The 57,671-nt window shown below is 61.8% G+C and carries 52 protein-coding genes, 1 pseudogene and 2 riboswitches (2 of these 55 cut by a window edge); of the genes and pseudogenes, 14 read left to right on the forward strand and 39 right to left on the reverse strand.

The features are described from left to right. The 12 genes from HGA39_02460 to HGA39_02515 form a co-directional block, all read right to left on the reverse strand. Positions 1–17: the beginning of a DUF2149 domain-containing protein gene (locus HGA39_02460; protein NTW28212.1), read on the reverse strand. Its footprint begins 376 nt before the window's first position; 17 of the gene's 393 nt are visible here — the first part of the coding sequence; it begins with the start codon at positions 15–17; its stop codon lies beyond the left edge, outside the window. Positions 18–19: 2 nt separating this feature from the next. Continuing rightward, a complete protein-coding gene (locus HGA39_02465) occupies positions 20–685 on the reverse strand; it encodes a transporter (protein NTW28213.1) in 666 nt (221 codons plus the stop codon). Positions 686–687: 2 nt separating this feature from the next. Then, on the reverse strand, positions 688–2,457 hold the full coding sequence (locus tag HGA39_02470; protein ID NTW28214.1) for a hypothetical protein: 1,770 nt from the start codon (positions 2,455–2,457) through the stop codon (positions 688–690). 104 nt (positions 2,458–2,561) lie between these two features. Beyond that, positions 2,562–3,707 carry an ABC transporter substrate-binding protein gene (locus tag HGA39_02475; GenBank protein NTW28215.1) on the reverse strand — a complete coding sequence of 382 codons (1,146 nt, stop codon included), beginning with the start codon at positions 3,705–3,707 and terminating at the stop codon, positions 2,562–2,564. 5 nt (positions 3,708–3,712) lie between these two features. Further along, complete coding sequence (locus HGA39_02480; protein NTW28216.1) at positions 3,713–4,582, reverse strand: methyltransferase domain-containing protein; 870 nt, start codon at positions 4,580–4,582, stop codon at positions 3,713–3,715. 128 nt (positions 4,583–4,710) lie between these two features. After that, positions 4,711–5,826 carry an ABC transporter substrate-binding protein gene (locus tag HGA39_02485; GenBank protein ID NTW28217.1) on the reverse strand — a complete coding sequence of 372 codons (1,116 nt, stop codon included), beginning with the start codon at positions 5,824–5,826 and terminating at the stop codon, positions 4,711–4,713. Positions 5,827–5,975: 149 nt separating this feature from the next. Next, complete coding sequence (locus tag HGA39_02490) at positions 5,976–6,752, reverse strand: ABC transporter ATP-binding protein (protein ID NTW28218.1); 777 nt, start codon at positions 6,750–6,752, stop codon at positions 5,976–5,978. After that, complete coding sequence (locus HGA39_02495; protein ID NTW28219.1) at positions 6,752–7,717, reverse strand: iron ABC transporter permease; 966 nt, start codon at positions 7,715–7,717, stop codon at positions 6,752–6,754. Before HGA39_02495 ends, HGA39_02490 begins: the two co-directional genes overlap by 1 nt. 206 nt (positions 7,718–7,923) lie before the next feature. Then, entirely contained in the window at positions 7,924–8,757 is an 834-nt protein-coding gene (locus HGA39_02500; protein NTW28220.1) for a DUF364 domain-containing protein, read from the reverse strand. Next, entirely contained in the window at positions 8,757–9,332 is a 576-nt protein-coding gene (locus tag HGA39_02505) for a formylmethanofuran dehydrogenase (protein NTW28221.1), read from the reverse strand. The genes HGA39_02500 and HGA39_02505 overlap by 1 nt, the downstream gene beginning before the upstream one ends. A gap of 31 nt (positions 9,333–9,363) precedes the next feature. Beyond that, entirely contained in the window at positions 9,364–9,954 is a 591-nt protein-coding gene (locus tag HGA39_02510; protein NTW28222.1) for a hypothetical protein, read from the reverse strand. Between the two features lie 9 nt (positions 9,955–9,963). Continuing rightward, positions 9,964–10,092, reverse strand: a riboswitch (molybdenum cofactor riboswitch). A gap of 117 nt (positions 10,093–10,209) precedes the next feature. Continuing rightward, positions 10,210–11,100, reverse strand: a complete 891-nt coding sequence (locus tag HGA39_02515) for a DUF3825 domain-containing protein (GenBank protein NTW28223.1) — start codon at positions 11,098–11,100, stop codon at positions 10,210–10,212. Between the two features lie 87 nt (positions 11,101–11,187). Beyond that, positions 11,188–11,343: riboswitch (molybdenum cofactor riboswitch) on the reverse strand. Between the two features lie 193 nt (positions 11,344–11,536). Between HGA39_02515 and HGA39_02520 the strand changes: the two genes are divergently transcribed. Continuing rightward, positions 11,537–12,112: a rubrerythrin family protein gene (locus HGA39_02520; protein ID NTW28224.1), complete on the forward strand. Its 576-nt coding sequence runs from the start codon at positions 11,537–11,539 to the stop codon at positions 12,110–12,112. 378 nt (positions 12,113–12,490) lie between these two features. Further along, positions 12,491–13,441, forward strand: a complete 951-nt coding sequence (locus HGA39_02525) for a LysR family transcriptional regulator (GenBank protein NTW28225.1) — start codon at positions 12,491–12,493, stop codon at positions 13,439–13,441. Here HGA39_02525 and HGA39_02530 read toward each other — a convergent pair. The 6 genes from HGA39_02530 to cadA form a co-directional block, all read right to left on the reverse strand. Continuing rightward, the gene (locus tag HGA39_02530; GenBank protein ID NTW28226.1) at positions 13,438–14,052 is read right to left on the reverse strand and encodes an SDR family oxidoreductase; all 615 of its coding nucleotides are present in this window, start codon (positions 14,050–14,052) and stop codon (positions 13,438–13,440) included. The genes HGA39_02525 and HGA39_02530 overlap by 4 nt on opposite strands. Next, entirely contained in the window at positions 14,052–16,706 is a 2,655-nt protein-coding gene (locus HGA39_02535) for a copper-translocating P-type ATPase (protein NTW28227.1), read from the reverse strand. Before HGA39_02535 ends, HGA39_02530 begins: the two co-directional genes overlap by 1 nt. Positions 16,707–16,710: 4 nt before the next feature. Continuing rightward, positions 16,711–16,926, reverse strand: a complete 216-nt coding sequence (locus tag HGA39_02540) for a heavy-metal-associated domain-containing protein (protein NTW28228.1) — start codon at positions 16,924–16,926, stop codon at positions 16,711–16,713. A 14-nt stretch (positions 16,927–16,940) separates the two neighbouring features. Further along, the gene (locus HGA39_02545) at positions 16,941–17,990 is read right to left on the reverse strand and encodes a hypothetical protein (protein ID NTW28229.1); all 1,050 of its coding nucleotides are present in this window, start codon (positions 17,988–17,990) and stop codon (positions 16,941–16,943) included. 140 nt (positions 17,991–18,130) lie between these two features. Then, the gene (msrB, locus tag HGA39_02550) at positions 18,131–18,541 is read right to left on the reverse strand and encodes a peptide-methionine (R)-S-oxide reductase MsrB (GenBank protein NTW28230.1); all 411 of its coding nucleotides are present in this window, start codon (positions 18,539–18,541) and stop codon (positions 18,131–18,133) included. Positions 18,542–18,545: 4 nt separating this feature from the next. Continuing rightward, positions 18,546–20,474: a cadmium-translocating P-type ATPase gene (gene cadA / locus HGA39_02555; GenBank protein ID NTW28231.1), complete on the reverse strand. Its 1,929-nt coding sequence runs from the start codon at positions 20,472–20,474 to the stop codon at positions 18,546–18,548. A gap of 226 nt (positions 20,475–20,700) precedes the next feature. Here cadA and HGA39_02560 point away from each other — a divergent pair, with 226 nt between their 5' ends. Beyond that, the gene (locus HGA39_02560) at positions 20,701–21,210 is read left to right on the forward strand and encodes a cytochrome c (GenBank protein NTW28232.1); all 510 of its coding nucleotides are present in this window, start codon (positions 20,701–20,703) and stop codon (positions 21,208–21,210) included. Beyond that, a complete protein-coding gene (locus HGA39_02565; protein ID NTW28233.1) occupies positions 21,210–21,473 on the forward strand; it encodes an SHOCT domain-containing protein in 264 nt (87 codons plus the stop codon). Before HGA39_02560 ends, HGA39_02565 begins: the two co-directional genes overlap by 1 nt. Positions 21,474–21,587: 114 nt before the next feature. On the opposite strand, the gene msrA is transcribed toward HGA39_02565, so the two are convergent. From msrA to HGA39_02595, 6 genes and pseudogenes are all read right to left on the reverse strand, one after another. Next, a complete protein-coding gene (gene msrA / locus HGA39_02570; protein NTW28234.1) occupies positions 21,588–22,283 on the reverse strand; it encodes a peptide-methionine (S)-S-oxide reductase MsrA in 696 nt (231 codons plus the stop codon). Between the two features lie 64 nt (positions 22,284–22,347). Beyond that, positions 22,348–23,571: a TIGR00300 family protein gene (locus HGA39_02575; GenBank protein ID NTW28235.1), complete on the reverse strand. Its 1,224-nt coding sequence runs from the start codon at positions 23,569–23,571 to the stop codon at positions 22,348–22,350. A gap of 5 nt (positions 23,572–23,576) precedes the next feature. Next, complete coding sequence (gene purE / locus HGA39_02580; protein ID NTW28236.1) at positions 23,577–24,038, reverse strand: 5-(carboxyamino)imidazole ribonucleotide mutase; 462 nt, start codon at positions 24,036–24,038, stop codon at positions 23,577–23,579. 151 nt (positions 24,039–24,189) lie between these two features. After that, entirely contained in the window at positions 24,190–24,588 is a 399-nt protein-coding gene (locus HGA39_02585) for a type II toxin-antitoxin system VapC family toxin (GenBank protein ID NTW28237.1), read from the reverse strand. Then, positions 24,585–24,791: an AbrB/MazE/SpoVT family DNA-binding domain-containing protein gene (locus tag HGA39_02590; GenBank protein NTW28238.1), complete on the reverse strand. Its 207-nt coding sequence runs from the start codon at positions 24,789–24,791 to the stop codon at positions 24,585–24,587. Before HGA39_02590 ends, HGA39_02585 begins: the two co-directional genes overlap by 4 nt. 262 nt (positions 24,792–25,053) lie before the next feature. Then, positions 25,054–26,581: pseudogene (locus HGA39_02595) on the reverse strand (FAD-dependent oxidoreductase). Positions 26,582–26,855: 274 nt separating this feature from the next. On the opposite strand from HGA39_02595, the gene HGA39_02600 reads away from it, so the two are divergent. Beyond that, entirely contained in the window at positions 26,856–28,163 is a 1,308-nt protein-coding gene (locus HGA39_02600) for a hypothetical protein (GenBank protein ID NTW28239.1), read from the forward strand. Positions 28,164–28,221: 58 nt separating this feature from the next. On the opposite strand, the gene HGA39_02605 is transcribed toward HGA39_02600, so the two are convergent. The 6 genes from HGA39_02605 to purD all read right to left on the reverse strand — a co-directional run bounded on the left by HGA39_02605 (position 28,222) and on the right by purD (position 36,791). Next, a complete protein-coding gene (locus HGA39_02605) occupies positions 28,222–29,151 on the reverse strand; it encodes a LysR family transcriptional regulator (GenBank protein NTW28240.1) in 930 nt (309 codons plus the stop codon). Positions 29,152–29,544: 393 nt separating this feature from the next. After that, the gene (locus tag HGA39_02610) at positions 29,545–30,819 is read right to left on the reverse strand and encodes an MFS transporter (GenBank protein ID NTW28241.1); all 1,275 of its coding nucleotides are present in this window, start codon (positions 30,817–30,819) and stop codon (positions 29,545–29,547) included. A gap of 421 nt (positions 30,820–31,240) precedes the next feature. Continuing rightward, complete coding sequence (locus tag HGA39_02615) at positions 31,241–31,864, reverse strand: cytochrome c3 family protein (protein NTW28242.1); 624 nt, start codon at positions 31,862–31,864, stop codon at positions 31,241–31,243. 298 nt (positions 31,865–32,162) lie between these two features. Next, positions 32,163–33,839, reverse strand: coding sequence for an FAD-binding protein (locus HGA39_02620; GenBank protein ID NTW28243.1), 1,677 nt, complete (start codon positions 33,837–33,839; stop codon positions 32,163–32,165). Positions 33,840–34,192: 353 nt separating this feature from the next. Beyond that, positions 34,193–35,497 carry a coproporphyrinogen III oxidase family protein gene (locus HGA39_02625; protein NTW28244.1) on the reverse strand — a complete coding sequence of 435 codons (1,305 nt, stop codon included), beginning with the start codon at positions 35,495–35,497 and terminating at the stop codon, positions 34,193–34,195. A 10-nt stretch (positions 35,498–35,507) separates the two neighbouring features. Beyond that, a complete protein-coding gene (purD, locus tag HGA39_02630; protein NTW28245.1) occupies positions 35,508–36,791 on the reverse strand; it encodes a phosphoribosylamine--glycine ligase in 1,284 nt (427 codons plus the stop codon). Positions 36,792–36,960: 169 nt separating this feature from the next. On the opposite strand from purD, the gene HGA39_02635 reads away from it, so the two are divergent. Next, a complete protein-coding gene (locus HGA39_02635; GenBank protein ID NTW28246.1) occupies positions 36,961–37,515 on the forward strand; it encodes a DUF1269 domain-containing protein in 555 nt (184 codons plus the stop codon). Positions 37,516–37,597: 82 nt separating this feature from the next. On the opposite strand, the gene HGA39_02640 is transcribed toward HGA39_02635, so the two are convergent. The 5 genes from HGA39_02640 to HGA39_02660 all read right to left on the reverse strand — a co-directional run bounded on the left by HGA39_02640 (position 37,598) and on the right by HGA39_02660 (position 42,843). Then, positions 37,598–38,173, reverse strand: coding sequence for a cytochrome c3 family protein (locus tag HGA39_02640; GenBank protein ID NTW28247.1), 576 nt, complete (start codon positions 38,171–38,173; stop codon positions 37,598–37,600). Positions 38,174–38,382: 209 nt separating this feature from the next. Then, positions 38,383–38,748: a TIGR03987 family protein gene (locus HGA39_02645; protein NTW28248.1), complete on the reverse strand. Its 366-nt coding sequence runs from the start codon at positions 38,746–38,748 to the stop codon at positions 38,383–38,385. Positions 38,749–38,840: 92 nt separating this feature from the next. Beyond that, entirely contained in the window at positions 38,841–39,854 is a 1,014-nt protein-coding gene (locus tag HGA39_02650; protein ID NTW28249.1) for a glycosyltransferase, read from the reverse strand. A gap of 30 nt (positions 39,855–39,884) precedes the next feature. Further along, positions 39,885–41,456, reverse strand: coding sequence for a hypothetical protein (locus HGA39_02655; GenBank protein NTW28250.1), 1,572 nt, complete (start codon positions 41,454–41,456; stop codon positions 39,885–39,887). Between the two features lie 97 nt (positions 41,457–41,553). Next, positions 41,554–42,843, reverse strand: coding sequence for an adenylosuccinate synthase (locus HGA39_02660; GenBank protein NTW28251.1), 1,290 nt, complete (start codon positions 42,841–42,843; stop codon positions 41,554–41,556). Between the two features lie 153 nt (positions 42,844–42,996). Here HGA39_02660 and HGA39_02665 point away from each other — a divergent pair, with 153 nt between their 5' ends. The 8 genes from HGA39_02665 to HGA39_02700 all read left to right on the forward strand — a co-directional run bounded on the left by HGA39_02665 (position 42,997) and on the right by HGA39_02700 (position 53,257). Next, on the forward strand, positions 42,997–44,388 hold the full coding sequence (locus HGA39_02665) for a helix-turn-helix transcriptional regulator (protein ID NTW28252.1): 1,392 nt from the start codon (positions 42,997–42,999) through the stop codon (positions 44,386–44,388). Between the two features lie 268 nt (positions 44,389–44,656). Then, on the forward strand, positions 44,657–46,810 hold the full coding sequence (locus HGA39_02670) for an FAD-dependent oxidoreductase (protein NTW28253.1): 2,154 nt from the start codon (positions 44,657–44,659) through the stop codon (positions 46,808–46,810). Between the two features lie 171 nt (positions 46,811–46,981). Beyond that, positions 46,982–48,160 (forward strand): HlyD family efflux transporter periplasmic adaptor subunit, encoded by a 1,179-nt coding sequence (locus HGA39_02675; GenBank protein NTW28254.1) that lies wholly within the window; start codon positions 46,982–46,984, stop codon positions 48,158–48,160. Between the two features lie 55 nt (positions 48,161–48,215). Continuing rightward, positions 48,216–49,001 carry an HlyD family efflux transporter periplasmic adaptor subunit gene (locus HGA39_02680; GenBank protein ID NTW28255.1) on the forward strand — a complete coding sequence of 262 codons (786 nt, stop codon included), beginning with the start codon at positions 48,216–48,218 and terminating at the stop codon, positions 48,999–49,001. Between the two features lie 68 nt (positions 49,002–49,069). Beyond that, the gene (locus HGA39_02685) at positions 49,070–49,987 is read left to right on the forward strand and encodes an ABC transporter ATP-binding protein (GenBank protein NTW28256.1); all 918 of its coding nucleotides are present in this window, start codon (positions 49,070–49,072) and stop codon (positions 49,985–49,987) included. After that, positions 49,984–51,126 carry an ABC transporter permease gene (locus tag HGA39_02690; protein NTW28257.1) on the forward strand — a complete coding sequence of 381 codons (1,143 nt, stop codon included), beginning with the start codon at positions 49,984–49,986 and terminating at the stop codon, positions 51,124–51,126. Before HGA39_02685 ends, HGA39_02690 begins: the two co-directional genes overlap by 4 nt. Then, entirely contained in the window at positions 51,123–52,244 is a 1,122-nt protein-coding gene (locus tag HGA39_02695; GenBank protein NTW28258.1) for an ABC transporter permease, read from the forward strand. Before HGA39_02690 ends, HGA39_02695 begins: the two co-directional genes overlap by 4 nt. Before the next feature lie 14 nt (positions 52,245–52,258). Then, the gene (locus tag HGA39_02700; GenBank protein ID NTW28259.1) at positions 52,259–53,257 is read left to right on the forward strand and encodes an ABC transporter ATP-binding protein; all 999 of its coding nucleotides are present in this window, start codon (positions 52,259–52,261) and stop codon (positions 53,255–53,257) included. On the opposite strand, the gene HGA39_02705 is transcribed toward HGA39_02700, so the two are convergent. The 4 genes from HGA39_02705 to HGA39_02720 all read right to left on the reverse strand — a co-directional run. Then, the gene (locus HGA39_02705; GenBank protein ID NTW28260.1) at positions 53,254–54,453 is read right to left on the reverse strand and encodes an MFS transporter; all 1,200 of its coding nucleotides are present in this window, start codon (positions 54,451–54,453) and stop codon (positions 53,254–53,256) included. The two genes, HGA39_02700 and HGA39_02705, sit on opposite strands and share 4 nt — an antisense overlap. Positions 54,454–54,493: 40 nt before the next feature. Further along, positions 54,494–55,924 carry an FAD-binding protein gene (locus tag HGA39_02710; GenBank protein ID NTW28261.1) on the reverse strand — a complete coding sequence of 477 codons (1,431 nt, stop codon included), beginning with the start codon at positions 55,922–55,924 and terminating at the stop codon, positions 54,494–54,496. Positions 55,925–55,928: 4 nt separating this feature from the next. After that, a complete protein-coding gene (dnaB, locus tag HGA39_02715) occupies positions 55,929–57,278 on the reverse strand; it encodes a replicative DNA helicase (GenBank protein ID NTW28262.1) in 1,350 nt (449 codons plus the stop codon). Between the two features lie 294 nt (positions 57,279–57,572). Further along, positions 57,573–57,671, reverse strand: the 3' end of a protein-coding gene (locus HGA39_02720; protein NTW28263.1) for a 50S ribosomal protein L9. The gene runs 468 nt beyond the window's last position; only the last 99 of its 567 coding nucleotides appear in the window; its start codon lies off the right edge, out of view; the stop codon is at positions 57,573–57,575.

Here is a 57,671-nt window from a genome sequence, read left to right on the forward strand (position 1 = left end):
CTCAGAGTCCGCGCCATCGCTATTCGCCTGAGCTTTCTTTCGGAGTCTTGCCGGAATTACGTTCGGCCGCCTTTTCGAGGATGCAGGTTGCGGCGGACTCGAGAGAAACCATGTACGCGCCGTACCAGCGCTTCCTGAGCGTGACGACCGCCATGCAAACGATTGCGATGACGAGGCCGGTGACGGTGCCGTCGAATGCGATCAGAAGGGACTTCGAGAGCGTCGCCGTGTCGCCTTGGCCAAGCGCCACGACGCCTGGGCCGAGCGGGATGAGCGTTCCCATGAGTCCGAGCATCGGTGCGATCTTGACCGACAGGTTCATGTGCGACAGCGTCTTCTCGTATCGCGCATTCGTCTCGAACACCGATGACTTCGCGAGTGCATAGAGGTCGTCGTCGGGCAGGTCGATATTGTCGGCGAGCGTGATGAGCGCGTCCTTCTGCTTGCGCAAGAGCCCGCTATCCTCAATGACGCCCGTGAGCCCCCCGCCGTCGGCGTCGTGGATCGCGTTCACGAGCTTGGGCATCACCACCTTGAAGTGGCGGCGCTCGGTGAAGAACTCGGCGATGACCGAACCGACGTGGAAGAGCGAGAACGCGATGAGGGCTATCAGCAAAGCCATCACTGGGACGAGCATCGACTGTGAAACCAGATGGAGCATGTCTCTGAGATATAGCGTGTCCATGGTTAGGTAAGTTCCTTCTTGAATCGCAGGAATACATAGGAAGCGCCGACGAGCATCAGTGCCACCGCCGACGGCAGAGCCCAGGGTTGAAGCGGGTTGGTGAAGTCGATGGGATCAATGTCCGACGCCGACGAACCCATCATCTCGAAGACCTGCCAGCGGCCCTTTGCCGCACCGTCCCCGGAGTCGGCGCTGCCTCCGGTTCCGCTTCCGCCACCGTCGGCAGTGACCAGCACGGAGACGTTGCCACTGCCAGTGTCTACGCCGGATCCGGACTCCGACCCGGAGCCGGTACCGGAGCTGCCACCCGATCCCCCGTCGCCGCCACTTCCGACCGGCGGCGACCCAGCCATCACGATGGTCATCGTGTGAATGTACTTGATCGACTTCGCGGTCGACGCGTCGGCAGCGCCCGTCGACCCGAAGAGTAGGCGCAGGCAGGTTCCAGGGTTGAGTCCCGAGTACTCCTCTTCGCAGGACCCGCCCTCGCGCCAATTGTCAGCGAACGCAAGCATCGGCATGACGACCTGCCGATCAGCCATTAGCCCGCCGGTGTCGAAGTACGGAAAGTAGTAGCGTGTGTAGTCGAAGAGGAACCGGCTGGTGATGGCGCCCGGGTTCGCACCATCGTTCGCCGCGAAGCGGAACGCGTAGACCTCGTTCAGCGAGACTCCGAGCTGCTCGATGAGCGTGGACAGGTAGATGCCCTCGGCGCTGTCGGTGACGTAGTTGCCCGCGCTCCGTGTCAGCGTGTACGTGCACCGTGCGGTCTGGATGTCGCGCAGCTGGGCAATCGAGTAGATGTGCGTCTCCGCGACAAGCGACTCATCGTCCTGGTAGACAATCTTGATCTCGAGCGAGTCGCTCGGCAGGTACTCATCGCTACCGGTTCCCGTGTCGATCACGACCCACACGCGGTCCTGCACGGCACCGCCGTTGGCGGCGGGATCACCTCCGGTCATACGAGCATAGACGGCCACGGTGCCTTGAGCTTTCGCGATGAAGTTGCCGGAGGTGGCATTCACGTAGCCGACGTCGATGTTCGAGACCGACCACGAGAGTGTGGAGAGATCTGCCAACGCGGTGTAGTCCGAAGCGTTGGGAGCGTTGCACGCGACCTTGCCATCGGAGTAGGTGATGCGCGCGTATAGGTGCACGTTGGAGGAGGAATCGACCTTGTCGAAGCCGATCCGACTGTCACCATAACTGACGCCCACGTCGTTGACGATGTCCACGTTCGTGACATAGGCGCCACTCTGGCCGAATATCCTGATGTTGACGGAGCCCGACGTGCCGTTGGGAGCTGTGGCGGTTATCCTGACCGTGCCATCGCCCACGGCGGTGACCACGCCTCGCGAGTCGACCGTCGCGATGTCAGCGTTGTTGGTCTTCCAAGCCAGCGTGACATCCCGCCAGTCGGCCTCATTCTGGTAGTGCGCCGAGCCGTCGCTCCACGTCACACACGCCAGCATGCGCAACTGACCGCCGAGAGTCCCGATCCCCTCGGCGACAAAGTACTCGCCACCTTCAGTCGTGCGACCGAGCTTCTTGATCCAGCCGCCGTTCGCGTCGGTCGTGCAGCCATACAGGTCGATCTGCAGAACCGTCGGGCTTGGTTCGGGAGTGACCGTCTCGGCTTGGGCGGCTTGGACACCGAACGCCGAACACCCCCAAGTACGACCCTGCGCCGCCCCAGTCGCCTGCGACGCCGTCGGCGACGGGACGAAGAATCCCGAGATGGAGAGGAGTACAACAGCCACGGTGAGCAGCATGCCGCATGCTCTCCGTGCCCTCGTATGTCTCCTTGCCTCTCTCATGTGGTGCTTCTTGTCTCCCGGTGCTCGGAATGATTGCCGGCCGCTGTATGCCGACCGAATCACGCGCGGTACGGCGGATAACTGTTGCCGAGAAGCTCCTTGACGTCGGCGTCAGTCACGTCGACCCAGTAGAACTTCGCGTAGAACTTCTTCACCTCTTCAACCATGTCAACGTCATAGGCATCGGGATAGAGCATGTTCGCGACCCACTGGATGCCGACGAGCCGGTTCACTCCGGGCGGGCGGTCGCACCACGCATAGGGCGCGTTCGGCATGGTGTAGACCCTGCCCTCTTTCACCGCCGTGATCGACGCCCAGTCCGGGCTCTTCCTGATGTACTCGTCTGCACCTCCGCGCACGACGTCGTCCCATGCGACGATCACCTGCGGGTTCCACTTGAGCACCTGCTCGAGTGAGACATTCGACATGCCGAGCCCCTGCGTCTCCGGCACCGCTGCCACGTTGTTCGCGCCCGCAACTGCGAACGTGAGCGCGTGCTCAGACACGTCCGGCTCCGTCTGCAGCCCCTCGGGTCCCTCGGCGTAGTAGAGCGAGACGCGCCGATCGCTCGGCACCTTTGTGATGGCCTCCGTGACCGCCGAGTAGACTTTCTCGCAGTACGAGGCGAGTTCCTCCGCGCGCTTCTCTTGGCCAAGGACTTCGCCGAGGAGCCGATACGCCTGCGCGATGCGATCAAACGAGCCGTCGATGACGACGACGGGAATGTTTGTCTGAGTCTGCAGATCTTGGGCTTCGGAGATGTTCGTCTTCGTGAGTGCGACTCCGCTGATCGAGAAGATGACCTGCACGTCTTCGACCAACAGGGCCTCGCGGTCGATCTCCGCGCCCCCCGAAAGCGTCCCCATGTACGGCAGGTCGGCCGTGCCCTTCGGCAGGTACTTGAGTTCCTTCTTCGTAAACTGGAGCCCCGTACCGGCGATCAAGTCCGGCGCGAGGGTGAAGCAGAAGATCTGGGCGAGCGAGCTCGTAAAGTAGATGCGCTTCAATTTCGAAACCGTCGGGATCTTCAGTTGCCGGCCGGCGTCATCGGTTATCGTGCGCTCTCCAGTGAAGAACTGGTCCGCGGCCTTGCAGCCAGGAAGAGCGGTCGCGGCCAGCGTCACGAGGAGTCCACCGCCGAGCCATCGGCAGAATATGCGCCGGGTGACTTGCGCGCACTGTGCGTCCGCGTGCGTCTGATTCATCACGATCACTGTTCGTCGCGCCCGCAGCAAGACGAGATAGCGCGACTGGAGCGCTCTTGGCGCCAAGAGATGAACGCCCATATGACAATCCTCGGCTCAGCCCATTCCCAGCAGGACTCGCCTTTACGATCGACTCCTGGCACAAGATGCTCGGCGAGGTAACGCTCGAGCAGCTCCTCCTCTCGTAGACTCACGTCGGACAACATGTCAGAGACGACTCTCCTCGCATCCTCGCGAGTCGCGAAGAACTCGGGCTTCGTGCTCTCAATGAAGCGAAGTTCGGGCCTGATCCCCATCTGAAAGAGGATGTTCATGGCGTAGACATAGCCAAGGTCGGTTGGGAATTCGCGGCCGATAGCGGCGAAGATCCGGCTGTCATGCCGAGGAGAGCCTCCTGCCGCCAGGGTCAGGCAAACGCGATACCGGGCAGCGGCGTTGAGCTTGCGAAGCGCCGAACCCAGGTCGGCGACGGCAATCGAACGCGATGCGATCGCAACGTCAGCCTGACCGACACCCGCCGCCTCCCAGTCGTCGTCCCAGCTCGCGCGCACGGTGCGGATCGACGAGAGGCCCTCTTTGGCAGCCTGCTGCTCAAGGAGCGAAAGCATAGCCGGTGAGAAGTCGGCAGACGTTACCTGGTGACCCTGGCGTGCCAGCGGCAGCGAAAGAGTGCCCGCACCGCATCCGAAATCCAAGACGGTCGCCCCCGGAGCGATCTGGGCGTATTCGAGGAATTCCGACGCATAGTGCGACGTGCCGGCCTTCGTGGCGAAGGAGGGGGCGCGCTTGTCCCAGTATGAGGGGGAGTCGTCGTAGCTGCGATTCGCCTGCAACTGCATCCACTCTCCATTCCAATCATGTTCCGTGAGCAACATCCTTCTCTCCTCGTATCGCATAGTCCGTCTCGGGGTCGTTCGCGTACCGCCACAAACCCCGATCTGAGGCCCAGCCCGACTCCTAGGCCGCAGATCGGGGTCAACCTTCTTCTGTGAGCGGTCTCCTGTTACTTCGTGTAGCTGTTGCCGAGCAGCTCCTTTGCTTGGGAGTCCGTCAAGTCGACGTGATAGAACAAGCTGTAGAACTCCTTGGTCACACTGACCATGTCGACCTTGTACGCGTTGGGATAAAGCGTGTTCGCCAACCACTGAACGCCGAGGAACCTGTTGACCGCAGGCGGGCGGTCGCACCACGAGAACGGCACGTTCGGCATCGTGTAGACGAGACCGTTCTTCACGGCGCTGATCGTTGCCCAGTCCCGGTTCGTGCGGATGAGTTCGTCCGCACCACCCCGCAAGACGTCGTCCCAAGCGATGATTACTTGTGGGTTCCACGCTAGCACCTGCTCAAGTGACACCTCGGACATGCCTTTGGAGGCACCAACCGCAACGCCGACCGCTGCGTTCTTTGCGCCAGCAAGCTTGAATGCTACGGCATGCTGAGAGGCCTCGGGCTCGGTCTGCAAGCCCTTGGGGCCCTCGGCATAATAGACGCTCACGCGCTTGTCTTGGGGGACCGTTTCAACAGCCTTCTGCACAGCATCCAGCGTGTTCTCGCAGTAGCTGGCGAGCTTCTCGGCTTCTTTTTCCTTTCCGAGAATCGTGCCGAGTTTCCGGTACGCGTTCGATATCTTGTCCATCGAGCCGTCTATGCAGACGACGGGAATTCCCGTTTGTTTCTGGAGGTCGTCCGCGGTACTGATGTCGCTCGCCGTCAGGGCCACCGACGAAATGTTGAAGATGACCTGAATCCCCTCCGCGACGATCGCCTCAGGGTTGAGCTTGCCACCCGAGGCGAGCGAGCCAAGGTTCTTGAGATCGGCGGTGCCTTTCGGCAGGTACTTCAGTTCGGCCGCCGAGAAATCCATCGTGGTTCCGCCTGAGAGTTCAGGTGCTAGCGTGAAGCAGAATATCTGAGCCACGGGGCTCGTGAAATAGATCTTTTTCAGCTTGCCGACCTCCGGGACGGTCACCGTCCGTCCGGCGTCATCGGTGATAGTACGATCGGCCATGGCATCGACCGTGGCGGCAGTGGTATCGGTCTTCACGGCAGCGGTGCTTTTGGAGCCAGTGCAGCCAAACAGCGAGCCCGTCGGCACAGCGAGCGCGAACACCAGCGCCAACACAGCTAACCGTCCGAGGCCTCTGGCCCCTCCTCTTGAACCTGATCTCATCGTCGTTTCCGTCCCTTTCTCTCCCTGAACATTTCCGGATCTTCGTTGCTTCGCCTGATGCTCGATCCTCCAGACCTCCTTACTCCTCGCGTTCTCACCTACATCAACGGGACGCACACCCGTACCGATCTCCCCTGCGCACGACTGACTTCAGCAACGAGCACGCTGGTCCCGTAGATCGCCTGCATACACTCGTTGTCGATCACGTCGGCGGGCGTACCGTCGTGCGTGATGACGCCGTCCTGGACGACGATCACCCGGTCCGCGCACAGCAGCGCGTGGTCGGGATCGTGCGTGACCATGAGCACTCCCATGCCTGCATCGGCAAGCTTGCGCATCTGCGCCATGACGATGTGCTGGTTTCCGAAATCCAAGCTCGCAGTGGGCTCGTCCATCACGAGCAGATCGGGCTTCTGTGCGAGAGCACGAGCGATGATGACGAGCTGGCGCTGCCCACCGGAGAGCTGCGTGTACGTACGACTCGCTAGGTGCTCGATCGAAAGGCGGCGCAGAGCGCAGACCGCAATCGCTTTGTCCTCCTCGGACACCACCGCAAGGCGGTTGATGTAGGGAGTTCTCCCCATGATCACGACGTCGGCGACTGTGAACGGGAATGGAGGCGTGTGTGCCTGCGGGATGTAGGCCACGCGCCGGGCGAGTTCGCGTTCGCGCATCCGCAACACACTGTCGCCATCCATCTTGATGCTGCCCGAGAACGGCTTGGCGAAGCCGAGTACGTTCTTGAGGATCGTCGTCTTGCCGCACCCATTCGCGCCGAGCATGCACACGAACTCCCCGCGCCCTACCGAGAAGGTTGCGTCGTGGATGACCTCGTGCTTGTCGTACCCGGCGCAGAGATTGCGGACTTGGAGCATCAGTTCCACCCCCGAACGTTGTGGCGGAAGATCACGACGAAGAACGGCACCCCGAAGATCGCCGTGAGAATGCCGATGGGAACCTCGACAGAGGACGCCAGACGAGCGATGTCGTCGACCAGCAGCAGGTAACTCGAGCCAAGCAGCACCGAGACCGGCAGGAGCACGCGGTAGTTGGGGCCGACAAGCGCCCGGCCGAGATGCGGGATCACAAGCCCGATCCAGCCGATGACCCCCGCGACCGCCACTGCGGTCGAGACGACCAGCGTCGAAGCGAAGATGACGATCAGGCGCGTCAGGCGCGTGTTTACGCCCATGCTACGCGCCTCTTCCTCCCCGAACGACAACACATTCAGCCGCCATCGTTGCGTCATGAGAAGCACGAAGCCGAGAAGCATGGGCACGAGGATGGTGAGGAAGTCCCGCTGGTCGATCGACGCGAAGCTGCCCATCAGCCAGAACGTGATTGTCGGCAGCTTGTCGTTGGCGTCGGCGAGGTACTTCACGAGCGATGTGCCCGCCTGGAACAGCGTCGATACCAAGATGCCGCCGAGAACGAGTCCGAGGATGGGGTCGTACTTCACCAGCCGGTTCATCCCCACCGCGAGTGCCACCGCGAGCATGCCGCCCGTGAAGGCGAAAAGCTGAATCATCGCCGTCGGCATGTTGAGCAGGAGAGCGAGGCACGCCCCGAGACTCGCTCCCGCAGATGCGCCGAGAATGTCGGGCGAGACGAGCGGATTCTTGAACATCCCTTGGTAGGACGCCCCCGCAACCGACAGGGCGCCCCCAACAATCATGGCAACAAGAACTCTGGGAAGCCTGATGTTGAAGATCACGGTCTGGATCTGCTGGTTGGTGATCGATGCCGGATCGGCGAAGTGCCACCAGATGTTCTGAATGAGCTGCCATGGCGTCACGGGATATCTCCCGACCGAGAACGACCCGACGAACATCACCACCATAAGGACGGCCAGCAACAGTTGTGTCCTCTTCGAAATCTTGCGCCCAAATGCAGCGTTCACTGAAGCAGCCGCGACGACGCCCTCGGCCTCAACGACAGCCGCGTCTTCCGGCGTGAGAGGAATGCCGGCGGGGCGTCGCACGCCGCACTGCGGCACCTTCTCCTGGTGCGGATCGACGTCGCTCGCTCGTGTCTGATTCGAGTCCCTCACCGTCCCTGACGCTCCAACTGCATCATCTGCACGCCGTCGTTGAACAACATGTGAGCGCCCTGTTCGATCAAGCGGCGGACCCGGGCCTTGTCCACAACGACCGAGCCTGCCGCGACGTCCACGCCATAGTCGAAGAGCACCGGTGACGGCACGACGCTGGGACCCACTAGGATGCACGTGGCGCGTCGCGAGAGTTCGAGCAGCCGGACGATCGTCTTGTTGGTCATCGCCGTCCCCGTGATGAAGACAAAGTCCTGTCTAGGAAGGAGGAACTCACAGGCAGAGTCCGGCAAGTCGGACGTGGAAGCGGGCGAACGCTCGAGGACGGTGAGTTCGCAGAGGTCGGCAAGGTCCCCGACGGCCGGGAAATGACCGATGACGGCCACACGCCGGCCGCGAATCTGCTCGCGGTACGCTCTGAAGGCATCGTCTCGGCGACCGACGTCTCTCTCGGCGGACAGCCGGACGCCGAGGACGGCAAGCCTCTCAGGCGAGCTGTGCCACGCGTTGAGCGCCGCGATCCCCACCGATGCCTCGCGGAAGTTCCACGACTTCGCGTACGCTGCAAGCTCGTGCAGTTGAAGTCCATCCGCCTGCTCGGCAAGGGAGTAGGCGCCGGGCCCGCCTTTGACCGCAAGCGACACTCCCATGCCGCACTCAGCGTCGACGTATGCCCACCTGCTGCCGAGACACCAGTGCTCGATCCGGATGCCTCTCGGGATGCCAGCGATAAGGTGGTCGTAGAGCGCCCACGGCTCCCGAGTAGCACCGGGGCACTCTGCGACCGTTCCCCCCACGGAGAGGCAGGCCGGCGCGGCATCGGCCCCCATCAGCCGACTTCGCACTTCGCGGCGCTCTTGCGGTAGTAGAGAGGCAGTCCGGCGCATGCCTTGCACAGCACGAGTCCGTCACGAACCAGATGGCGATTGTCGAGGACGTGCTCGCCACACGTGTCGCACGTCACGTGCGCTTTGGGCCTGCCCGGCAAGTCGTACTCGTCGATGTTGACGACCACATCTTCCACCGAGAAGAACTCGTCGTCCGCAAAGCGCGAGAAGAACTCGACCGTGTCTTCATTCGGACCGGGCTTTGCCTGCCCAATCGAACAGACACGAACGGCGGAGTCGGTATTGATGTCGTAGAACGTCGCCGCCATCTTCCCATAGTCAAACCACTTGAGCCGCCGGCGTCCGATGTTGCACTTCGCCACCGAGCAGACGGCGTCGGCAAGACACCGGTCGGCCTCGACGAAAGCGATCAGATCGCGATACGTTTCGGGCTCGTCGATCCCAAAATGCGCGAGCCCTATCCGTGCGATGCGCGTGCCCAGCACCTGCCCCGCGCACAGGTGACCGTGATAGGCGACGGCCATGGCCAGATCCTCATCGAACGTTCTCTTCAGCACTTGTGGACCTCTCTTCTTTGTCGGACGCTTCTCAGACGCCTGTCCTGCTTCTCGGCTCGCCTGTCTCGGCACAAACTTGGATGACTTCCGCACTTGGCCAGCGCGTGGTCGCGATCTCGAGAAGACTCGGCCGCACGACGACGAAGGCAGTGCGATACACACCGGAATCGATGACGGAAAGCGCCGACTGCCACCCCACGCCGCTGAGGAGTTCGAGCGGCCCGATCTCGTCGACAATGAGATATTCCGAGGCGCGGAGCAGATCGAAGTGGCGCTCGACGCGCTGCATCAGTTGAGAGTCGAAGTTCCACGCGAGCCGAAAAGTTGAGGGGTCGCTGGGGATGCTGAGATCGCGGCGCTCGGCCAGCCGCAGACGCGTACCGTCCTCTTCCCCGCCGAGGAACGCGACGTCGATTCCGGTCTTCCGGCCATTCTCGAAGACCGGCGGGCAGACAACTCCGTGGAATTCCACGCCGGTGAGTTGTGCCTGCGCGAGGAGGGCAAGACACCATGAGGTCTTACCACAGCCGGATGGGCCGCTCACGATATTGAGCCGAGAAGCGCCCGAGGACGTCAAAACGTCCGTCGGGAGACCTCCCGACGGACGCCAAAATTCCGCCACGGGCGTTGTCTCCTTTCCAAGTTAAACCTCGTATGTGCCGAGGTTTCGGGTGGTCGAAGCGTTTCCACTTCGGCCATTGCCCTTGCGGGCGGGGCTTGGCTCCCATTGGCTCACGCCGGCAGGTAACCAAGCTCGGAGGTATGCGATTACGGACACTCTAGGCTTAACTCCGGAAGAATAGCAAGACCGATGACCGCAATTCGCTGGAGTTGTTCAACAGGCGGCCGTGCGCGCGTACGGCAATCGTCCGCTGGACTAGCAGTCGGTCGCCAAGTCGCTGCGAAATCCGCCAAGCCACTCGCTGTTCGGGCGGCACAACAGCCGAGCATGTTGATAGGCCCAGTCCGGATATATGATCGTTGTGGCTCGATACCAATCCCCTTGACGTGCAAGGGTCAGCACGAGATCCGGGCGGTTCGGGTCTCGCAGATACAAGGGAAGGAGAAGCTGGATCGCGTTCCCGTGGAACTGGGGAACTGCCACCCTGTGGTTTCTCAGTGCTAGCCGAATGCTGTGCTTCATCGCACCTTCCAGCGCGTTTCTGGTGGCTAAGGGAACAGCGATATCTGCTTCTTCCGCATTCTCGCTGTCCGAATCCTCCGACTCCTCGACGTCTTCTTCACTGTCCGGTTCCAGGGGCACGCCGTTGGAGCCGAGGTTGCCACCCAACTCGACGGGGAACCGATTCAGGTTCTCACAGATGATGTGATCGAAATTCACTTGCACGTGAAGATATGGGTTGAAGACCGTCTCTGCCGGATCCTCCCAGTATGTCGGCAGACGTGGTACTTCCATGAACTCGGTCAGACGCCGGTCGCTCGATGTGATCCATTTGGTCAGGAACCACTTCCTGTTGGTCGAGCACAGCGGTTGGCTCGGGTCAAAGCGGTCGGATACTTGAAAGAGACCGAAAACCTCCTCTTGGTTGGGTGTGAGCAATCCCGTGTTGAAGCAGGAGAACTCCTCGCTCTCGCATATCTTGTGTTGCTCGCAAACCCGCTCGAATGTGTGGCGAATATAGGCTTCGAGGACCGGGAGCGGAGACACATCCGGAACCGACCTGTAGGTCCATCGCTCGGGTTCGGCCAATCTCGCCAAGGACTGCAGCCGATTTTCCCACGCGCTCACAAACGCGTAATCATTCATTCGCATTTGGATCTTCCACCCCATTTTGCCAACGTGCCCGGAAACGTGAAAAGCCCGCCGGGAGACTCCCAGTGGGCGCTAAGGTCGCCGCCACAGGCACTGTCTCCTTTCCAAGTTCCACCCCGGCTAACCGAGGAAGCGGGTGGTCGAAGCGTTTCCGCTTTGGCCATCGCCCTTGCGGGCTGGGCTTGGTTCCCACGTGCGAGCACACGGCAGGGAGCCAAGCTCGGAGAGTATGTTGTTGGGCACACTGTACAGCCTCTTCGCAAGATGGCAATAGCGCCTTGTCAGATCTCCTGTGTTGATTCCGTGTCGGATCATGGCCGTCGACGAGCCCGCGATGATGACGAGCTGGCGCACTCTGATCGACACCCCCTTTCTCGGGTATACCAGTAGTTGGTAACCTGATGAGGACATCGTGCGAAAGGGGCACCCAATGGCAAGCATCAAAGGCACCGAGACCGAGAAGAACCTCCTGAAGTCGTTCGCCGGCGAATCGCAGGCGCGCAACCGCTACACGTACTTTGCGAGCGTCGCACGTGATGAGGGGTTTCAGCAGATTATGGCGATCTTCCAGGAGACCGCCGAAAATGAGAAGGAGCACGCGAAGGTCTTCTTCAAGTACCTTGAGGGCGGCGACACTGAGATCACGGCCAGCTACCCGGCCGGTCGCATCGGCACGACGGCCGAGAACCTCCTGGCCGCTGCCGAAGGCGAGCTCATGGAATGGGGCACGCTCTATCCCGAATTCGCTCGCATCGCCGATGAAGAGGGCTTCGCCGACATCGCTACTTCATTTCGTGAGATCGGCGAGGTCGAAGAGCACCACGAGGCGCGCTATCGCAAGCTCCTCGAAAACGTGAACGGTCACGTGGTCTTCAAACGCGACGGCGAGGTCTACTGGAAGTGCCGCAACTGCGGTTACGTCCACAAGGGCGCGGAGGCGCCGGCCGAATGTCCGGCGTGCAAGCACCCGCAGGCGTACTACGAACTCCTCTGCGAGAACTACTAGGATTCCATTATTAAGCCGAGGACCCAGTCGTATCGTGCGATTGGGGTCCTCGGCTTTGATTTGGATCATTTCTTCCCTGAAATGCATAAGCGCCCCACCTGAACATGTGAGGCGCTTACCAGGAAAGCCGACGCCGGGGGATGGCCGACGCCGGCTGCAAGGGGACTAGAGAATATTGAGCAGTACTGCGAGCGCCATAACTACGCCAACAATTGCCAGCGTACGGCCGTAGAAGACGCCGCCTTCACTCAGACTGTCATGCATGTCGAACGCCTCCTTCAATGCTCGTCAACCGATCACTTTCTATGGTGCTATCATCGCTCCATCAAGCCACAAGAACAATTGCTGATTTCTTATGTATATCGTAAGATGAACTACATGTTGAACGTCACCCGGCTGAAGATGCTCCGTGAAGTCGCCTCCCGCGGCACGATCGCTGCAGCGGCGGAGGCCCTTTTCATGACGCCATCTGCTGTCTCCCAGCAGATGGCGGTGCTTGAGCGCGAGGCCGGAATCCAGCTTCTCGAGCGGCATGGCCGAGGCGTGAAACTCACCGATGCTGGATCGCGGCTCGTCACCAACACCGAACGCGTCCTCGCAGAGCTTGAGCGCGCGGAGGCCGATCTGGTTGCTGCGTCCCGCGGGATCGTGGGACATGTCAGAGTATCCGCATTCCCGACGGCCGCGCGCGCTCTCTTGGTGCCGGTATTTCCCACGCTGCTCAAGGACTATCCAAACCTGCGAGTCTCGATGGTCGACCTAGAGCCGGAGGAGTCTCTTCCTGCTCTGAAGAACGACGCGCTGGACCTCGTCGTCACCTATGAATGGAACGTGCTCCCCAGCCTCGAGGATCCGGGCATCGAGCGGGAGCAGCTCTTCACCGAACCGGTATTCCTCGCCCTGCCTGCAGGCCATTCACTTGCGAACAAGGAACAGATCGCCGTCGCCGACCTGCGCGAGGAGGAGTGGATCGTCGGCCGAGACGCGACATCGATGCTGGAGCTTGTCGTCACCGCGACTCGGCGCGAAGGGTATGAGCCGCGCACTGACTTCCACTCGATGGACTTCCAGGTCATCCTTGCCGCCGTCGGCGCGGGCCTAGGCGTGGCACTCGTTCCCCCGCTGGCGCTGATCGGCGAGTATCCGGACGTGGCAATTCGCCGAATCGAAGGCCTGCATCTAGACCGAACCATCTGGTCGAACATCCGCCGCGGCAGTGGAGGTAACCCCGGCATCGCCGTCGTTCTTGCGGCGCTTCGCGCGACAGCCGCCGATGTTTCCGCGCACATGAGCGTGCATCCGGCAGACGGCGCCCCTGCGAAAACCTAGCCGGCGACGGTGACCACCCGCCGCCAGTACGTATCCGTCTCCAGCGCTTTGACCATCACCGATGCGACGTCCGCCCTGGGCACCGGCTTCATCGCCGAGAGGATCTCACCGGACAAGGACACGCGGTATTGCCCTCTCGGCGGGTCGTCCGTCAGGCCGAAGGGACGCACTATCGTCCAGTCAAGATCGGAGGCCACGATCCTGCGCTCCATCGCTTCAAGCTCGTCGATGTCGCGGCGCCGGACCGTCGTCGCCTTGAAGCGTTTGGCCAGCGGCAGTCGGCTGTCCCCGCGAGCGAAGGCACCCACCGCGCTCTCGGCGACCAGGCGGGTCGACATGTTCTCGGCCATCGCATGAATGATGTTGGCGATTGCGCCTTCGTAGGCGCCTCCCCCTTCAGGAAGCACGACGGCGACGCCGGAGACGCCGCGCACCGCCGCGTTCACCACATCGAAATCGAGCGGATCTCCGTGGATGACGTCGAGACGGTCGTTGGCGACGGCGAGCGGTCCGCCACTCGTGAGCGCGCGAACTTCGTGTCCGTGCCCCAAAGCCCGGACCGCCACTTCTCGCCCAAGGCGGCTCTCCGCCCCCACGATCAGGATCCGCATCAGGCCTCCTCGGCGATACGTGGCGCGTCTTTCGAGAAACTCGGGCGGAAGCGCCTCAGCATGAGGGAGCTTGTGACCACGCTCACGCTCGAGAGCGCCATGGCGGCGCCCGCGATCTCAGGGCGCAGCAGGCCGAGCGCGGCAATCGGGATGCCGAGACTGTTGTAGCCCAGCGCCCAGAAGAAGTTCTGGTGGATCTTGCGCATCGTGGCGCGCGAGAGCTCGATCGCGGTCACTACGTCGCGCAGATCGTTCTTGATGAGCACGATGCCGCCGGTCTCAACAGCCACGTCGGTTCCCGCGCCCATCGCGATGCCGACGTCGGCCTGCGCGAGCGCCGGCGTGTCGTTGATGCCGTCGCCAACCATCGCGGTGACCAGCCCGCGTGCCTGCAGCTTCGCGACCTCCTCGGCCTTGTGCTCCGGAAGGACCTCGGCGAGCACGCGGTCGGCGGGGATGCCGGCCTGCAGGGCGATCGCCTCGGCGGTGCGTCGGTTGTCGCCTGTGATCATGTAGACTTCGACGCCCATCTTGGTCAGCCGAGCGACGGCCTCCCGCGAGTTTTCCTTGAGCGTGTCGGCGACTGCGATCAGACCGGCCGCGGTTTCGTCAACCGCGACCAGCATCACGGTCTTGCCCTCGCCCTCGATCTGCTCGATGCGGCCCGCATGCGCAGCGATGTCCACGCCTTCGCGCTCCATGAGCCTTCGATTGCCCAGCACGACACGCCGACCGGCGACCGAGCCCTCAACGCCGTGACCCGGAATCGCCGAGAACCCCTCGACCGCCGGCAGCACAAGGCTGTCCTCACGAGCGCGGGCCACGATCGCCTCGGCAAGCGGATGCTCGGAAGACTTCTCGAGCGCCGCCGCGAGGCCGAGAAGTGCCTCCGTGTCGAACGACGCAAACGCCTCGGCCTCCGTGACAACCGGCTTGCCGTGCGTCAGCGTGCCCGTCTTGTCGAACACGATCGCCTTGATCCGATAGGCCGTCTCAAGCGCGTCGCCGCTCTTGATCAGGATGCCGTTCTCGGCTCCCTTGCCGGTACCCACCATGATGGCGGTCGGCGTGGCCAGGCCCAGCGCGCACGGGCACGCGATCACGATGACGGCGGTGCCGGCTAAGAGCGCCCTCAGGAACGGAGTCGCCGTTGCGTAGAACGCCTCATCCACGAAGTTCGGCACGATCAGCAGCCAAACCAGGAACGTGAGCACTGCCGCGCCGACGACCACGGGTACGAAGATCGCGCTGATGCGGTCGGCGAAGCGCTGCACCGGCGCTTTGGAGCCCTGCGCGTCCTCCACCAAGCGAACGATCTGCGCAAGCATCGTGTCGGCGCCGACTTTGGTCGCGCGGAAGCGAAACGCGCCCATCTTGTTGAGCGTCGCACCAATGACCGTGTCGCCGGGGTTCTTCTCGGCAGGGATGGACTCGCCTGTGAGCATGGACTCGTCGACCGCCGAGACACCCTCGGTGATGACGCCGTCGACCGGCACCTTTTCGCCGGGGCGCACCACGACGATGTCGCCGACGACGACCTGCTCTGCGGGGATGTCGATCTCCGTTCCGCCACGCACGACGCGCGCCGTGCGCGCGGCCAGCCCCATCAGCTTCCTGATCGCGTCGCCGGTGCGGCCCTTGGCGGTAGCCTCCAGCAACTTGCCCAGCAGCACGAACATGATCAGCAGCGCGCCGGTCTCGTAAAAGACCGGCTGTAAGCTGAGTGAGGGGACAAACGTCGCGGCGACGCTGTAGAAGTACGCCGCCGAGGTGCCGATGGCGATCAGCGTGTCCATGTTGCCGCTGCGCCGCTTGAGCGCATACCAGAAGCCGCGATAGAACTGCGCGCCGGCGTAGAACTGCACAGGCGTTGCCAGAATGAACGCCAGGTATTTCTGTGCCATCTCCGGTTCCATCCAGACACCAGTGAGATTCGACATCACGATTGCATACCACGCGGGGATAGCGGTCATGAACGGCGGCACCATGGAGATCAGCAACGTCGGTATCGCGAACTCGGCCGCGATGATCAGCATGCGGCGACTGTGCCTCACAGCGCGTTCTTGCTCAGCAGCTTGAACGTCCTGACCGCTGGTCGAGCCGGGCACCTTCTCGACGGCGACGACGGCATCGTAGCCAGCTTTCTTCACGGCGCTGATCAGGGCGTCGATGCTCACCAGCGCCGGATCGAAGTCGACCGTCCCCGTGTTGGCTGCAAGGTTCACGCTCGCCCGTTCCACGCCCGTCAGTCGCGTGAGGGTCTTCTCGATGACGGCCGCACACGACGCGCATGTCATGCCGAGAAGCCCGAGCGTGACGTGCCCCTGCGCAGGCGGCATGACCGGACAGGTGCCCGACGCTGTCGCAGCAGCGCCCGTCGTCGCAGGCACGGCGCTTGCGGCGGCCGGGGCAGCGCCCGGCATCTCGGTCGCGGTGTAGCCCGCGGATTGAACCGCAGCCACAATGCGCGCGGTGTCGATCTCGGCCGGATCATACGTGACCGTGAGCCTCTCAGTCGCCAAGTTGACGACCGCCGAGGCAACGCCTCCCATCCTACCGACGATGCGCTCGATGATCGCGGAGCACGACGCGCAGGTCATTCCGCCAACTGCGAATACTGTTGTCTTCATGTCTGCGCCTCCTTTGATGGTCATGCTACTACGCAAGTATTTCGGCGCTGTAGCCGGCCTTGCGGATCTCCTCTGCGATGGCCTCCGCGGTCACTGCGGCCGGGTCGAACGTGACGGTCGTCAGGCCATCGGCGTTGCTCGCCTTGACGCTCTCGATACCGGGAAGATCTTCAACGCTAAGCTGGATGAGCATCGCACATGAGGGGCAGTGCATTCCGCCGGTCTTGATCTGGATGGTGGTCATTATTCGGACTCCTTCTAGTCGGTCGCCGGAACCACGACGAGCTGGCCGGACATCATGCCCATACCGCAGGTTAGCGTATAGTTCCCAGCCTTGGTGGCGGGCAGGTCGATCTTGGTGACTGCATTTGGAGCCAGATCCACGAGGATTCCCAGCTGGGGCAGGGCCAGCTGGTCGGAACACGCGCCGGACTCCTGCCGGTCGACGACAAGTCGCACGGGTTTGTCGGCTGGGATTTGGACGGTCGAAGGGATGTAGGCGGTGTCGATGATCTTGATGGGCACCTCGACGACGCCATCGGCGCCGATCGTGTAGCCGGAGACGGACGTACTCGCTTTCGAACCGCCAAAGACGGCCTGCTTCACAGAGTCGAACGTCACTGGTGAGCCGAGCAGCATCGCGGCCCGATTCAAGTAGACGGCTCCAAAGACGATCACCACGACCGCCAGCGCGGTCATCACCCGGCGCCTCAGGTTCTGCGGCAGCAAACTCGATGCGGTGCCAAAGCCGAACAGGAGCGGCGCCGTTCCAAGCCCGAATGCGAGCATCGCGATACCGCCGCCGGGCGCGCTGCCGGTGGCAACGGCCGCGACCTGAGCCGCCTGGAGCGGCGCGCACGGCATCAAACCGGTGGCCAGGCCGAAGGCGATCGGAGTCGCCAGCGAACTCGTGCCCGCGTCGGCCTCGGTATCGGCTTTGCGGCGCAGACGGCGAAGCAGCCCCACGAGCATCTTGGGTGGACGAGGCGTCAGATGCGCGGCCCATCGGATTTTACCGGTCATCCCGAGACCCATCGCGATCATGAAGAGGCCGGCCACGGCCATGACGTAGGGCCGAATGCCGTCGATGCTGAAGAACGAGCCCACAGCGCCCAAAGCCAGCCCGACAAGCACGTAGCTCACCAATTTGGCGCCCTGGTATGCGGCGTTTGGCACAAGTCGGCTGCGCCAAGAATCGTGGTCGTCGCCTTTGACGGCGTACGTGACGACCATCGGCCCACACATTGAGACACAGTGCACGCTGGTTACGATTCCCAGCACGAACATAGACACGTAGAAAGCGGTCAAGACTGACTCCCTTGCATGATTCGAAGGGCGCGCGCCCTGATGTCCGAACGCACATCAACACCCTCTCCAGCAGTATGAACGCACGCAGCCGAGGAGGTCACAGCCTTTGCCCTGCGCAACTGTCGTGCCGAGTCGTCGGCCTATGTTTCGCCGCATGCGGTCGGTTCGAACTTCAGCGCCGCCGAGTTGATGCAGTGGCGCACACCCGTGGGCGGCGGACCGTCATCGAACACGTGGCCGAGATGGCCCTCGCACACCGCGCACCGTATTTCTACGCGCCGCATTCCGAGGGTGTTGTCCGCATGCTCTTCCACCGCATCCGGCGCAATCGGCTCGTAGAACGCAGGCCAGCCGCAACCGGAATGAAACTTCGCCTGGGAACAGAAGATTGTGGACCCGCAGCCTGCACAGACGTAGCGCCCGTCTTCGGACATGTCCGTCAGCGCACCCGAGAACGCCGGATCGGTGCCGGCACGTCTCAGCACGCGAAACTGCTCCGGTGTGAGCAGCGCCCGCCACTCATCATCGGTATGAACTACCTTCTCTCGCATCTGACTACTCCTCTCGGCGCAAGCGCAAAGTCCGTGCGTTCAGCGCCACGATAACAGTCGACACCGACATGAGCGCGGCCCCGACCGCCGGGCTCAGAATCACGCCCACGCCCGCAAGCGCTCCTGCGGCCAACGGGATCGCAATCAGGTTGTACCCCAAAGCCCACCCGAGGTTCTGCCTCATCTTCGAGTAGGTGGCGCGCGCGAGTTCGATGGTGGTGATCACGTCGCGCAGGTCGCTTCTGACCAGCACGATGTCGGCCGTGGCGGCAGCCACGTCAGTGCCGGCGGCCACCGCGATCCCCACGTCTGCGGTCGCCAGTGCGGGAGCGTCGTTCACGCCGTCGCCCACCATCGCCACGACCTTGCCCGACGCCCGCAAGCGGCCGATGACCGCGGACTTCTCGGCTGGGCGGACCTCAGCGAATATGCGTGCGATACCCAGCTCGGAGGCGATCCTCTCGGCGACCGGGCGGCTGTCGCCGGTCAGCATGACTGGCTCGATGCCGAGAGCTTTGAGGTGCCGGACCGCCTCGGCCGACTCGGGCCGCACGGCGTCGGCGAGCGCGATGGCGCCCACAAGCGCGCCGTCCGCAAGCACGCACACCACCGTGCGGCCACCCGAGGAAAGCGCAGCTACTTGGGGCGGCGCAAAGAGCGCGCGCTGCGCAAGTGATGCCTGACTGACGACGGCGATCTCGTGCCCGGCGACGCGGCCGCGAACGCCCTCGCCGGGAAGAGCCGCGAAGTCTTCCGCCGGGAGGGCGGTCGGGGCCTCTGCAGAGATGGCGCGCGCAATCGGATGCTCGGAGAGCGACTCCACCGAAGCCGCGAGCGACAGAAGTTCGTCGCGTGAGATCTCGCCGAGCACAGCGACCTCGGCGAAACTGAAGCGGCCTTGCGTGAGCGTCCCCGTCTTGTCGAAGACGACCACTCCAACCCGCCGGGCGGCCTCGAATGCCGAGCGATCTCGCACCAGCACGCCACCACGGGCGCCAAGCGCAATCGACACCGCGACCACCAGCGGGATCGCCAGCCCGAGCGCGTGCGGGCACGCGATCACCATCACTGTCACCGCGCGCTCCATCGCGAACGCCAGCGGCTCGCCCAACGCGAGCCACACCGCGAACGTGATGGCGCCGCCGGTGAGCGCGACGAGGGTGAGCCACTTCGCGGCGCGGTCTGCCAGATCCTGCGTCCCCGACTTCGATTCCTGCGCCGAGCGCACCAGCTCGATAACCTGGGCCAGGAACGACTCCGCGCCGGTGCGCCGCACGGTCACCCAGAGCGCCCCCTCGGCGTTGATCGAGCCGCCGATGACCGCGTCGCCCGGCCCCTTGCGCACGGGAAGCGATTCACCGGTGAGCAGCGACTCATCGACCGACGAGGAACCTTGCCCGACGTCACCGTCAGCGGGGACCTTCTCGCCGGGCCGCACCAGCACCGCATCGCCGTTGACCAGCGACTCCGTCGGCACGTCTTGGATCTCACCGTCCGCACGCCGAAGGTGCGCGACAGACGGCATCAGCCGGGCAAGCTCCTCGAGTGCTTTGGACGCTTCGCCGACCGAGCGCATCTCGACCCAGTGGCCCAGCAGCATGATATCGACGAGTGTTGCGAGTTCCCAGAAGAAAGGCATTCCTGCCAAGCCGAGAACGGTAGCGGCGCTGTATGCGTAGGCGACCGTGGTCGCCACCGCGACCAGCGTCATCATGCCGGGCGTGCGTTGGCGAAGTTCGCGGACCATCCCCTTCAGAAACGGCTCGCCGCCATATACGTAGATGAAAGACGCGAGGGCCAGGAGAACCCAGCCGGCGCCCGGCAGAGGAACAAGGCGCTCGGCCGACACGAACGGCAGGTCGCGCGACAGGAGCACCACAGGCACCGTGAGCGCGAGAGATATCCAGAAGCGCCGACGAAAGTCGGAGATCATGTGGCCCGCGTGGCGCCCGCCCCCGCCGACTTGTTCGTGGGATGGCGACCCATCGGCGTGATCATGCTGCTGCTCCGGCATCGCGGCCCCGTCCTTCTCGGCGTCCTCTGTAGCTATATCCCCGCGCTCGATGAGTACGGTCGGAAGCTTCTCCCCCTTAAGGTCTCCGGGCGGAATGGGAATATACAGGTGCGTCGTCAACACAGGTCAACAGAATGAGGTGACCATGAAACAGAAAGGGGTACTGATTGCAGCGCTGACCCTGCTTGCTGTTGGAATCGTCGGTCTCGTTGTAATGTCAATCCTCGGCTTGAACACATCGCCAACGACAACCAGTTCCACTCAATCGTCTCAGAATGGCTCGACCTCGAGTTCCTCGATCGGTCAGCAGATCTTCCTGACGGGAGTAGGGTCGAACGGCAGACCCCTAGTGCGAAATGTCGTGCGCGGCGGAGGCTCGACAATGGCCACTCAGAATGGCTGTGCTTCATGTCATGGAACAACCGGCGTGGGTGGGAGGAATCTGCGAATGATGGGTTCAGCGATCGACGTCCCCGACATTACCTACAGCGCCCTGAAGGACGAAGGTTTCACCGATGCGGCCATCGGAAGGGCGATTCGTGATGGAGTTGACGAGAAGGGTGGGTCCCTGAACAGCGTAATGCCCAGATGGCAGATCAGCGACACCGACCTGAAGTACCTGATCACCTATTTGAAGGAGTTGAGCGCACGATGATGTACGGATATGGAGGCTCAATGTTGGGCGGCGGCGGTTTCGCCATCCTTATGGTTCTGTTCTGGTTGATGCTTGTACTTGGCGTTGTCCTACTCGTGATCTGGCTCGTCCGACGCAGCGGAGGCCAGATGCCCCCCATGATGCATCACATGCCCATGATGCGTGACGATGCTGCGTGCACCATCGCGCGCGAGCGGTATGCGAAGGGCGAGATCACGAAGGAGCAGTACGAGGAGATCTGCGCGACGCTCGCCGCGAAATAGCGAGGCCATGGCGCCGAGAAGGTGCCAACGCGATACACACGAGAGGGTCCATACGGGGGCCCTCTCGTTCTGTCTTGACCCCCTGCGCGAAGTCACCGCCTCCGCGCGCCGACATCACCGCCGCATGACGATATCGCCGAGACGGAGCTGCCCCTCCTCGCTTAACCCGAAGAGCCCGATCTCGCCGATAAGACGCTCCGGGGTGCCCTCTCCGGTGAGGTAGCCGTTCACGCGCGCCGCCGTCGGCGAGTCCACGAAGTCCTGAAGTGTCGGGAACATGCTCCAGAAGTCGGCCATCATCTCCTCGTCATTTTGGAGGTGGTACTTTTGGTGGTAGTCCTCGGCAGGCCAGAACCGCTTGAGCAGCTCGATCCGCGTGTAGAGCCGTTTGCCGTAGAGCGCTTCGAGGGCCGCTGCGCTCTTGTGGGCGAGTTCGAGTTGCTCCTCGTCGTTGGCAAGCACGATCGACTCGTACTGGCGGGTGTACGCCGGCGACGTCGGATTGTGCGACGCCCACATGACGCCGAGCAGTTCGTTGTAGCTCACGACCGTCGGGTCGAACTGGACCTGCACGCACTCCGTGTGATCGCCGAGGTCGTGGTAGGTGGGATCGAGTTTGGTGCCGCCGGCGTAGCCGACGCGCGTGCGCCATACGCCCTTGGTGAGCCCGAAGCGAGCGTCCGGAAGCCAGAAACAGCCCATCGCGAACGTCGCCGTCTCAAGCGTCCACGGAACTATGTCGTCCAGCGGCGGCCTCGGCCGCGTCTGTTCCGTCTCGGCGAAGCGGTCTTCCTCGTTGTAGCCGGACATCACGCCACGCTCCTCCCGAAGTCCGCGGCACTCCCGTGTCGCGTCGCCGGGGCCGGGCGCGCGGCTAGTCGCGCTCGAGCTCGGCAGCCAGATATTCGAGGAACAATCCCACGTCAGTAACAATACCCACTGTCTGCCAAGATCCACGGTCTGAGAGCTTAGTTACCACGGCGGGGTTGATATCGACGCACACGGTGGTGGTCGAAGCGGGCAGCATGTTGCCGGTCGCGATCGAGTGGAGCATCGTCGAGAGCATGAGGCACGCGCCCGCGTTCTGCGCGTAGGTGCGCATCTCGTTCTGGGCGTCGATGACGTCGGTGATGACATCGGGCAGCGGGCCGTCGTCGCGGATCGAGCCGGCGAGCACGAACGGCGTGCCGGTCTTCACGAGCGTGTACATGAGGCCTTTCGTGATGACGCCCTGCTCCACGGCCTGCGCGATCGAGCCGCAGCCGCGCACGGTGTTGATGGCGCGCAGGTGGTGCTCGTGACCGCCGTGCGTGGGGACGCCGTCGGCAAGCCGCACGCCGAGCGACGTACCGTAGAGCGCACTCTCGATGTCGTGCGTGGCGACCGCGTTGCCGCCGAAGAGCACGCTCACGTAACCGAGCTCCACCAGCCGCGCCAAGTGTTGCGCCGCCCCGGTGTGCACGACCGCCGGCCCCACGACCGCGATCACGTCGCGTCCGGCCGCCCGCGTGTCGCGCAGCATGCGCGCGACCTCGGCGACGACCTGCGCCTTCGGCTTTTCGCTCGAAACCGCCGAGGACATGAACTCGAACGCCTGCCGATCGCGCGGACGCTCATGCGGGTGCACGCGGATGCCCGCGTGACCGACGACGTACAGGTCGCCCTCGCGCACGTCGGCCATCGGGACCGTCTCGGCGGCGCCCGCCGGGTCGACGCGCACGCCGAGGTCCATCTCGGTGTTGGCGACGCGCACCCAGCTGCCGCCGATACGGATGTCGGTCTCCATGTTGGTGGTGGAGTAGAAGCCGTCGGGGAAGACGCCGTTCATGGGCGCGGACGCCAACTTCGCATCCGACGGCTCGCACGGCACCGCGCCGCTGTCCTGGATCTGCGACAGTATCTCGCCGAGCAGCTCCGGGCTCTCAGCCCGCACGCGGATCACCGCGACGGAGACGTCGTCGTTGGTGCGGCCGACGTCGAACGACAGCGTCTCGAATTCGCCGCCGAGGGCGATGATGCGATCCATGACCTCGGACATGATGCCCGAGTCGATCAGGTGCCCCTCGATCCGGACGTCCTCGAACGCGGCTCCGGGCATCGCGTTTACGCCTCCGCCATCTCGGCTTTGAGCGCGACGATGTGCTCGCGATATTCCGGCATCGACGTGCCAAGGATCTGCGTTGCGAGGATGGCGGCATTGGCGGCGCCGTTGATGGCGACGCAGGCGACCGGCACGCCGGTCGGCATCTGCACCATCGACAACAGTGAGTCCAGTCCGCCGAGATCGCTCGTCTTCATCGGCACAGCAATGACGGGCAGCGGCGTGAACGCGGCCACCACCCCGCCGAGATGTGCAGCCTTGCCAGCGGCAGCGATGATGACCTTGATGCCGCGGTCAGCGGCGGTGGAAGCCCACTCGTGGACGCGCTCGGGATTGCGATGCGCACTCGCGACGACGACCTCGAACGGCACGCCGAGCTCCTCGAGTTTGGTGCTGCAGGCCTCCATGACGGTGAGATCCGACTTGGAGCCCATGATTATCCCGACGAGCGGCGCGGTTTCGATCATCGTTTCCTCCATAGTGCTAGAGCGGCAAAGCCGCCTAAGGGTCACCATCGGAAGCGTAGCAGATGCTACGACGTTGGTGGCAAAGCGAATGAACACAAGGAGGCATAGAGCCAGCGGGCCTCCCGCCAGTTCGTTCGGCAGGAGGCACTCATTCGGGTGCAGAATTTGGCGGCGCGCCCTTCACTGCGAACATCACCCCGTCGATGCCCGCAAAATGCGCATCCTGCGTCCAGAGCGTGGCCCCGTGCGCCCGCGCCGTCGCAAGAATGATACTGTCCGCCATCGGGATGGTAAGCGAAGCACTCAGACGCGCGGCGGAAAGTGCCAGTGCCGCAGTCAGCTCAACAACCGCCCCCTGCTGCATGAGCGCTACCGCCTGCAACGCCTCGCCTTCACCGCGCTGCTGATACACTCGCTTGAACACTTCGTAAACACTCACGGTCGGAACTACGAGCTCATCTGTCGCTTCGATTGCGCCGGCGAAGAAGTCCGCTTCCGCGCTTCCGGCGAAGTACTCAAGCCAGCCTGAAGAATCGACGACGTTCACAGCCGATCGTCCTCACGCGGCACGTCCGTCGCGATCCCGCGCAGAAAGCCGCGCATCTCACGAGCGGGGCGCAAAGGCACCAGTTCGACCCGGTCATCGTATTCGATGGCTTGGACCTGCTGGCCCGCACGCAGCCCGAGGCTTTCGCGAATCACCTTGGGGATCACAACCTGGAACTTGGGCGAGATGGTGACGGTCGTCATCACGGCCTCCTTATCGATAACGATATCGTACAACGCATAGCTTATCGACCGAGGCAGCGTAACGCAAGTGGCTTCTCATGGTTCGGACTGCCGCCGAGGAAGCTGAAGGCGCCGCTGCCGATGCGCGAGAACGTCCACACGCTCGCAGGTTCGGCCGAAGGCCTCGGCGGTCTTGCGATCGCCGAGGCCCACAATTCTGCCGGACTTCGAAACCCTCTCGGATCTGCTCCGCCTGGCGTCTATTACTCCCTAGCTACCGCGCCTACGCCCAAGCCGCGTTCTTAGCCGCCGAACCTCCCGCCTTGCGGCCCCAGTGGACGCAACCGCCGACTGCGGTGCCCGAACCGGGGTAGTACGCGCCGATCCATCCGCCTGCGGCAAGTCCGGCCGCATAGAGCCGCGGAATGGGTGCGTTGTTGACGTCGATGACCTGAGCGCTGACGTCGATCTTCAGGCCGCCGATCGAACCCAGGTTGAAGGAAACCTGTTTGTAGGCGTAGAAGGGCGCCTTGACGATGGGCAGGATCTGGGTGTTGCGCTGGTAGTCGACGTCTTTGCCGGTCTTGACGATGTCGTTCCAGCGAGCAAGCGTCGCGACCAGGTTGGCAGCCGGCACCTTGATGGCTGCTGCGAGCGCTTCGACCGTATCGGCCTTGACGAGCGCGCCTGACTTGACGGCCGCCGCGAGCGCATCTCCGCCCCAGGTGGGGCCCTTCGCCGCCGCGTCGGCATCTAGGATCATGTAGGTCGGCGCCTGCCACATCACGTTCTGCTGGTAGATCGCGCGGTACATACGTCGCGTCTTCGCACACGAAACGCTGGCCCTGGCCGTTGACGTAGACGCACGTCAACTGAGGTGCAGCATCGCTTGTTCCCTGATAGGTGACACCGCAGAAGTCGATCGTTCCGCCCGGCATCACTACATCGGCGCCGATCTCCATGCCCATGCGGATACCGTCACCGGTGTTGGTCTCGGCGACCAGAACCATCTGCGTGGTGTTGTCCCAATACTGCTGCGGGCACAGTGCCTGCGACATCGCCTTGTTGCGGTCGATGCTGGCGGTGGCGATGACGACGCCCTTGTTCGCCTTCACGCGGATGGTGCCGGAGCTAGTCTTGGCCTCCACGCCGATGACACCGTTCTTCGCATCGGTGATGAGCTTGGTGACCTCGGTCTCAACCTCGATCGTCGCGCCCTTCTTCTTCGCCGCCGCGGCAAGAGCATCGGTAAGGGGCTTGCCGCCGGCGGCTGCTCCGCCGCCCTTATAGACGTGGATGCGGTCGGCGAAGTAGGTCGTCTTGTCCAGGTACGGCGTATGGCAGTGACCGTAGACCGAGACGAACTCAAGGCCCTGAGCCACGAGCCAGTCGATATGACCAGCCATCGCGGAGGTCTGATCTTTGATGAGGTCGTCGTTGACGAGACCTTCGCCCAGGGTCTTCCACGTCTGGAAGTGCTTCTCGGCCGTGTCGTCCTGGTACTTAGTGAACTTCTTCTGATACGACGTGCCTGCGGCCTGGATGACACCGCCGGACAGAGCAGTGGTACCACCCGTGCCAACGCCTTTCTCCAGTACGAGTACCGAGGCACCCGCCGTGGCGGCCTCAACGGCTGCCGCAAGACCGGTGCCGCCACCGCCCACGATGACCACGTCTGCGGTCTTGTCCCACTTGCCAGTGTCGGTGGAGGCCTTTGAGCACCCGCTGAGGACACTTGCACCTGCGAGAGCGGCACCGGCAAGTGCCGCCGTCTTGATAAACGCACGCCGTTCGATCTGATTCTCCAACATGTGTTCTCTCTCCCTTGATTGTTCACAGTGGAAATCTTGCGATCTTAGGTTGAGGTTCTCTCCTTTCGCAGTGCGGCAGATGGCAGATCATTTGAAACGCAGGTTCGCCCTTCGAGCGCTAACCCGCAATAATGGTCTGCTCACTCGATTTTTGGGTCAATATCGCAATATTTGATAGGTCTATTGCTGCCTTCAAAGAGCCGTGACATGCTATTACCTATCAATTGTTGATATCGCGATACTTCAGCCAGCAGCCGGTCACAAGGAGAGCACAGTGTCCACACGGAAGACCGTCGATCAGATCCTGTCGCTGTTGAACGATGAGAACTTCGTGCAGCTTCGCTATCGCGCAAGCCGTACGCCGATCCTGTGGGAGGACTTCCTGCGCATGGAGACCCCGGCAGGACTGAGTCACGAGGAGGCATGGGCCATCCTCAACACAATCCGTAGGCAGACAGCAATCTACTTCGCGGTCCCCTCCTACAAAGATAGCCGACGTGTTCCAGCGTGGTACATGCTGCCTCACTCAAGCGTGATCTGCCTGCATCAGATCGAAGGACACTGTGGTGCCGACTCCCAGCTGCACCTCGCGATCGCAGAGAGAGCAGGCAAGCACTTCGTCATCCAGTCGATGATCGAGGAGGCAATCGCTTCGGCCCGGCGCGACGGACTCGATGTCGACTATGAGAGTGCCCGCGAGGTCCTTCGCGGCGAACGAAGCCCGAGCAGCTGTGGCGAGCAGCTCATTCTCAACAACCATCAGGCCCTCTGCGACCTGGAGCAATACGCGGGCAGGGAGTTTACGCCCGACCTGATCCGAGAACTGCACTCACGGTTGACTGAGGGCGTCTCCGATGAGGCGACGACGTGCAAGCCGCGACCCCTGCCTATCGTGAAGCCATTCGAGCACGGACCTGCAGAAATACTCGATTACATCTGCTCACTCGCCAACGGGACTGCCGGTGATCCGGCCCAACACTCCGTCGTGACTGCGATGTGCATCCAGTATTCATTCTGGGACTTCCAGCCCTTTGCCTACTGGAACTCCATGGTCGAGAGCATCGTCACAAGGCTCTACCTGATCAAACGAGGCTATCCGGTGCTTCAGTACCTTCCGCTGTCCAAGGCGACCCTTGATTGGGAGGACGGGCTCATTCGCCCGCCCTCGGTCTTGTGCAGTTTCGAAGATGCGCGTCTCGATTGTGATTCATCGGAAGATTTGACCCTGCACATAGCGGTCCTGCTACAGCTGATGCTCAAGGAAGTCGCAGTACTCGAACGGACAATCGCAACCATGCAGGCGCGGGACGATCATCTGCACAAGATGCTGAGTTGCGATCCGACGATCAACCCCCGCCAGCGCACGATCCTGAATCAGGCGCTTCGGACACCCGACCGGGAGTTCAAGATCGGAACTCATCGCGCGATGCACCAAATCGCATACGCCACGGCGCGGGCCGACCTGTTGGGCCTCGTGGATCACGGATTCTTCCGCAAGGAGCAGAACGATAAAGCGTTCGTCTTCCGCGCATGTCCGGACCTCAAGACGCTCATCGAGAACCATAGACCTCGCGGGCGGTAGCCTGACGGATGCGTTCGCTCACAGCGGTCATTTCCGAGAGTCGAACACCTAGCTGTGTTTAACCTTCAGCTTCGATCGCGAAGTTTCTCTCCACATAGTCGATGAAGAGCTTGAATGCAGGATCATCATTATCCGCGGAATAGACTAGTGAGCCTATGACGGACGCATTCTCGTCGAACGACCTTAGGACCATGTCCTCACGCACTGCTATCTCCAGCACTAGACTAGCCTGAGTCCCAACCAGGAATACGGCTTGCTCGTCTGACTCGAATAGAAATAAATTTCGGATCGAGTCCGCGTCCCTGTAATCGGGAGTGAAGGGAATTCCGTGATCTGCCGCGAACCGTTTCATCGAGAACTCCAGGTCCTGGAAACGGGCACCCCTGGCGATGAGCAAGGGGTAACCAGCCAGATCTTTCACGAGGAGCGACGCCTTCGTGGCGAGCGGGTGCTTCCTATGCACCCACACACAGAACGAATCGTTGCAGATAGGGACTGAATCGACATGGCTCCCATCGGAAGCAACCAACTCCGGACGGAAGTTGAAGAAGAGCCCGCAATCAATTCTACCTTTTGATATTTCATCCAATACGAATTCTTGGCAATCACTCTTCATGACCACATCGATAAGCGGGTACTCCTTGCAGAAATCACTTACGATCTTCGCGATGATCGCTCCGGCCTTACCAGGCGAGTAGGGCTCTCTGACAATTACTTTACCGCTCAAGCCATTCTTAATGGATTGGCAGCTAGCGACTGCCTCGTCGTAGGAGTCCAGAACCTGCTGAGCATGCGACAGAAAGAGCCTGCCTGCTGTTGTGATACGTATATCTTCGTGACGGTCAACGAGTTCCACGCCCAGTTCGTTTTCCATGGCGGCGATGTGGTTACTCATGGCGGGTTGCGAGATATGAATCTCCTTTGCCGCACGACTGAAATTCAGATATTTTGCGAAGACGACGAATTCCCGGATCGAATCAATGTTCATTGGGCATCTCGTTCCTAGTGGCAGCTAGAAGACACATGTCCATACGTTATGGTACCTATGCACTCACGAATTAACCGCAAAATGGCTATGCACCGCCCTGAATGGCAGAAGTTGCTGCAACCCTTTTGGTCCCGTCCCACATTTCTTTGGAGCGTGATCACGTCTGCGTCATGTTCCGGATTCTCCGCTGTTGTACCTAGCTTTACAAGCGTCAAGTTATCCGATGAACTCGACCGCGTAAGGTCGCGTAGCAGCGTCTCCTTCTGCTCAGGATCTTAGGTTCGCTGAGACTAGATAAAAAGCGACTTCTATTCCAAATCTGGACTGGGCTGTTTTGCCCCGAGTAGCCGAAGTGGGCTCTCTGCCGCAGCTTGTGCAAACATTCCTTTGCTGCTACCCCGCGGCTTCCGCCTCGGTGGCTGCAGTATGCTTCAGCGACGTTCCGGTCCTTAGGGAGGCGAGGCCGGCCAGCAGGATGAGCACCGCGAGAGCAATTCCTCCAACAAACAGACCGGCACTTCCGAGTGATGTCATGATCATGCTCCAGATGGTCACACCGAACGCGCCGATGAACGTTTGAACCGTGGAGATGCGGCTGTAGATCTGGCTGAATTCACGGGTCCCGAAAATCGAGCGAGCCATGAGGGGGACCTGGACGAGTGCACAGGCGAAGAAGATCCCAAACAGGAACCCGGAGACCAGAATGATCGCGACGGACGTTAGTATGAGCCACATGCCGAGCAGACCAAGCGCGCCGCAGACGCTCGCAAGAATCAGTGCCAGCGGAATGCTCTTGTCGTTGACAATGCCTAGGCCGATCTTCCCGAGGGCTTGGCCGAGCATCGCGGCCGACGAGAGTGCAGCGCCGAGTGTCACTGCCGCTGCGGCCAGCGGAAGCTTGGCGATATAGGCCGGCAGGAGCTGGTAAATGCCGGTCATGAGGCCCAGGCCGACAGCGAAGAGCGCCATCAAGTAGAAGGCCCATGACTTCATCGCAGTTGAGGCCGAGACGCCGGTGGCAGCTGGCCTAGCAGTCCCTGCGCCGCTCGCCTCACCCATGTCGCCGTATCGCAGCAGCCCCAAGTCACTCGGAGAGGTCCTGACCGCGAACAGCATGAAGGGCAGACACAGTACGACACAGACGATGCCAAAGACCCGGTAACTGGTCTGCCATCCGTAGTTGGTGATCAGCCAGGCCCCAATCGGGTTGAAGATGACTGCGGCGATGCCGGTGAACGCGAGGCAGAGGCCCATGAAGAATCCCACGCGCTCTTTGAACCAGCGGTTGATCATCGTCGGTATGAAGAGGTAGACGAAGAATGGCATCACCAAGCCGAGCACAACGCCGGCGGCATAGAAATAGTAGACGGACTTGGCGATACTCATGATGAAGAAGCCGGCGCCCACCACCAGTGTTGCCACGGTGCCCAGGACTCTGACATCTGTCTTGGCCATCAGCTTTCCCCAGAATGGCAATACTGCGGCCAATACGAGAAAGAGTATCGTCAAGTATAGTGCGAACGACGTGAGGCCTATCTTCAGTGACTTCAGCACCGGCGGGAAGAAGATGCCGGCGCAGTTGAACACCAGCGCAGTGACAAACGCTACCGATATTCCGGCGGCAACAACAAGGTAGTGCCGAAAGTGAGATTGCTTGGTCTCTTGCATGGATGGACCCCTGTCTGCTCCTTGGCAGTAGAGACTCCCGACGACTTGCCAATAGGACAACAAGACTCACACTGCTCTGCCTCGCCCGCTTACGCAAGCGACAATTTGTGAGTTCGCCGCGCGACGTGGAAGATCGGAAGTGCACCGCCCGGCTCGGTTGGGCAGCACCCAGCTCTGGGACCAGCTGGAGTGTTAGGGTTTCCAGTTTCACGATCATCGTAGCGGACTTGATCACGCCGCGCCCGCAGGGTATGCGGCCGCTTATTCGACCGGCGTCATATAGCCAAGCGAACTATGCAGGTGCTCTGTGTTGTACTAGGTTCTGAACCGCTCAAGAAGAACACGGGTGGTCCTTGGCGTTCTTTATGTGGATCTGAGATGTCTCTCAGATCCACATAAACTCGCCTCAAGATCCTGTCACTCACTCATGACATGTATGGCACTGGAAGACCTTCGCATGATGGCAGCTTAGGCAGGCGGCCATCGGATCCGATTTCGCATGCATGCTGTGACAATTTGTACACGTTATCTTCGCGTCGACATGCGCCTTGGTTAGTGTGGGAGCCAAGTGCGGATTGACCGTCGTTCCTTTTAGGTCAGTGAGTACAGTGGAAGCGGCTGTCTTCTTTGCCAACTCCGCAAGAGTCGTGTTATGACAAGCAGAAGACAGACAGGTCTTGTCGTTTACCGTCGTTTTCGTCAGCTTCAGATCCGTGGGAACCTTAGTTTCCAGCGTCACATCCTCATGGGCACTCTTGAGCGCGACCGCGTCGGTGTGACAGCTCATACATTCGACTTTGGCACTTGCATGCGTCGCCGCAAGCATCGTGGTGTCCTTGACCGACTTCTCTTCTGCTGTATGACACGTCGCGCATTTGGATGTGGGGCTCCAGGTAAAGGCGGCCGGCGTCGTCTCGGTATCCCCGGTGCTTTCCGGCTTGCTACTGCCGCAACCGTAAAGGAGGCATGCTGCGACAAGGATCGCGAGCAACGCCAGAAACAAAGCGGCTCGGCTTCGTGTCTTGGTAGATCTTGTATTCTCCACGATCTCTCTCTTTCTTTCTATATGTCTTGTTATCCTCACCTGTAGTAGGCGATTCGTTTTCATGTCGCCGTGTTAAGCGGACCGGGCACTCATTGGGAGATGACCCCATCCAGTCGTTTAAAGGCAATCTGCGAAACGAATTCTTGAAGGGCTTCACGCAGACTGTTCTCATGCTGGGGCTCGTCGCTAGCAAGATACACTCTCCCACCGACCGTATCGCGGTCGGTGGGAGAGTGTGGGCGATCGGGTCAAGCTATCTTGTTCCCATTTGCCCCGCGATTGCCCGTCTTCGTCTCACCTATTTCTTGGCATCCCAAGCTGTTAGCTTGCCGACGGAACGGGCAGCAAGACGACCTGAGGATATGGCTGCACTTATGTTGCCGCCACCGTTGTAGTTGTACGAATACTCAGTGCCGAGCTCGCCTGACCCGTACAGACGCGGGATGGAGTTGCCATCAAGGCCGACCACTCCGCCGCTGGTATCGCGCTTCGGACCGCCCTGGCTGTTGAGTATCCCGCCGTAGTATAGGTGCACGTAGTATGGCGCGGTGATCGGCTCGAGGGCAAAAGCCGCAACCGCCGGTTTTGGTGTCGGGGTATCGAGGGGGGAAACCCCATAGAGATACACGGGTTCGCCACGATGGAATTCGGGATCGGACTGCGCGGCGACGTACTTGTTGTAGTTCGTTAAGGTTTCGGTCAGTCGCGCCACAGGTATCTTGGTTGCCGTGGCGATATCTGCGATGGTATTGCACTTGACGATGGTTCCATTTGCCAGATAGCCCGCATTGTCGGCAGAGGGGTTCAATTTCATGGTGTTAGCCCAACCGTTTCCGGCCCACAAAGCCGAGACGGGCGCACCAGCGGTGAAGGACTTCTGACCGACGATTGCCCATGCCGGAGTAGGCGTACGCTGCATCACATAAGTGCCGCCGGCCCAGACCTTGCCGTGGCGCGCCAGCGTGACTGTGTCCTCATTGATGTAGCGCCTGCCGTCGAGTCCCACGAAGATGTAGTCATGGTTCGTGCCGAAACCCAGTGGTGCATAGGACAACAGCGGCGAACCCGCCATCTCGGCGGGCAGTTGCTTGTCCGTCACAAACCGCGGTCCAAAATAGGGCCCAGCGAAGTTGTTCATGTGCCAGAGTTGCGCGCCAATCGCCTCCGCCATCCGAATACCGTCGCCACGGTTATATGGCGACCCAAAGAACCCTATCTCGGGGAAGCCGACCGCATAATAGGTGTTCTTGAGTTCCCGATCGTTCTCGAAACCACCGCAGGCGAGAACGACACCCTTCTTGGCCTTGAAGTTCCTACCGTCCTTCGTCCCGACACCGAAAACCTCTTTGGTCGTTGGATCGAAGATGAGTTTGGTCACACGGCTGTCATAGGTGATCGTGGCACCGGCATCGTCGAACGCCTTTTTCATGGCGTTCCAGATCACGGAGTTTCCGATACCCGTCAGGCCACCTAGGCAGTAACAGTGTGCCGACTCTTTTCCTCCTGCAACATCTGGGAACTCCGGGTTCAGAATGGGGACTTCTGTCAGTTCGATGCCGACACCCTTCATCCAAGTCAGGTTCTCGCCAATGTTAGTCGCCCAGGTCTTGATCAGTTCCGGCTCAACTACGTAAGCGCCATTGAGGTTCGTCTGATAGGTAATAGCGGCTTCGAGCGGTGTCGGCATGAACATGATCTGCGAACAGACGCGAGTGTTGCCACCCTCTTGGCCCTTTGGCGCAGCCTCAAGCACGAGGACACTCCCCAGATTTTCTTTCTGGGCCGTAATGGCCGCCGCAAGGCCGGCCCCGCCAGTTCCAACGACCACGATATCCGCCTCGCCGTCCCATTTCTCGGGCAGATACGCGGCTGCGGTCTTCTTGCTGCACCCGATAAGACTGGTGGCCGCTACGCCAGCAGTGACAACTGCGGCACCGGTTAGGAAGTCGCGCCTTGAAACCTCGCGATTACTCATATCTCTCTCCCATTCATCGTATTGAATCCCGTGATGTAATCGCCTGCCGCTGGGCCCCGCGAATAGCGATAGCAACGCCGTCCCAGCATATGAGCCCTTCTTCCTGTACTACAAATACGGATATTGGATACTGCTACAGCATCCCGAAGAAGGTGATTTGGAATTCTGTAACGATAGTGACCCGGCTTACCGTTTTAGAAATCACTGCTTTGGTAGTGACCGCTTGACGGGTTTATAAAGAAGAACTGCACCTCACAAAGTCAGGCTTGGGTCCATTTCCAAGTCCAACTTTGGGGGTGCAGCAGTCAACCTAAGAGGCTCAGGAACAAGCTGGCGTCATGAACGGGGGCCGATCATGTCACACGCAGCGCATTGCACCCGTCGCCAAACAGCAGCTCCCGCCCCGAAGTCGACAGTGCGGCACGCGCCTGATCTCGCAGGTTGTTCACGCCGACGAAGAACTCGCGCATCATCGCGACAAGCAGGTAGCGTCCCGTAGCCGAGAGCTTGATCTCTTCGGCGGTCTCGGTCGCGAAGGCGCCGGCGGCGCGCATGAACAGCATCTCAACAGGCAGAGCGCGGTCGATCGAGATCCCGAAGTCCTCGGCGAACTTGCGCTTGTCGAGCGAGAGGCCGAAGAGTTCCATCAGGAAGCGGTAGCGCATGCGGTCGGTGCGGGCGAAGGTGCGCTTCTGCAGCGCGGGCGTCTTGCGCGCGCGGATGCGCTCGTCGTAGGTCGCAAGCGAGAACGTGTCCACGTAGAGGCTGCCGTCGAGGAAGCTGAAGGCGCCGCTGCCGATGCCGACGTAGTCCTCGTAGTCGACGATGTACTCGTCGATCATTCCGCCGCCGGTGCGCGAGAACGTCCACGCGCTCGCGGGCGAAAAGCGGTCCGCGAGGCCCTCGGCGATCTGGCGGTAAAACCGCGCCTCGCGGGCGTAGTCGACCTTGCCGAGTGTGCGCTTCAGCGAATCGCGGACAGCCGGCGACGCCATGAGCGGGTAGAACGTCACCTGGTTGGCGCCGGTGGCCTTGACCAGCTCGATGTCGCGGGCGAGCTTCTCGGCGGTCTGGCTCGGGAAGTTGAAGATCATGTCCATGTTGAGCGAGTGGAAGCGGCCTTCGATCGACTGCAGGCGCTCGAGAATCTCGCTGGCCGAGCCGTACTTGTCGTAGCGGTCCATCTGGCGCAGCAGTCCGTCGTCAAGCGACTGGACGCCGACGCTCAGGCGGTCGACCTTGTCGGCGAGCACGTCGACCCAGCGCGGGTAGAGGTGGTTGGGGTTGGTCTCGGAGGAGACTTCGCGGATCGAGAAGAGCGACTTGGCGAGGTCGATTGTCTCGACGAGCTGGCCGAGGTCGATCGTCGGAGTCCCCCCGCCGATGTAGAGCGCGGGGAAGTCGTAGCCCAGATCGGCGACCATGCGCATCTCTTCGCGCAGGTTCGCGAAGTAGCGGTCAGCCGTCTCCTTGTTGTACGGGAAGCGGTTGAACGAGCAGTACGGGCAGAGCCGCTCGCAGAACGGCACGTGCACGTAGAGCAGGTACGGCCGCCCCGGCACGGGCGCGGGCAGCGCGTCAATCCCGGCCGGCTCAAGGTTCAGGTACCGGCTGTTCATCTGTCGCATGACGGGAGTGAGCAGGCGTTCCGCGAGCATGTGTACTCCCCTAGCGCGTGACGGCGAGTGCCCGGCGCGCGATGTCGTGTCGGTAGAAAGCGCCGTCGAAGCCGATAAGACCGACAACTCGGTAGGCGGTCTCGATGGCCGTAGCGAAATTCGGGCCGAGCGCGGTGACGTTGAGCACGCGGCCGCCGGCTGTGAGCACAGTGCCGTCCTCGGCGAGCTTGGTGCCGGCGTGGTAAACGAAGACGCCGGGGATCGCGGCTGCCTCGGCGATGCCGCTGATGGGCTTGCCGGTGGCGTAGTCGCCGGGGTATCCGCCGCTCGCGATCACGACGGAGACGGCGGCGACGTCGCTCCACTCCAGCTCGCCGAGCGACACAAGCTCTCCGCGTGCGAGCGCCATCAGCACCTCGGCGAGGTCGGTCTTGAGGCGCGGCAGGAGCACCTGCGTCTCGGGGTCGCCGAAGCGTGCGTTGAACTCGAGAACCTTGGGACCCTCGGCGGTGAGCATGAAGCCGCCGTAGAGGATGCCGCGGTAGGTGATGCCGGCGTCAGCGAGCGCAACAGCGGTCCGCTCGAGGATGGTGATCAACTCAGCTTCGACGGCCGGGGTCGCGACCGGGACCGGCGAGTAGACGCCCATGCCGCCGGTGTTGGGGCCGGTGTCGCCGTCGCCGACGCGTTTGTGGTCCTGCGCCGGAGCCATCGGCAGTACGGTGGTCCCGTCGACAAACGCCAGCAGTGAGACCTCGGGGCCTTCGAGGTACTCCTCGATCACGACGGTCGATCCTGCCTCGCCGAAGCGGCCACTGAAGCACTCCTCGACCGCAGCGACCGCGTCCTCGATCGCCATGGCAACCGTGACGCCCTTGCCCGCGGCGAGGCCGTCGGCCTTCACGACGCAGGGCGCGCCGGTTGCGGCGAGGTACGCGAGCGCTTCCGCGCGGTTTGTGAATGCGCGCGACGCGGCGGTCGGGATACCGGCGCGCTCCATGAGATCGTGCGCGAACGCCTTGCTTCCCTCGATTGCAGCGCCGTCCGAGCCAGGACCCACAGTGGGTACGCCAGCCGCACGAAGGGCATCGGCGAGCCCCGCGACCAACGGAACCTCGGGGCCGATGACTGCGAGGCCGATGGTGTTCTCGGCGGCGAAGGCGACGACCGCCTCGGTGTCGCTCGTGTCGAGCGCCACGTTGGTGGTCGCGCGCTCACCGGCGGTGCCGCCGTTACCCGGCGCGGCGAAGATCGCCTCCACCAGCGGCGATGCCGCGAGCGAGTGAACGATGGCGTGCTCTCGGCCACCCGAGCCAATGACGAGGATGCGCATGAAATCTCCTGTGGGTCTTTCGACTGATCCGGGCAGTGAACGCCGCCGCCAGCATTTCCTTCGGATTGTAGCGGAACATCCCCGGATGCGAACCTCATGCGTGAGATCCCCCCGCAACTCGGACACATACATAGTACGAACCGCGCAGCACCGCAGGAGGAGACATCCGATGGCAACTCTCGTAGCCATGTCCTATCCGGGCGATCCGAACCGCGCAACACAGGCGGCGCTCCACTTGGAGGATCTGCCAATCGCCGATTCCTCGGACCTCGAGGATGTTGTCGTCGTTACCACCAATGACCGAGGTAGGGCCCATCTGACGCAGACCACTCGGTTGATCAGCGAGGGCGCTATCTACGGAGCGCTCTTCGGTATGGTCGCGGGCGTTCTCGGCACCTGGATCTCCGGCATAGACGCGGCACTATCCATCTTGGCCATGACGTTGGGCCTCGCAGTAGCCGGAGCGCTGATCGGTGCCGGGATTGGCCGCAACCGCGACTTCGGCATCGCCGACGACTTCGTGCGCGCGGCCTCGGCGAAGCTACCAGCGAACTCCTCGGCGTTGTTCGTCCTGCTCGACGGCGGGCATGATGAACATGTTCTCGCCGCGCTGGCGACCTGCGGAGGCGAGCTTCTCACCTCCGACTTGCCGAGTGCCGACGCCGCACGCCTGCGCCAGGCAGCAAAGACGGCGCAGCGGCGTAAAGCGGTGCGGGCGCTCTAAAGCAACGCTTGGCGCGACAAGAAACAACCCCCGCGAATCGTTAAGATCCGCAGGGGTTGTCTATTCCAGTAGTCGAGCTGTACTACTTGGTGGTCTTGCCGTTCGGGGTCCACGGGTAGGTGACCATTTCCTGGCCTCCATTGTCGTGGCACTTCCCGCAGTAGTCCACCTGTGCGGCGTGCGACTTATGGCATGTGGAGCACTTGTCATCCTGGTGGGGATCCTCATGCGGGTTGCGATCGAGCTCGCTCGTGTTCTTCGCCAGCTCAGTCATCGAGATGTGGCACTTCAGGCACATATCATCGCTGTACTTGCGCTGGACAAGCGGGGTCTTGTAGTTGCCGCTCACATACGAGATGACCTCTGTGACCTGCTCGGAGATCGTGGGCTCGTGGCAGTCAAGACACGTCACGTCACTCTCGGCGTGAATGCGAACCAAGAAGTTCGAGTTGTAGTATGAGTCGACATACGGTGCCATGACCTTGTGGCAAACAGTCGAGCAGAACTTCGGCGACTCGTGCCATTTCCAACCTGCAATGCCAGCGGCAACGAGGACGACAAGCACTACGGCCAGCACGATCCACAGGGTCTTGCGCTTCTTCTTGGCCGGCTTGGCCTCGACGACTTCGGCTGCCGGGCCCTTCACATCGTCAGACATGTTTCGGGACTCTCCTTCTCTGAGCGTGGCTATCTAGTGAGACATAATACCATCCGGAATTCGAAAATAGGCGATATTGCGGGCCTCTTTCGACTAAACCCTCACTTATTCGGGCATTTGCGGCGACAGTCTGCTGGCTCCATGTCCTCATTTCGCGTCTGCCCCTTGTGTTCGCGGCTAGCTGTATGTACCCAAAACCGGCATGCCCGCTACTGTCCGATTGCAACGAACATCGGGCTGAAGTACGGAACCAGCCAGATGAGCCAGACGACGATGCTGAACGTGTGGAAGTTGGTGATCCAACGCTCGTCTTTCCTCAACAAGACGACGCTCGCCCAGATGGCATGGACGAACATCAGGACGATGGCCAACAGTCCCGATATCCCGTGCACATCAAGCTGCATGCCACCGACGAACTTGAACATGATTCCGGTACCCCATGTATCGCAGACCAACCCCAAGTAGAAGAAGAGCAGGTGCCACTGCTTCAACCTGCCCTGAATTCGTTCGCTCCACACGCCAATGGTATAAAACACCAGCGCCGCAGTGATGATCACGCTTGCGATTGCGGGCATAAACGTTCCTTTCGAGTGGCTCGAATCTGGTCCGTCAGCGAGTATGCATTCGAAACCTGTGCCGAGGCAACCCGCCCCGGATGACGATTTCGCTACTCGACGATCCGTCTGACTTCGCTCCACACGCTGCTGGCAGCGCTGCGCATCTCGCGAAGCGCCCTTGAGCTGCCTCGGCGAACGAGCCTGATGCGCACCGCAAGGTAATGCTCGAGCGATCCGACGTCCTCGGTGGAAAGCTTCTCGAGAGAGTGCTCGGCCGGGTCCGCCCCGAAACCTCGCTCGCCAAGAACGCGCAGCTCTTCGAGTGTGGCGACCGAGAGCGTAGCCAGCGCCTCAGTGGCGGTGCCCAGTTTCGTTCGCAGTGCACCAAGTGCGTGTAACGCCGTCGTCCTCTCGCCAGGCTCAAAGGAGCCAAACTCGTAGTCAAACGGAAGTTCGTAGATCTTGCGGCCCGTGACTACGTGAAGTTCACAGTAGAGATACATGAATGCGAGACGGACGAAGCCTTCCTTGTCGATGCGACGCATCGACGTGCTTGCCCGTACGGACTGCAGCACGCGGAATTTGCCGTGCTCGGCGGCACGTTGCACATAATCGTGGTCCTCGGCGAGAACGACCTCTTCGTCGAATCCGCCGATGGCCTCATGGACCGCTCGCGGCGCCAAGATGCAGAAGCCGGGAGCGTGCGGTGCGACGTACTGCATCAAGTCCATGTAGAAGTTGACGACCTCACAGGCGAATTCGTTGCGGGCTCCGGCCTCCATGGAACTCATATGAACCGTTGCGGCGGACAGGCTGCGGCTCTCGAACTCAGCCACGGCGTCCGAGATGAAGTTTGGATTGATCTCAACATCGGCGTCGAGAAAGAGCAGCAGATCGCCAGTGGCAACGCGGGCCCCCGCGTTGCGGCCGACAGCGGGCATCCCGCCGTCTACCACACATGCCCCGGCTGCGGTCGCAACCTCGCGTGTGCCATCCGTCGAGCCTGCATCGGCAACTACCACCTGATCGGGCGGCTGCGTCTGAGAGCTAAGCTGATCCAGCAGCTTGGGAAGCCGTTGGGCTTCATTGAGCGCCGGAACTATGACTGTCAGCGTGAGTGGCACGGCGCTCCCCGTCGCTTCGGAAAGCCCCGCCTAGCTCTCAGAGTTCGACGTCCCTGCAAGCTTGACGGGAGCAGCTTCCACGAAACGCTTTGGCGTCAGCCGGTAACCCAGCGGAACACCCAACATCAGCCTGGTCTGAGCGGAAAGCGCTGGCAGAGCACCGAGGTAGAAGCCGAAAATCGGAAGCGCGAACCACAGCAGCAGCAACTCGATGACCAGCTTCACTCTTGAGACCCGCTTGGGCGGAGGACAGCGCCACAACTCGAACGCAACCATCGCGATCATGACAACTGCGCCTATGACGAACAGGACGCGCAAGACGCGCAGGTTCTGCAGGATCGCTGCATGGAAGTCGATGCTGTACCACGGGATCCTCGTATAGTAAAACGTCAGGATGTAGATGCTTATGAGGAAGAAGAAGGCGCCCACGCGCAGGACGTGATCCGCGAGCACTTGAACAAAGCGCATCAGGGTCGACTTGCGCACCGCGTCGGCACGCTCGGCGAACTGGCCCACAATGTAGCCGACGTCCTCGGCACCCCAAGAGTGCCGCTTGACCTGGTGGAACCGGTTGGTCAGAGCCTGCAGCCACCCGTCGCCGTCCGTGGCGTCGGCCATTGTCGGCAGGAAGATCGACTCGGTGGTGATCTCTTCGCCGGTCTCGAAGAGGCAGTTGAGGTACTCGTGCCAGTCTTCCGGGATGATGGCGGGGTCCCACCAGCCGCATCGCTCGGCGAGCTGAAGTGACAGCGTGTAAGTCGAGATAGGCAGCGGGTGGAAGAACGGCATGGCGAGATCGGAGATCTGCACGGCGTGCGAAAGCCATGTAGTCACGCGGATCGGTGCGGGAACGTCCCAGATGTTGTTGTAGTAGAGAAGCGGCGCTTGCCAGAAGCTTAGGTGGCGGCGCTCATGTGCGGCAAACGACTTCGCGACTGCCGAGAAGTACTTGGTGTCGATGACCGAGTCCGCGTCACAGCTGGTGATGGTGGTCAACTCGGGATCCACGCCGATGCGATCAAGTTCGACGCGGGCTAGCTTCGCCGCCCATGCTTCGTTGGACGACTTGCCCGGCTCTTCTCCGATGATGCCTCCGGGATGCACGGTGACGAGCGTGTGCATGAACCGCCCGGCGTACTCGGCGGCGAGCATGTTGCCCTTCTCCTGAGCGCCGGGCTCACGCTCTTCCATGCCGAGCACCACAATCATGCGCTCGTTCGCACGATGCTGACCCGCGAGTGCATCCAGAGTCCGGCGAAGGATATCGTCAGGTTCCTTATAGTTGGGAACGATGACGACGTGGCGCACCTCAGAAGGCGCAAATCCGTGAGGTCCCTTGGCGTCCTCGCCAAACGTCCAGTCACGCCGCTGCCACTGTTTGATCTTGTTCTCGCCGATGAGAGCGAAGACCGCGGTCACCGTTGAGCGGCAGATGAAGTAGGCGAAGAACGCCGTCGCTATCGCCAGCCACGCCTGAGGAAAGAAGATCGTTCCGGCAATGGCTAGTGCCACCATGGCCCAAGAAAGGATGCCCGGTAGCATGTGTCCAAAATTGCGGCCGCTGCCTATCGGCCTAGGCTTATTGTCAGTCGGGTTCGACAAAGTATCTCCCTATGCTTGTTTCATAAAAATTCGCCCTATTATTCTACTCGCCTTTTGTACCGACCGCGCTCAACGGTATGGTCACGAAAAGCCGTATCTAAGGTCGGGATTCCCAACGCCTGAAGATTGTCTGCTCCCGGCTGGGACCCACCGCAATCATCGAAACGGGCACCTCGGCGAGATCCTCGAGGAAGCCCACGTAGTCGCGCGCTTCCTTGGGAAGCTCTTCAAACGTGCGGCACCCGGAGATGTCGACGCCCCACCCGGGAAGCTCCTCGTATATCGGCTTAGCGTGATGAAACGCCGTCTGGTGGCTCGGCACGCTCTTGTAGCGCACACCTTCGTACTCGTAGGCGACGCACACCTTGATCGTGTCGACCGCCGAGAGAACATCGAGTTTGGTGAGCACGAGGTCGGTGAGGCCGTTGACCTGCACCGCGTAACGGACGATGACCGCGTCATACCATCCGCACCGACGCTTGCGCCCGGTGGTAGTCCCAAATTCGCCGCCGACGCGCTGGAGCAGCTCGCCGGTCTCGTCGTCGAGCTCCGTCGGGAACGGGCCGCTGCCGACGCGCGTGATATAGGCCTTCGCGATGCCGAGGATGCGGTCGATTCGCCGAGGGCCCACGCCCGCGCCTGTGCATGCGCCACCCGCCGTTGGCGAGGACGAGGTCACGAACGGGTAGGTGCCGTGGTCAATGTCGAGCAGCGTGCCTTGCGCGCCCTCGAAGAAGACCCACTGGTCGGCGTCGAGCGCCTTGTTGACGACGAGTGAGGTGTCGGCGATGTGCGGCTTGATCCGCTCGGCATAGCCGAGATACTCCTCGACGATCTCGTCGGCGGTGTAGGTGGGCAGGCCGTAAATCTTCTCGAGGATGTCGTTCTTCTCGGAAAGGGCGGCTTCGACCTTCTTGCGGAAGATGTGCGCGTCGGTGAGGTCTTGAACGCGAATGCCAAGACGCGAGGCCTTGTCCATGTACGCGGGACCGATGCCGCGGCGCGTGGTACCGATCTCGTTGCTGCCGAGACGGTGCTCACTCGCGCCGTCAAGGTCGCGGTGGTACGGCATGATGAGGTGCGCGCTGCCGCTGATGAGGAGCTTGCGGGTCGACAGGCCATCGGCTTCGAGGGTGTCGATCTCCTCGAGGAGGACCTTCGGGTCGATAACGACGCCGTTGCCGATGACCGGCGTGATGTGCGGATACATGATCCCCGACGGGATGAGGTGCAACTTGAGCGTACGCCCGCCGTGGATGATGGTGTGTCCTGCGTTGTTTCCGCCCTGAAAGCGAACGACGAAATCCATGTCGTCTGCGAGCAGGTCGGTGATTTTACCCTTGCCTTCGTCGCCCCACTGGGCGCCGACGAGCACGATGCCGGCCATGAAAAGACCCGTCCTTTGCTGATCGGGGAGTGTCGCGAACTACAGAGTATAGCGAAAAGAGAGAGGGCACGGGATGGAGGTAGCATGAAGACCGTCGTGTTATCGTTTGTTTGTGGTTAGAAAAGCAGGGAATCCCTACTTGGAAAGGATGATATGGTGAAGAAGTTCCCTTTGTGGTCACTGGGCTTTCTCATCATATCTGTGCCTTTCAACCGCGCCTACAGCGCCTTCGCTGATGTTGCCTCATGGGAATACCGCGTCTGCTTTTCCCTCGCGTCCTGTGTTGCTTGGCTGGCACTACTAGCACTTATCGAGATCAAAGCCAGACGCCTTTTCTCGTTCGTGGCCACAATCCTTCTCTTTGCTGGCTTCATCCTTCAGATGGTCGTAATCTCGTTTGCAGACGCGCTTGCTTCCCTGTCGATCTCCGTGGATCTGACCGTCATCGTCTCCGCAGTCTGCGCTGGTGCCGGCTTTGCCATCTACTACTGCTTGTGGGCTGCAGTCTTCGAGCGCATGCATCCTGCCCTGGCCCTTCTGGGCATAGCAGCATCCATCGGACTGAGCGCAACGCTCTCAACTCTTCCCATTCTGTTGTTGGCTTCGTCCCCCTCGGGAACTGTCATATGTTTCTGCCTAAGAATGGCCATGTTGACCATCTCCTTGATTTGTCTGCACAAATTCGAGCAGCAGGTGCCAAAGACCGGCGATACGATTGCCGCGGCAAGCCCGCACAAGCGGGAAGTGTTTGGTTATGTGTGGCGCGCGTCGAGCGCTATCGCGGTGGCATGGTTCGTGATTGGAGTGTCGGAACCCAACGACGCCTTTGGATCGCCGGCAGGGCTCTCCGCAGTTGTGTTAGCAGCGGCCATACTCGCGGCCATCATCGTCATTTTGACGTGGACACGTGGAAAGCAGCCGGGGTATCTCAATGCCATCTATTCTGTGAGCAGCGCATTTGGCATTGTGCTGCTCCTCGTGAGCGTCAACGCTGGAAGCAACGTGAGTGACGACTTCTGGATGCTGCAGTTCATCTCTTCACCTCTGTTCAACATCATCCTTCTCGGGACTTTGGTATCCGCTCACAGCGTGTTCAAAATGCAGGTGCATCGTCTTGTCTGCATAGTGCTCTCTATGAAGGAGCTGTCATACCTTGCCGGGAACCTGCTGGAATGGAGGATCCCCCGCGGATACGGGAATTCGGTCGGCGTGGTCATGATCCTCGCCTACCTGCTCCTGCTGTTTGTCATCAGTGCATTCACCTCATACCGGAGTTCCATCGACCGCGCAATTCCACAAAAGTTGTCAATGACGATAGGCGCAAAATACAGGCTCACACCAAGAGAGGTGGACGTCCTACGTTGTCTACTGCAGGGCAGCTCGTACGTTCGTATTGGCAAGCAACTGTTCATCGCATCAAGCACCGTGAAGACTCACGTGAATCATATCTATTCGAAAATGGGAGTCGCGAACCGCGATCAATTCATCGATCTGACTAATTCTGGCGGACAGGCCAACCAAGAGATCTCGCGGGCTCCTCATTAAGCAGACCTTTCCCTCGCCTCGAACAAATCGTCGATACAAGGAAAGCATGCTCCTCCATAAATCAAACATATCGTTGATTCTCCATGGTCTCTACTTGCCCCTATCTTGTGACCAGCACCTCGTACCTGACGCACTGCAGTGTTCGGGCGCAAACTGTCGGCCAGCAAATGAAGGGAAGACCATGAAGACAAACGAGGAGAGCAGCATAGGAAGAAAGGGACTCACGCGACGTAGTTTCATCGAAGGAGTTGCCGTAGGAGCACTCGGGGTGACCGCCGCTTCAGTGTTGAGCGGCTGCGGCGCGTCGTCGTCGGCTGAGTCGAAAGAAGCCGTCGAAAAGAGCATGTTCGTTGACACCCTCAATCCGCAGGACGAATCGTACAGCACCTTCACCACGGACTATGCTGCGATCTTCTCGCCGATCAAGGTGGGCAGTCTGACTCTGAAGAACCGCATCATCAAGAGCGCGGCGGGTTCGGACACGCATTCGTCCAAGCCTCCGCTTAGCCAAAACAGCCTCGACTACTTCAGCAACTTCGCCAAGGGCGGGGCTGCTGTCGTGCTGATGGACGGCGGCGTAATGGCCCCTTATGGTTTCAACGGGCTGGCCGGAACCATCTACAAGACATACGACGAAGCGACTGCAGCTGCAAAGGTCATGTCCGACGCCGTACATGCGGGCGGTGCCTATGTAGGAATCCAGATGAGCACGGGAAGCCTTGGACCTTCCGTCACCCCACTGCAAGTCGACTCGCTCACAGTTGAACAGATCCGGGCACTCACGGCCCGTTTTGCGCAGCAGGCGCTTGCCGCGAAGAAAGCTGGATTCGATATCGTCGAGTTCAAAGGCGCGGCATCTGACGACATGAACGCCTTCCTCACTCGACGCCTGAACAAGCGCAAGGACGAGTACGGCCCACAGAGCATCGAGAACCGTTCACGCTGGATGTGCGAAATCATCCAGGCGATTAAGGCGGCCTGCGGCAAAGACTTCACCGTCGCCTGCCTCATCAATGTCTTCGAGGAAAACGACGCGCAGCTGGGTATCAACGATAAGTTCATCACCGTCGACGAATCGACGGAAATCGCGAAGCTTCTCGAGAAAGCTGGAGCCGACTGGATCCAGCTTCGGTGCGGCACCCCCGGCCTCGAATCGGCCGTCTGGGGTGACATGATGCACGCGGGCTTCCGCGCCGACGGCATGACCGGCTATGGCACGATGTTTGACTACTCCTGCCACTTTGGGGGGCTCCAGGACGGGAAGCACTCCGGTTCTGGCGCGTTCATTCCTGCTGTCGCTAAAATCCGGAAGGCCGTCAAGGTTCCGGTCGGCTGCGCCGGCTCCATGGATCCCCGCACCGCTCCCGACCTCATCAACAACGCAGTTCGCGACGGCCTCACCGATTTGGTCTTCCTGAACCGCCCGCTCACTGTGGATCCGGAGCTCCCCAACAAGCTCCAGGCGAAGAAGCGCGACGAAGTCGCCCCGTGCACGCACTGCTGGCACTGTCACACCGCGGGCATCACGCCCAAAGAACCTGAACTCTGCCGTGTGAACGCCGCGACACAGCGCGCCTACACCTCAGCGCTGCCCGAAGGCTACGTGTTGGCCCCAGCGAAGACCGTCAAGAACGTCATGGTCATCGGCGGAGGCCCAGGCGGCATGGAGGCCGCCCGTCGTGCCGCGCAGAAGGGACACAAGGTCACCCTCTACGAGAAGGGCAGCTCCCTCGGCGGCCTGGTCAAGACCGCAAGCGGGTTCAAGGGTAGCCACGAGCGCCTCGAAGACCTCATCGCCTTCCTCACCAAGCAGCAGTCGCTCAACAAGGTCACCGTCGTTACCGGCAAAGAGGTCGACGCCGCCTTCGTCGACACCGTGAAGCCCGATGCGATCATCGTTGCGGTCGGCGGGAAGCGGGATGCCAAGTTCGCCGGGTCTAGTGTCACGGCTCCGAACGTGATCAACATCGGCAGCTACGACAACTCCAAGATCGGCAGCAAGGTCGTCATTCTCGGCGCCGGTGCCCAAGCGGTCGACCTCGTCATGTACCTGCTTGCCCAGGGCAAGCAGGTCACGATGGTTCACGGAGACGTTGCCGCCAAGGTCGACAAGGAGCAGTCCATCCACTTCAGGCAGTACATCCCGCCGCACATCCAGGCCAAGGGTGTCAAGATCTGGAGCGAAAGCACCGTCCAGAAGATCGTCGACGGCGGAGTGGTCATCAAGACGGCCGGCGTCGAGATGACTCTGAAGTGCGACACGGTCGTGGAGTGCTGGGACATGCTCGCGAACACCACACTTGCCGATGCCCTCAAGAGCAAGTACACGGTCTCTCTCGTGGGCGACTGTGCCAATGCGGGCAAGGACAAGAACATCCTGTACGCCATCCAGGCCGGGTACGACGCCGCCCGGGCGATCTAGCACGAGTAACGCTCAAGTCGCGCCGGTAGCTATCGCTGCAGCGCGGAAGAAGGCCCGCGGCATTTCGCCGCGGGCCTTGTCGTTAGCTCCAGGCTTTCGACAACGCTGTGGTATGGGCATACTGTCATCGGAATGACACCTGTCCTGCACATTCGTCACTCGAGGAGTCCCGTGCGGTTTCGCACCGCCATCATTTCGCTGACTATCATCGGAGTCTGCACCGCTCTTTGCGGCTGTACCCCGGCCGATACGATCGCGGTCACAGGCTCCGTGAGCAGCGGAGTGGTGGTTCTGCAGGTACCTGCGCTCGTCACCGTGGTTCCCGATCTCGATGCGGGATTCGCCGGCGGCGGTGCGACCGGATCGGCTTCGGCGGGCACCGCCGGAGTGTCGCGCAGTGCGATTGCGACCGTCTCGGCAATCACGGGCTTGGGATCGTACCTGCGGGTCGCCTCCATTGAAGCGAACCCCGGCGCGAATGTGAAGGCCGGACAGATCATCGCCCGGTTCGACTCGGCTTCGCTGGAGGCGAATGTCGGCGTTGCCAGCGCAAACGCGAACGTCGCAGCGGCACAGGTGGGAGTGCTGGACTCGGCGATCGAGAAGACGTCATCCTCTGCGGCGGATCTCGATGCTGCACGCGCGACGCTCGAAAGCACGATCGATCAGCTGACCACCTCGCGTTCTCAACTCTCCGTGCAACTCGCGCAGACGCAGGCAGCCCTCGCAAGCCTGCCGACTTCGCCCGCTCCGCCGCAAGCGGCTCAGCTGCAGGCGGCGATCATGCAGCTGCAAGCCGGTATCTCCCAGATGGACGCCGGCCTCGTCCAGGCTCGGGCGGGGCTCGGAACGCTGGACGCAGGCTCGGCGGCGCTCGTTGCAGCACGCGCGCAGATGCGCGATCTGCGCGCGATTGCCGTCGTGGCTTCTGATGCGTCGAAGATCGGCGTACTCGTGGCGCAGTACCAGCTCTCACTCTCGGTGGTGCGCTCTCCCGTCGATGGTGTGCTGGTCGGCGTCGCCGATGTGGGCGACCTGCTTGCGCCAGGCGCGACCGTCGCTGCGGTGCGCGAGGACGCGCCCGCGAAGGTGACGACGTGGCTTGCGGCCGACCAGCTGGCCCGTGTGCGCGTGGGTGACTCGGCGACGGTGAGCGGCGACTGGATGGCAGCGGGTGCGAGCGTGACCGGCACGGTCTCGCACATCGGCTCGCGCGCCGACTACCCGCCCACCTCCTTTGCGACAGACGCCGTGCACCTGACACGCGCGGTGCCTGTCGAGATCACGATTCCCTCGGCTGTGCTGCCTTATGGGGCGCCGGTCGATATCGCGGTTGTGCCGAGCGGCTAGAGCGAACACGGATACTCAGAGGTCCGAACAACGACAGCGAGAACGGGTGAGGCAGATGGCGAACGAAAAGCACAGGCGTCCACCGGCGGCGGCGATCGTAATCGTATTGCTGCTCGCGGCAGCCACGGGTGGCTACTTATGGTGGAAGTCAGTGCGGCCTTCGACGGACGGCGTACTCACGGCGACGGGGGCGGTCGAAGCCAAGGAGTACCAGGTTGCCTCGGCACTCGCGGGACGCATCGCAACGCTTTCTGCCGGCGAAGGCGACTCAGTAAAGAGCGGTGCCGTGCTGGTCGAACTCGACAGCGCCGCGCTGCAGCTACAGGTCGACTCAGCCGTCCAGGGCGTGAACGCGGCGACGGCCGCGCTCACCGCGGCCAAGAACACCGGCACGGCCGCAGACGTCGCAGCTGCGGCTGCGCGCCTGGAGCAGGCGAACGCGGCCGTCAAGCTCGCTCAGGTCCAGCTCGGCTATGCGAAGGTCACGGCGCCGCACGACGGAGTGGTCGTTTCGATCACCACGAACGTGGGACAGAATGCGAGTCCGGGCAAGACGCTACTCACGCTGACTGACCCCAGCGACCTGTTTGTGCGAGTGTTCGTGCCGGAAACGCAGATCGGCAACGTGAAGCTGGGACAGGCTGTCAAGGTCGTCACGGACTCGACGACGAACACGTACAGCGGGACCGTGACGTTCATCGCTTCGCAGTCCGAGTTCACGCCCAACAACGTTGAGACCAAAGACCAGCGCGTCAAGCTCGTCTACGAGGTGCGCGTGCGCATCACTGATCCCAGCGGCGCTCTGAAGGCCGGCATGCCCACGGACGTGACGTTCGAGTGACCGCCGCCGCCGAGATCGCAGTCGAAACCGACGTCGGGGTCGCGCCCTCGGCCCAACCCGCGCTCGCCATCAGCGCGACCGGGCTGGAGCGCGCCTTCGGAGACGTCGTCGCGGTCGCCGGCGTCGACCTCGCGGTCACCCGCGGCGCGGTCTTCGGGTTGCTCGGCCCCGACGGCGCCGGCAAGTCGACACTCATCCGCATGCTCGCGACCGTGCTTGCGCCCGCCGTCGGCGACGCAGAGATCTTCGGCGAGTCGGTCACCCGCTCAGCCTCGCGGGTGACGCCACGCATCGGCTACATGTCGCAGCGCTTCTCGATGTATCCCGACCTCACCATCGCCGAGAACCTCGCGTTCTTCGCGACCGTCCGCGGCGTGTCGCGCGATGCGCGCCGCGAACGCGCGGTCTCTCTGCTCGCCAGCATGGGTCTCGCCGAGTTCGCCGGCCGCCAGGCCCGCTTCCTCTCCGGCGGCATGAAGCAGAAGCTGATGCTGGCCACGACACTCATGCACGAGCCCGACCTGCTGTTGCTCGACGAACCCACCACGGGCGTCGATCCCGTCTCTCGCCGTGAGTTCTGGCGCATCATCGCCGGGCTGCACCGCGCGGGCAAGACGGTGCTGGTGGCCACGCCGTACATGGACGAGGCCGAGCGCTGCACCGAGATCGCCTTCATGGACGGCGGCCGAATCCTTCAGCAGGGCACACCCGCCGAGATCAAGGCGCTTGTACCGGGTACACTCTTCGAGGTCGCGGCTCCCGAGCCTCGTGCGGCATTGGCTGCGGTCGCAGGCGAGCCGCACGTTGCCTCGGCGCACCTCTACGGCGAGGTTGTCCGTGTGCTGTGGGCCGGTGGCACCGAGGGCGCCGAGGAACTCCGCGGCACGCTGCGTGCTGCGGACGTGACCGTCACCGGCGTGCAGCCGGTGCGTGTCGACATGGAAGCCGCGTTCGCGTTCCTTGCCGAGGAGGCTGACGCGCGATGAAGTCCGCTGCCGTTCGCATCGGCGCGATCGCACGCAAGGAGTTCAAGCATCTCATTCGCGATCCGCGCATTCTGGCGGCCGTGCTCATCGTCCCAATCGTGCAGCTGCTGCTGTTCGCCTACGCCATCAGCTTCGACGTGAAGAACGTCCCGACGGTGGTACTCGATCAGGACAAGACGCCGGCGAGCCGACAATACGTGCAGGCCTACCAGTCCTCCGAGTTCTTCAACGTGCTGGGTGAAGTCGCAGACCTCTCCGCGGTCGACCGGCAGTTCGACCGCAATCTGGCTCGCATCGCCGTGGTCATCCCCTCCGGGTTCGAGCGCGCGCTCGCCTCGGGTGAGAAGGCGCAGGTCGCCGTGCTCATCGATGGCAGCGAGCCCAATTCGGCGCAGATCGGGCAGGCCTACACGGTCGCTCTCAACCGGGTTTACGGCCAGAAGATGCTCTTCGCTTGGGCTGACAGACAGGGCCTCGACGTGACGCAGTTCGGGCAGCTGCAAGCCCAGGTGCGAACCTGGTACAACCCCGAAAAGCGCTCGTCGGACTTCCTGATTCCTGGGCTCATGGTGGTCATCATCATGATCGTGACCGTGCAGCAGACGGCAGTCACGCTCGTACGCGAGCGGGACCAGGGCACGCAGGAACAGCTGGCGGTCAGCCCGCTTCGCCGAGTCGAACTGATGGTCGGCAAACTTCTGCCATGGACAGTGCTTGCGTTCCTCGATATGGGAGCGATCACTGCCGTCGGGATCGGTGTGTTCGGCGTTCCTCTGCGCGGAAGTGTGGCCTTCCTCTCCGTTTCCGCGATCGTATTCGTGGCCGCAGCCCTAGGCATGGGACTGATCATCTCCGCACTCGCCCCGTCGCTTGAGACCGCCAACATCACAGCACTGCTCATCTCCTTCCTGCCGGCGTTCATGCTGTCGGGCTTCGCCTTCCCGCTCGAATCGATACCGCGCGTACTCCAGTGGGTGAGCTACGCCTTTCCGGGCCGCTACATGATCGCGATTTCACGCGGCGTCTTCCTGAAAGGTGCCGGCTTCGCCGAGCTCTGGCCGCAGTTGCTCTACCTCTCGATCTTCGCGATCGTGGTCACCACAATCGCATCCGTCCTCTACGGGAGGCGGTCGCAGTGAGCCTGAAGCGCATTCGCCTTCTCATCTGGAAAGAGTTCGTTCAGCTTCGCCGAGACCCCCTGCTGCTGAGGCTTCTTCTCCTGATGCCGGTCGCCCAGCTCATCTTTTTCGGCTATGTGGTCGCCGCCGACGTGCGCAATCTCCCCACGGCCGTCGTCGATCTGGATCACAGCTCAGTATCGCGCCAACTTGAGTCCTCCTTCTCCAGTTCCGGCTACTTCGTCATCAAGGCCCACCCGGCCGCCGAAGGCGACCTCCAACCACTGCTCGACCGGGGCGACATCGCGGTTGCGCTGGTCATCCCGGAAGGCACGCAAGCGCGGATCGACCGGGGCGAGACGGCGTCCATCGGCATCATCGTCGATGGGTCTGACAGCAAGACGGCGTCGGTGGGCAGCAGCTACGCGGCGCAGATCGTGGCGGCGTTCAACCAGGAGCGCATCGCCGCCCAAGGCATCACCCTCTCGGCACCGGGAATCGACGCACGAGTCCGCGTGGTGTTCAACCCGACGCTGCGCGCCGTCAACACGATGATCCCAGGACTCATCGCGGCGATCCTCATGATCTCGATGATGGCGATCATGTCGCAGGCGGTCGTGCGCGAGCGGGAGCGCGGCACGCTCGAGCAGATGTTCGTCACGCCGATCGGCCGCGGCGAGTACCTGATCGGCAAGGTCACGCCCTACATGATCATCGCCGTCGCACAGATGGCGCTCGTCGCACTCATCGGCCGTTACTGGTTCCGAGTACCTTTCAACGGCCAACTCGCAGTGGTGATCGTGGGACTCGGCCTGTTCATGCTCACGTCGGTCGGTCTCGGGTTGTTGGTGTCTTTGGTTTCGCGCACCCGTCAACAGGCTCAGCAGACGGTTATGTTCATCCTGATCCCCACAATGGTCCTCTCTGGCTTCATCTTCCCCATCGAGTCGATGCCGGCGGAAGTGGTACCCCTCACCTACCTGATCCCGCTCCGTTACGCGCTGACCGTGCTTCGCGGGGCGTTCGTCAAGGGCAGCGGCTTCGAGGCTCTTGCCGTGCCGCTGATCGCGATGACGGTATTCTCGGCCGTCATCTTCTGCGCAGCTATTGTGGCGACCCGCAAACGGCTGTCGGAATAGGAGCGGCAACGCACATGACCCCAGCGACGAACAACTTGCATGGCACGACACCGAATCCCGAAGCAGCCATCTCGGTCCGAGGCCTCACCAAGAGATTTGGCCGATTCACGGCGGTCGACGGCATCGATTTCGATGTAGCCCGCGGCGAGGTCTTCGGCTTCCTCGGCCCCAATGGCTGCGGCAAGACCACCACCATTCGTATGCTCACCGGCACGATCGCGCCGCAGTCCGGAAGCGCACTGGTCCTCGGCGACGACGTTATCGCGAAGCCAGAGCGCGTGAAGCGGCGCATTGGTTACATGTCGCAGAAGTTCGCTCTCTTCGAAGACATGACCGTCGACGAGAACTTGCGTTTCTACGCCGGCGTCTACGACCTCCCTGCCGAGAAGTTCGCATCCCGGCGCGCTTACGTGCTGGAAATGGCCGATCTCATCGGCCGCGAAAGCGAACTCACGGCGAACCTCTCCGTGGGTTGGCGTCAACGCCTCGCACTGGGAGCGGCGACGATCCACGAACCGGAACTCCTGTTCCTCGACGAGCCCACCAGCGGCGTCGATCCTGTCGCGCGGCGGCAGTTCTGGGACCTGCTTTACGACCTCGCGAGCAAGGGCACCACGCTCTTCGTGACCACGCACTACATGGAGGAAGCCAGCCATTGCAACCGCCTCGCCTTCATCTACCGCGGCCGAATCATCGCCGAAGGCACGCCCCACGAGATTCGCACCGACTTCATGATGCAGCGCATCCTCGAAGTCGCCGTCGGAGACACGGATTCGGTGCTCGAATGGCTCGAAACTGCCGAGGGAGTCGAGGAAGCGTACTTGTCCGGAGCGCTGCTACACGCCGTCATCGCCGAGGAGATACGAGGCGACGGCCCCTCCTCGGCAGCCGCGTTCGCAGACCGGCTACACGATGCGGGATTCGTTGACGCGCGAGTCGCGACTGTAGAACCCACAATTGAGGACGTGTTCGTGAACCTGGTTTCCCGCGAGAGGGCTGCGTCGGGGCCCTAGGCTTCGCGCAGCGCCGCTTGGGTGGATCCCGCTGCTGCTACAAGTACCCCACCGACGCCGAGGGCTGCGGCCAGCCAGGCTATGGGCATCCTCTCGGCAAGGGCACCAACGATGACGGTTCCTAATACCATTGCAATGCGCGTCAGTGTGGTGATCGCAGCCATGACTCTGCCTCGCACGGCTTCGTTGGAATGCGTCTGGTACAACGTCGTTGCCGGGATGAAGAAGTACATGTTCGCGATACCTGCGGCCAGAAGAAACGCCATAGCGATCCAGATGTTGTAGGCCAAGGCGACCAGCCCCACCGCGACACCCATTCCGGCCACGCCGCTCAAGAACTTCGTGCCCGCCCGGCCCATGCCGCCTCGTGCGATCAGGACTGACCCTGCCAAGATACCAACAGCGATCGCGGCATCGAGCATCGCAAGACCCGTGGCCCCAGCCTGATAGCGTTCAAGTGCAAGGGCGTAGCATAGGGCGACCGACGCCTGCCCAAGCATGGCTGTGAACACGTAGAAGCCGGAGAGCTCCCGAAGGAGGTCGTGATGCCAGATCGAGCGCAATCCCTCGGTCAGCTCGGCATAGATGCCGACATGGGGGAGAGGTGCGGCCACTACCGGCCTGCGATGACGGATGAGGCTGATGCACACCGCCGAGAAGGCGAATGTCGCCGCATCGATCCCAAAGGCCCACGAATAGCCAATCGTCGCTACCACGACGCCGCCGATGGCGAGCCCCACAAGTTCGGCGACCGCTTCAGAGGCATTGTCAAGCGAGTTGGAAGCCATCAAGTCGCGCGAGTTCACGATCTCAGGAATGAGCGCACGTTTGGCGGGGGTGAACAGCAGTGAGACTGCGGAAGCCACAAACGCCAGCGCGTACGCCCACCCTATGCCGAAGTGAACGACGAATGGAATAGCAAGAACCACGACCATGCGAATCAAATCGGCGGCGATCATGACTCGGCGGCGGTCCAGCCGATCCACGAGAACGCCCGCCACGAGTCCGAAGAGAGCGGCCGGCAAGAGAACGATCCCAAGCATGATGCCCATCTGGAGCATCGAACCGGTGAGCGAGTACACCATGAGCGCCATGGCGATCTGGTTGATCCTATCGCCAGCAACCGAAACGATCTGCCCGATCCAAAGGGATCGGTAGTCCGCCACTCCCAGCGGTGAGAATGTCTTCGAGATCACGTAAGTCCCCCTCGTTTTCGTCGGGTGATCTTACTTGCCTTTAGACGCCCCCGCATCCGACAAGTGCTGCCCGTGCTGCTATTACACCACTGACACTCGATTGCACCAAGCCACGCGTGAGCCCTGCACCATCACCGATCGCAAAGAGGCCTCCGACGGCAGTCTCAAGAGCCTGATTCACCTCAACACGCGAGGAGTAGAATTTCACTTCGACACCGTACAGCAAAGTCCCCGGTCCTGCGATACCCGGCGCGATTGCCTCCATCGCTTCCAGGAACTCCACGATATCCGTCATGTGGCGATACGGAAGCACCGCTGAGAGATCGCCGGCCGTCGCGTGCTCAAGAGTGGGTTCCACTTGAGCCTGGGCGATGCGTTCGGGAGTCGACCGTCGTCCAACCTTCAGGTCGGCGAATCGCTGAACGAGAATACCGCCGCCCAGCAAGTTGGCCAGCTTCGCGATGGAACGGCCGTATGCAATCGGATCCCGGAACGGCTCGGTGAACCTCTGGCTGACGAGCACCGCGAAGTTGGTGTATGGGGTCTTTTCCTCGGCATAGGAATGCCCGTTGACCGTGACGACGTCTCCATAGCTTTCTGTCGTGACCTCGCCGGACGGATTCATGCAGAAGGTGCGAACGACGTCCCCAAACGTCTTTGTGCGATATATGAGCTTCGCCTCATAAAGCGCGTCAGTCAGGCGTTGCATTATCGGAGCAGGACACTCAACACGTACTCCTATGTCGACCGCGTTGTTCACGAGTCCGATCCCGAGGAGGCGCATCTGTCCGGCAAGCCAGTCGGCGCCCTCGCGCCCCGGCGCGACGATGACCCGATCCGCCTCCGCAAACTCACCCGGCGAGAGTTCGATCCCCGTCACATGCCCGTCTTGCACCACGATTCGAGTGACGGGGCATTCGGTGCGAACCGTCACTCCCGCCTGCTTGAGGTAGTTCATCATCGCGTCGAGCACCTGCGGCGAACGGTCGCTCCCCATGTGCCGTATACGCATCGGAATGAGCCTCATGCCAGCCGTCGCAGCTTCGCTCTCCAGCTTTACCGCGGTGTCGGAATCAGGTCCGTACACCTTCGGTGACGCACCGAACTCCAGCCAGATGCGGTCAGCGTACTCAACGAGTGACTGAAGTTCACTGTTCGAAATGTACTCGCCGAGCCACCCGCCCACCTCGGTGGTGAGCGTCAGTTTGCCATCCGAGAAAGCGCCTGCTCCACCCCATCCAGTCATGATGTCGCAGGTCTTGCAGCCGGCGCACGCTGTCCTGCGCGCCGGACAGCGGCGCTTTGCGATCGCGCGCCCCTTCTCAACGACGAGAACGTTCGTGATTCCGGAGCGCACCAACTCAATCGCCGAGAAGATGCCCGCCGGACCAGCGCCGACCACGATCACGTCATAGGTGGAAACCGGCACGTGTGCCTCCTTGGAACTTCCGCAAGACTGTTGCTGGGTCATTGCCCTACATGGGTCTATTGGGAACCGAAACGAACTTGACGAAGCGATCCAGGAAGGCGAGCTGTATCAAGCCTGTCGGCCCATTTCTGTGCTTAGCGACAATCAGTTCCGCCGAACCGAGAGGAGGCCTGTCTTCGCTGGTGTCTTTTGGATCGGTGTTGCGGTCGATGAACATGACCACGTCGGCATCTTGCTCGATTGCACCCGACTCTCGCAGGTCGGAAAGCTGCGGGCGCTTGCCAGCGCGCTGCTCGACAGCACGCGACAGCTGCGACAGAGCGACGATGGGGACCTTGAGTTCTTTGGCGAGTATCTTGAGTCCCCTGGATATCTCGGCGATCTCGGTCTGACGGTTTTCGTTCCGGCGATTCTGCGGCTGCATGAGCTGCAAGTAGTCGACAACGATGAGGCCTTTGGGTTTGTCCCTGAGCTGTCGGCGGGCTTTCGCGCGCAGTTCAAGGATCGAGATGGACGGCGTGTCGTCAACCCAGAAGTCGAGGTTAGCGAGCTTGCCCATCGCCGTGTGGATCGCGTGCCAGTCTGAGTCTTTCACGTATCCGGTGCGAACGTCTTGGAGATTGATTCTGGCTTCCGAGCACAACACGCGCTGGACCAGCTGCTCAGCTCCCATTTCCAGCGAGAACACGGCCACGGCCGTGCCTTGCTTGGCGGCACCTACCGCCATGTTGAGGGCGAGGGCGGTCTTACCCACTGACGGGCGTGCGGCGAGGATGATCAGATCGCCCGCATGCAGGCCGGCCAAGAGCCTGTCGAGATCTTCGAATCCTGTCGGCACTCCCGTGACATGCTGCTTGGCTTCGGCGAGATCCTCGAGTTCTTTGTAGGAGATCTTGAGCAGGTCGTTGATGTACTTGAAGTTGCTTTGAACTCGCTTGTTCGTAACGTCGAAAACTAGCTTCTCGGCATCGCCGACGACGGCATCGAGGTCGTCGGGCGCGTCGTAGCCGAGTGCCACGATCTGCGTGCCCGCACCGATCAACTGCCTGAGCATCGACGTGCGCTTCACAATCTCGGCGTAGCGCGGCCAGTTCGCAGCCGTGGGCACGACACCCGTGACGTCGAGCAGGTACGGCTTGCCGCCTGCGGCCTCTAGGTCTCCGACGGCCTCGAGCCGATCTGCCACCGACAGGTGGTCCACCGGAACCGACCGCGCGTAGAGGTCGCTCATCGCCGAGAAGATGCGTGAGTGGGCCGGACGATAGAAGTCTTCCGGATGCAGAAGCGCCAAGGCACCTTCGACCGCCTCGGCCGACAGAAACATCGCGCCGAGCGTAGCCTGTTCCGCTTCGAGATTGTGAGGAGGTACCCTGTCGGCGGCCACTGCCGCACGCATGCGGACGCCTCTGTCCATTGTGTCAGCCAAGGTAGAGACTCCCTCCCACGAGTGTGCCCATCACGCGCTTGCGCGTACGTATGGATGATATGCGAGCGCAGTGACATTTTCTTGGCTGCATATCTGCATCCACAGGGCTAAGTGGACAGGACTGCAGGTCTGACCTGCGGATGAACGAGTTATCCACAGTGTCCACCAGTTACCGGCGGACTTGCAGACACGCAAAGGCGGCGCCGCCCAAAATGGGGCTGCGCCGCCGTTTGTTCGCGCCGGGGACCTTCCAGAAGCCGAGAGTTACTCGACTTCGGCAGCCTGCTCGGCGGTCTCTTCGACGATCTCAACGTGTGCTTCGCCATCAGCATCAACGCCTTCGACTTCCGCGACGGCCGTCAC

This window comes from Coriobacteriia bacterium (assembly GCA_013336165.1).
Taxonomy (GTDB): Bacteria; Actinomycetota; Coriobacteriia; order Anaerosomatales; family JAAXUF01; genus JAAXUF01.

Coding starts and splice junctions, on each gene's coding strand:
- HGA39_02465 (NTW28213.1), bottom strand. CDS start 685: ATGGACACGCTATATCTCAGAGACATGCTCCATCTGGTTTCACAGTCG.
- HGA39_02470 (NTW28214.1), bottom strand. CDS start 2,457: ATGCTGCTCACCGTGGCTGTTGTACTCCTCTCCATCTCGGGATTCTTC.
- HGA39_02475 (NTW28215.1), bottom strand. CDS start 3,707: ATGAATCAGACGCACGCGGACGCACAGTGCGCGCAAGTCACCCGGCGC.
- HGA39_02480 (NTW28216.1), bottom strand. CDS start 4,582: ATGTTGCTCACGGAACATGATTGGAATGGAGAGTGGATGCAGTTGCAG.
- HGA39_02490 (NTW28218.1), bottom strand. CDS start 6,752: ATGCTCCAAGTCCGCAATCTCTGCGCCGGGTACGACAAGCACGAGGTC.
- HGA39_02495 (NTW28219.1), bottom strand. CDS start 7,717: ATGGTGGTGATGTTCGTCGGGTCGTTCTCGGTCGGGAGATATCCCGTG.
- HGA39_02500 (NTW28220.1), bottom strand. CDS start 8,757: ATGGGGGCCGATGCCGCGCCGGCCTGCCTCTCCGTGGGGGGAACGGTC.
- HGA39_02515 (NTW28223.1), bottom strand. CDS start 11,100: ATGAATGATTACGCGTTTGTGAGCGCGTGGGAAAATCGGCTGCAGTCC.
- HGA39_02520 (NTW28224.1), top strand. CDS start 11,537: ATGGCAAGCATCAAAGGCACCGAGACCGAGAAGAACCTCCTGAAGTCG.
- HGA39_02525 (NTW28225.1), top strand. CDS start 12,491: ATGTTGAACGTCACCCGGCTGAAGATGCTCCGTGAAGTCGCCTCCCGC.
- HGA39_02530 (NTW28226.1), bottom strand. CDS start 14,052: ATGCGGATCCTGATCGTGGGGGCGGAGAGCCGCCTTGGGCGAGAAGTG.
- HGA39_02535 (NTW28227.1), bottom strand. CDS start 16,706: ATGACCATCAAAGGAGGCGCAGACATGAAGACAACAGTATTCGCAGTT.
- HGA39_02540 (NTW28228.1), bottom strand. CDS start 16,926: ATGACCACCATCCAGATCAAGACCGGCGGAATGCACTGCCCCTCATGT.
- msrB (NTW28230.1), bottom strand. CDS start 18,541: ATGCGAGAGAAGGTAGTTCATACCGATGATGAGTGGCGGGCGCTGCTC.
- cadA (NTW28231.1), bottom strand. CDS start 20,474: ATGATCTCCGACTTTCGTCGGCGCTTCTGGATATCTCTCGCGCTCACG.
- HGA39_02560 (NTW28232.1), top strand. CDS start 20,701: ATGAAACAGAAAGGGGTACTGATTGCAGCGCTGACCCTGCTTGCTGTT.
- HGA39_02565 (NTW28233.1), top strand. CDS start 21,210: ATGTACGGATATGGAGGCTCAATGTTGGGCGGCGGCGGTTTCGCCATC.
- msrA (NTW28234.1), bottom strand. CDS start 22,283: ATGTCCGGCTACAACGAGGAAGACCGCTTCGCCGAGACGGAACAGACG.
- HGA39_02575 (NTW28235.1), bottom strand. CDS start 23,571: ATGCCCGGAGCCGCGTTCGAGGACGTCCGGATCGAGGGGCACCTGATC.
- HGA39_02590 (NTW28238.1), bottom strand. CDS start 24,791: ATGACGACCGTCACCATCTCGCCCAAGTTCCAGGTTGTGATCCCCAAG.
- HGA39_02605 (NTW28240.1), bottom strand. CDS start 29,151: ATGAACATTGATTCGATCCGGGAATTCGTCGTCTTCGCAAAATATCTG.
- HGA39_02610 (NTW28241.1), bottom strand. CDS start 30,819: ATGCAAGAGACCAAGCAATCTCACTTTCGGCACTACCTTGTTGTTGCC.
- HGA39_02620 (NTW28243.1), bottom strand. CDS start 33,839: ATGAGTAATCGCGAGGTTTCAAGGCGCGACTTCCTAACCGGTGCCGCA.
- HGA39_02625 (NTW28244.1), bottom strand. CDS start 35,497: ATGCTCGCGGAACGCCTGCTCACTCCCGTCATGCGACAGATGAACAGC.
- purD (NTW28245.1), bottom strand. CDS start 36,791: ATGCGCATCCTCGTCATTGGCTCGGGTGGCCGAGAGCACGCCATCGTT.
- HGA39_02635 (NTW28246.1), top strand. CDS start 36,961: ATGGCAACTCTCGTAGCCATGTCCTATCCGGGCGATCCGAACCGCGCA.
- HGA39_02640 (NTW28247.1), bottom strand. CDS start 38,173: ATGTCTGACGATGTGAAGGGCCCGGCAGCCGAAGTCGTCGAGGCCAAG.
- HGA39_02645 (NTW28248.1), bottom strand. CDS start 38,748: ATGCCCGCAATCGCAAGCGTGATCATCACTGCGGCGCTGGTGTTTTAT.
- HGA39_02660 (NTW28251.1), bottom strand. CDS start 42,843: ATGGCCGGCATCGTGCTCGTCGGCGCCCAGTGGGGCGACGAAGGCAAG.
- HGA39_02665 (NTW28252.1), top strand. CDS start 42,997: ATGGTGAAGAAGTTCCCTTTGTGGTCACTGGGCTTTCTCATCATATCT.
- HGA39_02680 (NTW28255.1), top strand. CDS start 48,216: ATGGCGAACGAAAAGCACAGGCGTCCACCGGCGGCGGCGATCGTAATC.
- HGA39_02690 (NTW28257.1), top strand. CDS start 49,984: ATGAAGTCCGCTGCCGTTCGCATCGGCGCGATCGCACGCAAGGAGTTC.
- HGA39_02700 (NTW28259.1), top strand. CDS start 52,259: ATGACCCCAGCGACGAACAACTTGCATGGCACGACACCGAATCCCGAA.
- HGA39_02710 (NTW28261.1), bottom strand. CDS start 55,924: ATGACCCAGCAACAGTCTTGCGGAAGTTCCAAGGAGGCACACGTGCCG.
- dnaB (NTW28262.1), bottom strand. CDS start 57,278: ATGCGTGCGGCAGTGGCCGCCGACAGGGTACCTCCTCACAATCTCGAA.